We start from the raw sequence: 57671 nt of genomic DNA, 5'->3' as shown, positions 1-57671 counted from the left end.
TAGCGACTTTGCCTTGCTCACCGCGTTATCAACGGCAAGGGTAGCTTCATCGATGCGCTTTTGGTTCTCTTGGCTACGGCCATAGGCAAACAAGCTTGAATCGACTTCTGCAAAGGCGCTGTCGACAGAGTGTTGGTAGTTAAGCGCTGCAGAACGGAACCTTGCTTCGTTCATTTCTACCATGGCTTCGCCTCGGCCACCATCGAATACATTCCAACTGATACCGGCAGATGCAGCCCAACCGAATGAGTCGCTACTGAACAGATCATCAAAGCTTCCTGCCGTCACACCTGGCGTACCCGTTAGGAAGAACTTTGGATAGCGATTAGCAATGCTTGCACCAAGTTCTTCGTTAATGGCTGCCATTTCGCGTTCTGCGATTCGGATATCTGGGCGTCGTTCTAATAAGTCAGAAGGTAAGCCTGTCGGAATTACATCGTTCATTCGCGGAAGGGTGAATTCACCGACTAAACGTTGGTTTACGCTCGTGAGTGATTCGCCTAACAACACCGCCATACGTTGTTTGTGAACTTGCTCTGCTATTTCAAGTTGAGGAACAATAGATTCAGTCGCCGCAAGCATGGCTTTGGCTTGAGCAAGATCTAACTCAGACCCGTAGCCGCTGCGAACCACTTTGGTGACCAATTCTAAAGTCTGCTTTTGGTCGGCTATGTTCTCTAGTGCGATCATTTTTCGCTCTTGCGCGCCACGATATTGCAGGTAGTTGTGAATGACATCGGCAGTGATCAAGGTGTTCAAGCCTGATTGGAATATCTCGGTTTGTTCAACTCGAATCGTCGCTGCGTTGGATTGTTTGTCGATACGTCCAAACAAGTCCATTTCCCACGCGATGCTCGCACCTAAGAATCCACCATCGTGTTGAGCTTCCAGCAACGACATGCCCGTTGCTGACTCAACCGCATCAGAGGCACCAAATACCGGGCCAAGTAGGGAGTCGTTTTCACTCAGTTGGTAGTTGTAATAACCACCACCGACGTTAATGGTCGGAACCTTGAATGATTCGACCACGCTTTTGTATGAGTTCGCCATGTTGATTCGCTCGGCTGCCAGTTTAAGTGGGATGTTCTGGCTTTGAACATCGGCCACTAACTGATTGAGCGTTGGATCATTGAACTGTGTCCACCAATGATTATGCTGTTCGTTTTGGCTCACACCGTCTTGGTTCACATCAGCTTGGCTATATAAGAACGTCTCTGCCATGGTCGTTTGCGGTTCTTCGTAATCTGGGCCAACAGCACAACCTGTCAGCAACAAAGCGAGCGCTATGGGAGCTACTTTAAACTTAGTTAATGGATGCATGTTTATTGCTCCTTGTTGAATGAAGTTGTATTGCCGCTGTTTGAAGGCTGAGGTGTTGCATCAAGCACAATCACAGCGTCTTTGATTGCTTCTGCTACTGACTTTTTTTCTTCAGTTCGATAGAAAAGCTTGTACAGCGCAGGCATCACAAACAGAGACAACACGGTTGCTGCAGCTAAGCCTCCGATAATGGTTGCCGCCATCTGGTCAAACAGTAGGTCGCTTAACAACGGGATCATACCAAGTGCTGTAGTCAGTGCCCCCATTGAAATCGCCATTGTACGGTTCACGGTTGCTTCTTTGATGGCGTCAGATAGTGAGCGCCCGTTCTTACGTTCAAGTTCTATTTGGTCCATCAATACAATGCCGTTTTTGATGATCATACCTGTTAAGGTTACGGCGCCAATCAATGCCATAAATCCGAATGGTTTATCCAATAGCAATAAGCTGAATGTGGCACCCGTCGCTGCAAGCGGTAGGGTAGTGAAGATGATTACTGGTTGTTTGAAGCCGTTAAACATCGCCACCAAGATGATGATCATTAACAAGATTGCTTTAGGTAGCTGTTTAAGAATATCGCTGACGGCTTTGTGCTCGTCGTAATATTCGCCACCCCATTCAAGGCTATAACCATCAGGCAAATGAATCGCTTCAATTTGGTCTTTGATTGAGTTCCTCACCGCTGCTGGTGTGGTGTAACGACCGACACCTGCTTGTGCTGTGATGGTTTTTACACGGTCACGGCGCCAAATCATGGTTTCTTCGCTGCTTAATTCAAATCCATCGACAACTTGGCCAAGTGGAACACTGTGGATGCCCAACAGAGATCGTACGGGCAACGTTTCCAATGACTGAATCGAACTCTTTGTGCCTCGCAGTTGAATTGTGACCAGTTCATCGTTTAAGTTCATACGACCCAAGGGCATACCTTCTGAAGCTCGCTTCATCGCGAACGCAATATCCGCGCGGTTTATACCTGCAGTGCGCATCTTTTCTTGGTTGATGACCGGCTCAAATACTTTACTTTTCTGTCGCCAGTCGTCACGAACGTATTTGGTGTCTGGGTGTTCTGCGAAGATTGCTTTTGCTTGCTCTGATAAGCCATGTAAGACCTCGGCATTAGGGCCTGAGAAACGTGCTTCAACGCTGAATTTATCCGCCGTCGCCAATTTTAAGCTTCTAAAGCGAGGGTCTGCGTTCGGAAACTCTTCCATTAACCATTTATCACCGCGTGCAATCAATGGGCTTAGTGACGGAAAATCGGTCGCGTTAATCAAAATCTGACCATAGGCCGGATCGAACGGTTCTGGCTCTATAGTCACTGAGAAGCGAGGAGCACCTGCGCCAACATAGGTTGAAATACTTTCGACTTCGGGCTGTTCCAACAACCATTGTTCGATTCGCTTCATGTCTTCTGAGGTTTGTTCAACCTTGGCACCGTTCGGTAGCCAGTAATCTAGGAACAGGATCGGTCGGTCGGCTTGTGGAATAAAGTTAACGGCAATGTTCGGGATAGCTAATGCCGTCACTAATATCAACGGAACCAAAGCGCTCAATGCTTTAAGCGGATTATCGACAGTCCAGTTGACACTCTTACGGTATAAGCTGACTTTGGTGTTATCAGCTTGCTTGGTTGGCTTGATGAAGAACCAACACATCAAGGCCGTGAAGGTCATCGCAACTAGCCAAGACAGTAACAATGACGACGCGATGATAAGGAATACCGAGCTTGCGAACTCAGCAGCATCGGTTTTTGAAAAAATTACAGGGCTCGCACCCATGATAGCGATAACTGTCGCACCAAAGAGTGGTGTTGCTGTCTCTTTAACAGAGTCAATCGCGGCTTTAGTGCGGTCGATGCCTTTGTTGATTTTCACAATCATCATGTCGGTGATGACAATGGCGTTATCTACCAACATTCCGAGGGCAAGAATGAACGTACCTAGCGAAACTCTGTGTAAGTCAATCGAAGTCATGTTCATGTAGATAAGCGTCAACAAGATAGTCAGCAGGAGGCTCGAACCGACGATGGTTGCGCTTTTTAATCCCATGAATACCGACAAGACGATAAAGACAATCGCGACACTTTCTAATAAGTTGCTTACGAAGTTGTCGATCGATTTCTGAACTTCTTCAGGTTGGTTAGCAACTGTCGCAATATCAACACCTAGTGGTAAGGTTGTTTGAAAATCGTTGACGATCTGATTGATTTCATCGCCAAGTGATACCACGTTAACACCGGTGACTGGGCTCATCGCTAATGTGACTGCAGGTACACCGTTGTAGCGGTTTTCTGTCATCATTGGCTCTTGGTAACCCATTGTGATGTCAGCGATATCGCCTAAGCGAATTAAACTGGTTCCCAATTCACTTACGCCGCCTTTGATCATCAGATTTTTGATGTCGTCTAACGAACTGAACTCACTCGACTGTTGAACTCGGATTCGCTCAGTACCTACTGAAAACTTACCCGCATCAAACGTCATGTTTTGCGTATTCAACTGCGACCAAACTTGTGTGATAGATAGGCCGTATTGCGCCAACCTTTCATCTGGGATATCGATATGAACAACGCGTGGTTGAACACCATGCAGTTCAATCTTCTTAATACCATCGACGGTTTTAATTCTGCGTTGGAGCTCTTCTGCGTAACGTCTTAATTCTGCAGGCGATGCATCCTTACTGTGGATAGAGAAAAGCATGCCGTAGACTTCAGAGAATTCGTCTTGTACGACACTGATCTGTGCAGTTGAAGGTAGCAATAACTTCATATCAGACACTTTACGGCGTAATAAGTCCCACTCTTGAGGAAGTGCTTTTGAATTGAGAGACTCTTTTAGGTCGACAAATACCATCGACATGCCGGGGCGCGATAAAGATCGAAGCCTATTAAGTGTCGCCATTTCTTGGAGTTTGGTTTCGACGGTGTCGGTGACTTGTTGTTCCACTTCTTCCGCAGAAGCGCCAGGGTAGAGCGTTACAACGACGGCCGTCTTTATGGTGAAGCTTGGGTCTTCAAGTTTTCCAAGCTCAAAATAAGAAAACAGGCCTGCGATGACACTCAGTGCAGTGAAAAACAGGATGAAGGTGCGTTGTTTGATTGCAAAATCAGCTAGATTCATCATGGTTCACCTACAGGCTTTTAACTTGAATATTGGAGAAGTATTGTCCTTCCACCACGTATTGCGCGCCACTCACGACCACGAAGTCGCCATCGTTGAGCGTCGATTCAACACACACAGTATTTTCGGACATAGAAATCACATCCACAGTCACGCCATGAGCTTGTTCATTTTTAACAGTGAATACTTGCTCGATACCCGTTTGGTTGACTAACGCAGAATAGGGCAAACAGAAATTACTGCTCGCTTCTCCAAGTTGAGTCGTCAATGTGACCGCTTTTCCAGGTAATACCGATTTGTCAGTGGAGTCGACATGGTAAGTAACCGCATAGGTCTGCTTGATTGGGTGAGGTGACGTCGAAATTTCAGCGGCATAACCAACTAGTTTAGTCTCTGAACCATACCAATCTATGACAGAAGTTTGATTTGGTTTGAACTCATGAATCAAATTTTCAGGTACTTGAATTTTAACTTCAAGTTTATCTGGATTGTGGATTGTGAACACCGAGATGCCCGGCATTACTTGTTCGTACTGGTCAAAATTTGATGCCGCAACCACACCATCGAAAGGGGCGAGAAATTGGGTATAACGAATCGAATCTTTCGCACGGCGTATATTCTGTTCTACGACTTTAACCGCCGCTTCACTTCGCTCGTACCCGCTGATTGCACGGTCTAGGTTAACATCGGCAATCGCATTATCAGCGATGGCTTGTTTTACTCGTACAAGTTCGGATGTCGCCAATTTGTGTGCAGATTTAGCTTCAAGGGCTCGTGCTTGTAACTCTTCTAACGCGACTTGATAGTCATGAGGGTCTAGTTGCGCAAGGGGTTGGCCTTTCTTTACTGAATCACCAACAGAGACCATCATATTTTGAATAGTGCCAGGCACACGAAACGCAACGCCAGCCGTTTCCGATGATTGTATCTTGCCAGTAAAAGACTTTTCAGCCGTATGTGAAAGAGGTTCAAGTTGAATCACTTGAATTGGTCGAGCTTGTTTTTGAGGCGCAGTCGCCTCTGAGTCATTACAGCCAAACAGGGCGGTTAAGCTTAGTGCAATGACTGTATATTTGAATATAGGTGTCTGTTGAAAAGTAGACGAACGTTGAAAAATAGATGAATGTTGAAAGATAGGCTTCATGGATTGCTCCTCTTGAATTTATGAAGCGATTCTATCTTTCTATTTCGTTAGGATAATCTAGCCTGCTCGTGAAACACTGTCACAATATTCATTACAATAGTTAGAGTTTCGGAAGTTCTTGTAATAGAAAATCAATCAAAAGCTGTGCTGAATGGCTTAACGCTTTACGCTGAGGGTAGAGCAACCATGCTTCTTCTTTTTGAAGATTGTCGTCGGGGAATAGGTTAATCAAGCTACCGTCTTTGAGCTGATGTCGCACCAAAAGTTCTGGTAACAACGCGATACCTCTATGTCGAATAACACCGCCTTTAACAAAGCCAATGCTGTCACTGACGACCGAAGGTTCTACTTTGATGGTGTGATCTTTGATGTCCCATTCTTTATCGATGTCCCCACTTGGCCACCTGAAGCAAACAAATGGGTAATTAGTGAGATCTCTTAGGCTTGAAGGCTTGCCTTGTTTCTCAATAAATTCAGGGCTTGCGACAAAAATACGTTGAAGAACCATCACTTTACGGGCAACCACGTTTGCATCGCTCAACGTACCACCATGCATAGCGAGGTCTAACCCTTGACGGTACATGTCGACAAAGCCGTTACTAATGTTGCGAATATCAAGCTCAACTTTAGGATACATATCTTGGAATTTAAACAGAGTCGACTGCATGATATCGCTGGTTTCAGGCAATAGACCAATCTTAATTTGTCCGTGTGCAACCTCTGACAGGTTGGAAGCGACATGGTTTGCTTTGTCGAGCGCACTCAATGCATTGAGTAATTCTTTGTAATAGAGCTCGCCAGATTTGGTTAAGGAGAGGCTTCGTGTGGTTCTAAAGAACAGTTGAATGCCGAGAGATTTCTCAAGGTCGTTAATTCTACGGCTAACGTTAGCTCGCGGAAGGTCAAGAGCATTAGCGGCGGCAGTAAAACTACCCAGTTCGACAACGGTGGTGAACAACTTAAGATCTTCGATTTTCATAGGGTTGGTTTCGAATTTGGGTATTGGATGACAACAGTTATCGTATATCAAATAGTACATAAAATCGAAAAAACAACGAATAATTAATAACCTATTGGTGTGTATGAGACACATGTACTCAGGTGACTTAATGAAAAACGAAATCACCTCATCGATACAATCAATAAGTACGGCGTTTATTTAAAAGTATGCATGATGTAATATCTTCGCGAATATAATGTTTGAGACTACTTATGTATAATTTATCTATGAAAATGAAGATGCTTTTGTCTGCAATTGTACCAGCGATGTTGGTTGCGATTGTGACTCTAGTCATTGTTATTAACTCCCAACTATCGGCTCTTGAATATGAAATTCAAGACTACCAAACGGTCTTAACCGATGAACGTAAGAACAATATTGAAGATGCAGCTACTATCGCTCAATCTGTAGTTGAAGATGTAGTTCGACGTTTTGGTACAGGTCAAGAAGCACAAGAAGCGGTTAGATTCGCGTTAAAAGAAGCGCGTTTTTCTAATGGCAGCGGATACTTCTTTGTGTTCGACGAAAACGATCACTACATTGTTCACAGTCTAAAGCCCCAACTTGAAGGTAAAGATGGCGGCGGTTTAAAAGATCCGAATGGCATCAAAATCACGGTTCGCCTACATGAACAGGCGACAAGAGGTGGTGGTTTCATTGAATACATTTACGACAAGCCTGGATCGTCTGTCCCTCAACCAAAAATTGCGTACGCTGCTCCTATTTCTGGAACAGGTTGGTTCTTAGGAACGGGTCTGTATATTGATGACATTGCTAAGGCTACAGAGGTTTACCGTCAAGAAGCCAGTGAGCGTATGGAAACGCAAATTTCAACAATTGTCATTACTGCGCTTGCATTAGTAGCCCTAACTTGTCTGATCATGTCTTATGTCGCTTCGCGCATGATTGCCCCAATCAAAGACATGCTTAACACCTTTATCGACATTGCAAATGGTGAAGGTGATCTTACCCATCGAATTAATGTGTCGGGTACAGATGAAATTGGACAATTAGGTAAAGCATTTAACCAGTTTATCGGCAAGCTCCACAATATTATTACTGATGTTTCGAAAGCTACAAATAATGTTACGACGGCCACTGACCAAATAAGTAGCCAAACGGTTCACCTAAGTAATCAACTTCAAGAGCACAACCACGAGACAGAGCAGGTGGTGACAGCTGTTACTGAGATGAGTAGTACAGCAAACGAAGTGGCACAAAGTGCTCATCAAGTGGCTAGTGCAACGAATGAAGCTAACAATGACGCTCATAATGCTCAAAACCTTGTGCAAAAGTCGACGCAATCTATTGGCTCTTTAGAACAGAATGTGGTGACCACAAGTCAACACATGAATTCACTCCACGACCAGTCTAAAAAGATAGATGGTGTGTTACAGGTTATTGGCGAGATTGCAGAACAAACTAACTTACTAGCACTAAACGCAGCGATCGAAGCCGCGCGAGCAGGTGAGCAAGGTCGAGGCTTTGCTGTAGTAGCAGACGAAGTACGTAACCTTGCAAGTAGAACTCAAGGTAGTACGTTAGAGATTAAGACCATGCTTGATGAACTTCATAAGTTGGTTGAACAAGCGGTCTCTTCGATGGGTGAAAGTAGCAATACTTGTCAGGATGTTGTGACTTCATCAAATGATATATCAGCGGGTTTAAATGATGTTAGCACCGCTGTAGCCTCAATCAATGCAATGACCGACCATATAGCAACTGCGGCAACAGAGCAAAGCTCAGTAACGGAAGAGATAAACCGTAACTTGGTGACTATACGTGACATTGTAAGTTCACTGCTGATATCGAGTGAAACATCAAGTACCGCTGTGGATGAACTTAAACAGGCTGGTGGGCAATTAAGCCAACTTGTTGGTCAATTTAAGCTTTAGATACTAAATAAGCATAAACACTCCAATATAAATTAAAAGTGGCGACCAATTGTTAAGCAATTTGGTCGCCACTTTCTATCAAGCGTCAAGAGTTACATATCCTTAAGTAGACTATAAAAAACATCCATCACCGCGAACACATCTCACCTATTGTCCACGTCCATCGACCATTACTATGATTGTTTTAGAAATGATGCTGAGATCAGCCACAATCCAAGATTTCATAGAGCACAGACTCAGTGCATAACTGTGGTCAAAGCCCACTTTACGACGTACATCATCAATACAGGTATCATAACCTTGATTTACTTGTGCTAGCCCAGTAATACCGGGCATTACGCCGTATGTACGGTCAGCAAAGTAGGGGATTTCGTTCTCTAGTTTGGTGTAAAAAGTAGGGCGTTCAGGACGTGGGCCAATTAGAGACATCTCACCTTTCAATACATTGATCAGTTGTGGCAACTCATCAAGACGCGTCTTTCTTAAAAATCGGCCAACGGGTGTGATTCGTGGGTCATTCGCCGTAGCCCAAACGGCACCAGAACGCGTTTCTGCATCTTCGTACATACTACGGAATTTCATGATCTCAAAGATTTCCATTTTCTCCGGTGTCGATTTACCAACACGCAGTTGACGGTAGAAAATCGGGCCACGAGAAGTGAGTACAATAGCCATCGCAATCAATGGAAATACGGGCGCTAGCAAAATCAAAGCAATCAGTGAACTCACGAAATCGAAAGTACGTTTAGCACGTGAGATTTTGTATTGGTATAAGTTTTGAGTAGATAGCTGTTCAATGTTCATCATAATAAGTCCTTAATGATTCGCTCGTGTCCAAGGTGAGTTTTCTAGCCCGACTAGGTAACGAATGCCACCAATGAAGTTGGCATAGTGTCCAACTATCAAATAAGAGATTAATGAAATAGGTTTATTTACGAGACGCTTTGGCAAGATGCAGCCAAGTACGCCAATGGTATACACGGCAACTTGAGCCCATAACAACACTTCAAATATCAAGTAGTTGTTAAGTAAGATTGAGCACACCAAGCACACAATCATTAAATATGGAGTGAGTAGACGAAGTCCTTTTCCAGAGAAGAACGCAAACGCGATGCCTTTGAACTTCGGGCTGAACAAGCCAAACAATCGAATCGCTTGTTGCATGTTACCCGCTGAAATACGAAGTCTTCTTTTGAAATCTGTTTCTAAATTTGATTCTTCTAGTTCCAGTGCGACCATTTGTGTTTCGTATTCTGCGATGTAACCTTGTTTAACGATTCGCATCGGTAGGATGAAATCATCATTAATAGTGTTGAGTGGAAGCAGTTCGAACAGGTGTGTTCTAAACAAGTAGAAAGCGCCATGAGAACCTAAGCTCGAACCTAATGAAGCTTCTGACTCTTTAACGGCGGTTTGAAACTGCCAATAGGTATTTTCACCTTCGTTACCTGTTGGGCAAAGCTGATACGTTGCGTTTACCACGCCAACCTTGTCACTTACAAAGTGAGCGGCGGCAATAAGCAGCGCATCCAATGAAATAAGGGCTGACACATCACTCAGAGCCGTGATGTCGCTGTTTATGCTTGTCACTTCTTCATTGATAACCGCAACTTTCCCTCGGTTGGTTTTGTGGTCATGTATCTCGAAATAGATATCGCTGCACATCGCTTCTTGAATCGTCATTTGAGCGATTTTTACCGTGTCATCAGTACAACCATCACAAGCAATAATCACTTGTAACTTCTTTTTTGGGTAATCGAGTGAAGCAAGATTACGGATCTTGTCTGCGATCCATTGCTCTTCGTTAAATGCCGGTACAAGAATGGTGATGGTGGGTAGTGTGCAATCTTGTTGTTCGTCTTTATAACAACGGTGGCTCTCTTCAATCTGACGCGCCGGGTGACTTTTCGCATACCAACGTAGTAACAGTGGATAGGCGGCGTGATGGTAGACAATCAGCGCACCAGAGAATAAGCAAAGTCCTGCAAGCAACCAGTCGATCATGCGCAAACTCCTTCTGAGATGTCGTTGTAAGACGAAACCATTTTGATGATATCGAAGTTGTCGAGAACGTAACGACGAGGTGACAAAAAGCGTTCATTTTGTTTTTCTAATAGCGCACTGGCTAATCCGGCAATGCTGCCACTTTTGACGAGGGAACTGCTGATGGGACATAAGGTTTCATCAACCGCACCGACGTTCATCGCGACGGTTGGAATGTTACATGCTTGGGCTTCGAGTGTAGAAAGAGGAAGCCCTTCGTGGCGTGAAGGTAGGCAGAAGGTATCCAGCGCTCCGTAAAAGGTGGTCATGTCATCCACTAAGCCAAGAAAGATCACACGTTCGCTGAGATTCAAGCGGTCAGTGAGTTGTTTCAGTTGATTGCGTTTTGAACCATTACCAGCCAGTGCGACAACGGTATTTGATGGCAGTAGAGCAAGTGCCTTAATCAGCTGGTCTTGACCTTTCACGTGCTCTAAACGCCCCGCACAACCAATGATGTATTTGTCGGTTGGTAGGTTGTGCTTTGCTCTCGCGTCTGCTTTTGACATCGGTTTAAACTTCTCACAATCTACGCCGTTTTTAATCGTGATGATGTTTTTGTATGAAAACGCACAACGTAACTGATTGTAAACGCGTGTTGCATCGGCCACTAACGTTGGTTGAGCCGCTTTCAATGCAAGGGCTTGTAAGCGACGACGTTTGTTATTTTTCAAATGCCAAGCATCATGCTCGGTATGAATTCGAGTAGGAACCCCAGTTACACGGGCAGCGTAACCCGCGTAGAGCAGTGGGCCTATGTGATGCGTGTGAACAACATCAGGTCGAATACCGTTAAATGCTTTCATCAATTTGATGATGATACTGAATTGTACGCCTGGTGCTTTATCCAAAAAGACGATTTGATTTTGATACTGCTTTAATTTAGGCCAGTTGTTGATCGAGTCTTCTTTTGTTCCTTCTAAACTGACAATCAACACTTGGTCTGTTGGTTTAGCAAGGCGCAGCAAATCTAACGTTAGGGTTTCTAATCCGCCGGGAGCGAGGTGCTGAACAACGTGTATGATCTTTTTACCATGCTTCGTTAAGTGCGTATTCATAATTTGGACCCTGCCTTTATAATTCTTGTTTCGCCTTTCTGACATTTTTCTTGAAGTAACTTCTTTAAAACGTTTAGCTACACAATGAGACTGCAGGAGTTGTGCCAATTAAATAACCTTTATATTTCAATCGCTTAATGCATGATTCTATAGGGCGTTTTTTGTTTCTCAAAATGGGAATCAAAACAAAACACCAATGAATAGCTATTTGGAGCATAGGGCTTGGGTTAATCGAAAGTAGCGTTAGAACTTGAGGCTTTAGACAAAAAAAACGCCAAGCGAATGTTGGCGTTTAGTGTTAGGAAGCTAAAAAGATAAGAAGAAGCTACGAAGCTAGCAAATTAAAAATGCCTTTAAGGCTAACTAACTCATTTTAGGGATAACGGTAATGACAGGAACACCTAAGATGTCTTCGATTTCGTCTTTACGCTTGATTGAAGAGTCAAACAGCTCAAACAATATCGCCAACCCAATGCCAAGGCCGATACCTGCAACGAAACCAGCCAAAACAAACACAAAAGAAGGTATGTTAGATTTGATACTAGGCGTGAAGGGTAAATCGATAATCTTCACACGTTTGTTTTGCTCGAATACGCCAAGCGAACCTGTTAGCTGAGCCATTTCATAACGCTCTGTCAGTTCATCGTATAGCTGACGCTTGATTTCAACTTGGCGTTTAAGGCGATACATCTCTTTTGCATTTTCACCGAAGTTATTCGCCTTGTGTTCTAATTCGAAAATCATAGTACGAAGGCTTTTCGTTTCTTCAGTTAAAGACTCAAAGCGAGCGCGAACCAGTTGTAAACTGTGTAGCTGGGTGACTAAAAGAGGTTGGGTATCCGAAAGTTTGTTCAGTGTAGTACTACTTGCAATGTCCCAAAGCTGGTCGCTGTTCATCGTAGGTTGAGTTACATCGAGTAAACTCTTTCTCTCATTTTCAAGTCTGTCTAGTTCACGAACTTTAGCTTGTACGGCACTGTGTTTGTTTGTGTATTTGGCTTGAAGCAGAGCCAGTTCACTACGAATATCGATGATCTGATCTTCTATTCGACCTATCACAGGGTTGGTTTTTGAAAGCTGTTGATCGATTGACCCTAAGCTTTTTTCAACACCGGATAACTCGGCCTCTTTTTCTGCGAGTGTTTGTTTGAGTGACGCTAAGCGATTCAAACTTTGGCTCTGTACCTCAGGCGTCGAATGAACATTCTCATTCATGTATAAGGCAAGAGCTTCTTCTGCTACTTCAAGTTCAGCACTGCGTTTATCTATATGAATTTTCAAGAAGTTACTCGAGTCTTCAATCGACGAACGTTCCGGAGCGAGCAATTGTTCAATGAAATGTTCACTTACCGAACGAAGCGTCGCTTCCATTCCATCTGGCGTGTTTGAGCTTAAGCTGATTTTTAGAAAATCTTTTCCAAGCTGAGTCACCGTTAGACGTTGAGATAGGTCAGTAATGATCTCTTGTTTCTCAATTTCAGGCATATCGGGCGTGGTTAATTGCAGTTCATCAGCGACCGAGTAAAGCACATGTCGACTATGAAGTAGTGTTCTCAACGCGTTAAGGCGGTCTTTGAGCATGGTAGAAACGGCAATGTCTTCCAAGAATGGATTCATTTTGGCCGTTTCTTGAATCAACATACTGGTATGCGCGTCATATTTAGTCGGGGCCAACTTGCTCACACCGAAGCCAACAAAGGGCAAAATAAAGATTGGGAGAACAATAACGTAGCGTTGGCGCCACATGGCATTTAGGATGACTAGTAAGCGCAACTTAAGATTATTCATAAAAGCTCCAACATCCAATGTACGAAGTTACCACGGTTCTGCCAGCTCTCTTGTTCGACGACAGAGATTGGTGAATTGCTCAGCTGGCGTGCATGATCAAGCGCCCAAATCATTTGGTTTACACTACCAACTGTGGTGACATGTTCTTGATATGGCTTTAATGCTGGGAATTGAGTTGTGATAATTGGCGTGCCGGCCGCAAGGTACTCCATTAGTTTGAGTGGGCTACAAGCTCGGATCTGCTCGTTATCAACAAACGGCAACAAGCTCACATCCCAGTGTTGAGAATAGCTTGGCAGCGTATAGTGCGGACGTGGGCCAAGGTAATGTACGTTACTCAACTCAGGCAGCATGATCGTATCAAGCTCATTTGGGCCAATAAATACAAAGTCCCATTCCGGCATTGCTGTCGCGACATGATCAATCATTTCATAATCAAGCCACTTAGAAAGGCTGCCATAAAAACCAGCAATAGGGCGGTGGTTGCTTGGTAAATCTTTTGCTCTTGGTGCAGGTGTAGAAAATAGCCCGACATCGACACCATGTGGTAAGAGCTGAGCTTTCTCGCTAGGGAATTTGTCCATCAACTTTTCACTAGCAGCGAAGATCAAATCTGATTTTTCAATGAGTTCTAATTCATGCTTTGCGACCGTCTTGTGGTCTACGCCCGCAAGTGCACTAAAATCATCCCCACAGTAATAAACAACCGCTGACTCGCCTAAGTGTCCGCACAGATCAACAGCAGTCGGAAGAGAACTCCATAGGATAGGCGCGTTAAGGTTAAGCTCGGCAATCACTGGTTTTAGTTGGTGCAACATCATTTGCTGAGCCAACTTTCTACAAAATTTAGAAGCAGGCGCAGGGATTGTCTTTAAGTTAACGATAGTAATGTTGTCGTGTCCCTCAGAGTCGAGCATGTTTTGAGTAACGGCTTTGGTTTTGCCAAACAATTTGTGGAACGCTCGGGTGGCATCTTTAGCTGACAGCTTCGGTTGTCTTAGGCCAATAGAGTTGACCCATAAGACTTTGTGTTGCTTAGCAAGGTGACGCACTAAATGTTGAGTTGATGACGGTAGGCCGCCAAAGTCTTCACCAAATACGATTAAATCACGCATGGTCACCTCCATGAGTCTCTAATGAATCGAATACATCGGATTCAGTCACTTCAACGGATTTAATCTGTCCGACTACTCGAGCTGGGTTACCACCTGCGATTGCGAAGGCCGGGATATTCTTTGTTACTACGCTGCCTGCGGCTATAACGGCACCTTCGCCGATAGTTACGCCGCCTTTTACAGTTACATTGGTTCCCAACCAAACGTCAGGTTCAAGAATGATGTCGCCGATTTGCTGAGGGTCATCACCTTCACCTTGCGCTCGACGTTTTGCATCTAGCGGGTGACCAGAGTATCCAAATAGAAACGCGCCGCCAGCGATTCGTACGTTGTCAGAGATAACGACTTTACCGCCAACAGCGATAGTCGACTGCCAACCGATGTCGACGTTGTTGCCAATCGATAATAGTGGGTGTTCCAAGCCTTCAAGTGGCTGAGTACAACCAGAGAATGTCGTGTGGCCAGAGATACGGCAGTTATCGCCAATCGAAATTTGCACCGGACCGCTGACGAAAGGCAGACCACCATACAAATACAGGCGCTTGCCACATTGAGCCACACGACCTTTGAAAGCCGGTGTCCAGTAGAAGAATCGCGTCAAGCCAGAAACCAAACTTACCACTAGCTTGTGCGCTTGATAGAGGCAACGATTAAGTATTTGAGGGGTAGGTAGCTCTGCGCTTCTGATGTCTTTCAAAATGAAAAACACATTTCTAATTCGAGAATTAGGATGAAACTTAAGCCAATGTTTGAATTGATGTATAGATACTGACGTCATAATGAAAATCCTCTATTTTGTTATATAGAAGTACTTTCATATACTGTGCCATTTAATAAATATAATATTTTCAACGAGTTAAAATGTGGGTTTTAGGTTTTCTCATTTTGACAGGCAGTTTGAGATACGTTTGAGACGCAAACTGTGAGCGCTGCGAGGATATAAATCGGCCAGTTGAAGCCTTGAGTCAAAAACGTACCCGACACGATTGTTCCAATCAGACCTGCATAGATCGCATAGGCGACCGCATTTAGTTCAGGTGCGATTTCTGTGGTTGAGTTTTTTAATCTGGTGAGTGTGGATCGGGAGGTTTTGATCAAAGAAACGATAAGGCAGACAAAAATGATAAGACCAATGAAGCCAGTCTCTGCTAACACACCAAACCACGTACTGTGAACGGCGTGATTCAGTCCGTCCCAGTGCGAACTGTAAAAGAAGTAATTCGAGAAGAAGTTGTTCAACCCTACGCCAGTCAGTGGATTCTCAACCGCCATTTTTACTGCCGCTTCCCAGGCATATATTCGACCCATTGCAGATTCATCGATACCTTGTTCAGCGGCACCACCAGAAGCTCTGTCTGAGATCCCAGCAACTAAATAGAGCGCCACGGCCGCGATGGTTCCTACGGAGATTAACAGGACTTTAGAACGAACTAGTTTCCACGCAAAAATACCAATCACCGCAATACAACCCAGTAATCCGCCACGGCTTTGAGTCGCAATAATGGCGGCGAGCAGTAACAAACAGACTAACCCGCTGATTAAACGTTTGGACCGTGAGATGCCAGATGTGGTGGCTTGGCTTATCGTAAAGGCAAGGGGGAACATCAGTACCAGTGCTAAGTCGTTAGGGTCACCTAACATAGAGCCAAAATCGCGCCCAATAGTTACGCGCGAGCCTTCAACAAGCCCAATACCATTTACTGAGTTGTACACGGCAATAAAACTGACTAAAGCGCCTGCGTAGATAATCGTCATCGCGGTTTTTGCAAGATTTTCCGTGGTGTTTACTAACCAAGTAATCGCCAGCGTCATGACGATTATTTTCCAATAAACACCTTTGAATTCTGCAAATGCTATGGGCCTGTTAGACGCGAAGATAATACCAATGAAAACCAATACCCAAAATATGGCGAGCCAATTTAAACAAGGGTGCCAAAAGATTTTTAGCTCTTTACTGATTAGTGCATGCCAGATCAGAGCGGACAGGGCACCTAATGAAAGCATCAGCGGTATTTTTAACGAATAGAGTTGAGGTATGGCTTCGTGAATTCGGAAAAATGAAAAGACAACGAACAGTAGAACTAGCCAGAATGTCTTGTTTAACACGAATAACCCAGCTAATGGCACAAGAGCGAGCGCTACAATGACAGCAGGGTGAGGCACAAAGTACCAAACAATACCAAGCCCAACACACAAGGTGCTGATAGTGATGATGACTGGCAATCTATTGGCTTCAGGGGTGAGCATTGTAATCTCTATTGCTGAGTAAACTATTCATGGCAGCTCTCTATCGTTATACATTTGAAAGTCGTATCTAATGCGTGATGTTAAAGGTTGCAAAGCGAGTGCCAGTTATGCATTTCATTTAACCAACTGATTTAATGATGGATTATGGAGTAAGACTATAATCTTAAGTTGAGATTTGTCATTTTGAGAATCAGTATAAAACTGACTAAAACGGCCAAATTATCAAGCTAAAATAACCAGTTATCTACTAAGACTAGGATTAACGATCGAGTTGGTAGATTTCCAACAACTTCGGGACAACAGCTTGTGGCGAATATTGGTGTTTGACCGTTTCTATCGCGTTACTTCTGAGAGAGTCACGTTGTTCAATCGACAATGATATCCACAAAGATAAAAACTGTTCTAGTTCAGCTTCTGAATTGGCGAGGTAGCCGTTAACTTGGTGCTCGATGAGTTTAGGCAAGTTACCAACTGAGGTGGCGAGGACAGGAATGCCGCGAATCATGGCTTCTAATGCCGCCATAGGTAAGCCTTCAAAGCGGGAAGGGATGATTAACAAATCGATTTGGCTCCAAACGTCGTCCATATTGGTTTGATGCCCATGAAAGGTAACATTATCAGGCTGCGATTTAACTAACGCTTCCATTTCTGGCCCGTCACCAAAAAGCTCAAACCGAACATCAGGAAACGGTTTGGCTAATGCGACAAATCGATCAGGCGCTTTTTCGTGGCTTAATCGTCCCACAAAGCCAACATGGAATGGGCTTGATGAAGGGGACTTTGTTAATCCGGTTGGGACCTTAACAAAGTTATTCAATTGATGGGTTTTACTCGGCACTTTCGCTTTAATCTTCTCACTGACCACGAGCGACTGATCAGAAAGAAAGCTGCTGTAACGGTCGAGCCAGTCATAAAGCCATACTTTGCCTGTTGGGGTTTCACCTGCATGATAAGTGGTGATTTGTTTGGTGTTGTTTAAACGAGGTGGGAGCTTTATTAGTTTGCTGACCAAACTGGCTTTGTAACCATGAGCATGGATAAGTCTTGGCTCATAATAATGAGCTGCACGTTTAAGCTGTGTCGCGCTATTGCCGCTTGAATCTGCAGAGTATGAGGCTAAATCGGAGAGGTAACTATAAGGGATGCTCAGCGCATTCAACTTTTCAACGATGATCGCTTCAGGATTAAACTTAGTCAAAAGAACGATTCGAATAGCCTCTGAATACTGAGCGCTTTCAGATATCAGGCCTTGTGCTAACTCTAAAACATGCGTTTCTATGCCTCCAAAAGTTTGGCTGTCGATCAACAGCCAAATCTCGTGAAGGTTTACGTTGAGTACACCTTGGCTAGGCTTGATTGTACTCATCTTCCGATTCCCAAGCCTGTTTCTTACGATAAACAGTAGAAGGGCTAAGTTCTAACAGCACGGCAGCGTTTAACACATTCCCATCGCAATGATTGATGGCATGTTGAATAGCTTCGCGCTCTATTTGCCACATTGGACGAATAGCACCTTCGCTTGTTGTAAATGCGGGCGTCATCGGATCGTTGTTAGCGGGGACAACTGAGGATTGCTCCAACTCTTCCGGTGTAATAGGTGGCAACTTAGCTTCTGGTGCTTCCACAACAGCAGCTTGGGGCGCAGCTACTCGAATAGGTGTCACTGATTTCGTGGCTTGAGCTGCGTCTACTTTATTAATCGGAGGCGGTAACATGTCTTTGGTCACGCTCGTTTCATTGTTCAACACCACGATGTTACGGATGATGTTTTGCAACTGACGTACGTTGCCCGGCCACGCATAACGTTTAAGTAGATTCTGCGTTTCTTTGTCTATTGATTTGAACTTCTTCTTGTCTTGCTTCGCGTACAGCTTCAAGAAGTGATTAGACAGGGTGACAATGTCACTTCCTCGTTCACGAAGCGGTGGCATCTCGATAGGCACAACGTGAACACGATAGTAAAGGTCTTCTCTAAAGCGTCCTTCTTCTACCTCAACCAGTGGATCGCGGTTGGTCGCACAGATAATTCTGACATCCACTTTAATCTCGCGGTTGCCACCGAGTGGGGTAAACGTACCGGTTTGCAAAAATCGTAGGAGCTTCTTCTGCATCTCCAGTTCCATTTCACAAAGCTCATCGAGAAATAGGGTGCCGCCATGCGCTTGCATTGCGGCACCTTTACGGTCGGTTGTCGCACCGGTAAATGCACCTTTAACGTGACCGAAGATTTCACTTTCCATTAGGTCTCGAGGGATAGCACCACAGTTAATAGCAACGAAGGGCTTACTGTTGCGCTGGCTCTCTTGGTGAATCGCTTCCGCACACACTTCTTTACCCGTACCACTTTCACCGTTAATAAACACGCTGGCGGTAGTTGGTGCTACCGAATCGATAATTTTGTAAACCGCTTGCATAGGTAGGCAAGAGCCGATGAAATTATGAAAGCGGTCACGATCGAACTTGCTTTGCATGTCATCGACAAGGTTCTCTAGCTTAGCTCTTTTTAGATGTAAGCGAACAGAGGTCTTTAGTCGGTCGGCTTGAATGGGCTTCTCTAAGAAGTCTTCCGCACCGCGCTGGATAAGGTCTACAGCAATGTTTACTGAGCCATGTGCCGTCGCGATAATGACGGCGGTTGGTATTTCGTTCGTACTAATCCAATCTAAGACTTCTTCCCCTGGCATGTCGGGCAACTTAAGGTCGAGAATAACAAGCTGTGGAGAGTGCCTTTCAATGAAGGTCTTAGCTTCCACGCCGGTTTCGACGTGGAAGATATCGTAGGGCTCGTCCTTTACGTACTGCTTGTAGAGTACGGCGAGTGAGGTGGAGTCTTCAACTAACAATACCTTAGGGCGCATTGTGTATTCCTTTTGAAACTTTATCCTAACCAATCAATAACATAGTGATATGGAACCATCAATACGAGTCTTGTGTATTTGTTATCTACCGCATGCAATCTTTTAAGGCGCGGTGTGTAGAATTTCCCGCATTGCTACTCATACTGGTTCGCATCTTTATGGGGACTATATTAATAACGACTATGTTGAGTTTTTATCTGAACATCCAAAGTTAACTGAAGCCTGCCTGTTTCCTGTCAAGCAAGGCTTTGATTGAACGCTCTGCGAGTTCTAGTAATTCGTCAACTTGCAGAAATGCCGCATCGTGACTCTGTTCTAGACACTGCTTCTCTAAAGCGCGAGCTAACTCACCCAAAGGGCGATTACCTAATGAGAGTGCGGTGCTGCCAAGAGTATGAACCTCGAACTCAAGTGTTTGAGCGTCGTGCTGAGCGACAGCCTCTTTTATGGCGACCAAGCGTGTTTGTGATTCTTCGACATAATGGTCGATCAAGATCGGGATAATATCCGCACTTGTATCTCGAATCATTTGCTCTAGAACGCTTTCATCAACAAGCTCGCTAACTTCTTGTGAGTTTAGATGTGCAGCTGTGTCTGACGCTAAAGTGGAATTCATCAAACTAAGTCCTTTTGTTGAGCGTAATATCCGTGAGTACTATTAAGTTTTAGTCATTTTCTAGAATAATTTCAACTGCTTGCCTTATAAACAAAGCAATTAATTGCCTTCTCGCCCGAATTGCCACTATGTTTGTGACAAACCTAACGAACTGATTTAAATTTGTTTTCTCTTATGAAATATAAACTTAGGCACCTATTAGCCTGGGTACTAGTAAGCTTAAAGGGGAGAGTGCAGGACAAAGCGAGGCCGATACACATAAAAAAGACCACTGCAGTTACTAACAACAGTGGTCTTAGAGCAGGTTAACTCGCTTGGGCTAAGCTAAGTAGCTATAACCCACATCCCTATAACCCAAATAGCGATAATTTAAACAGCCGTGCTTTAAATATCGAAAAGTAGAACTACGAAGCTTTATCAATCTTTGGCTTTGGGTCGGTTTCTACTTCTTCCTCGCTACTTTCAGAGAAGATATCAGCAACAGCGCTTCTCTCTAGTTCACCTTTTAGGTTACCGTCCTCATCAACAACCGGAAGAGAATAGTCACAAGACATAGTGTCTGGTAGCACTTCTTCAATCACCGCATCAGGCAAAATGGCTGGAACTTCTTCGTATATCTCTTCACTGAAGTCATGCACCGATGAATCTTCAACTGCATCCTGTAGGCTCTCTTGTGTGACTAGACCTTGATAGCCTTCATCCGTTACGTGATAAGCGTAGTCATTTTTCAGCATCTTCATTTGTGCCAAAGCACCTTCAATCGTTTCAGATGTGATTCGATAGAGAGGGGGCTGCATAACGGTTTCAACGGTCAATGCACGAGCACGGTTTACGTCTTTAACGAATGCCTCTACATAGTCATCGGCTGGATTCAGCAGAATCTCATGTGGTGTACCTTGTTGTACCAACTCGCCATCTTTCAAAATTGCGATTCGGTCGCCGAGACGAAGTGCTTCATCCAAATCGTGGGTGATGAAAACAATCGTCTTATGAAGCTTCTCTTGCAGTTCAATGAGTTGATCTTGCATTTCACTTCGAATCAAAGGATCGAGCGCTGAAAACGCTTCATCCATTAATAAGATTTCAGCATTAGTACACAGAGCTCGAGAAAGACCAACACGTTGTTGTTGACCGCCAGAAAGCTGGGCAGGGTACTGCTTGCCGTAACCTTTCAACCCCACCGTTTCTAACCACTCATTGGCTTTCGCTAAACGGTCTTCTTTTTTGATACCTTGTACTTCCAAACCGTACGCAACGTTTTCTACCACGGTGCGATGAGGCATTAAGCCAAAGCGTTGGAATACCATCGACATTTTATGACGACGGAACTCTTCTAATTGCTTGGTATTGAGGCTCATCACATCGATGCCTTCAACCATGATTTTACCTTGAGTCGGATCTATCAAACGGTTGAAGTGGCGAATCAAAGTCGACTTCCCTGAACCAGAAAGCCCCATGATAACGAAGATTTCGCCACGGTTAATCTCAAGGTTAATCTCTTTCAAACCAACGGTATGACCCGTGTCAGCAAGAATCTGGTCTTTGTGTTCGCCGTTCTGAACTCGGTTCATAACAGACATCGGTTTCGGTCCAAACACTTTGTATAGGCCACTAATCTCAATCAATGGTTTAGTCATGCTTGAGTCCTCCTAAATGCGCATTGGTTCTTCTTGCGTATGCCTGTGAAGCGCGGTCAAAAAGAATTGCGAGGGCAACAATGGCAAAACCGTTCATCAAGCCCAATGTGAAATATTGGTTGGTGATGGATTTAAGAACTGGTTGTCCTAGGCCTTTAACACCAATCATTGATGCGATAACAACCATAGACAGTGCCATCATGATGGTTTGGTTGATACCCGCCATGATCGTTGGCATTGCTAACGGTAGTTGAACACCCCATAAGCGTTGCTTTTTGCTCGCACCAAAAGCGGTAGCCGCTTCCAATACTTCTTTGTCGACTAAGCGTATGCCTAGGTTGGTTAAACGAATCACAGGTGGAATCGCGTAGATAACCACGGCGATTAGCCCTGGAATCTTACCGATGCCGAGTAGCATTACCACTGGGATCAAGTAAACGAATGCCGGCATGGTTTGCATGATATCAAGCATCGGCGTAACGATAGATTGCGCTCGATTCGAACGAGCCATCGCAATGCCAATCGGAATGCCTAAGAATATCGAAACCAAGGTACACACAGTGATGATACTAAGCGTCCGCATGGTGTCTTCCCACATACCAAAGTAACCAATAAGGAGCAGGGAAGCGACACAACCTAAAGCCAGTTTCCAAGAGCGACTCGCGGCGTAGACAAGGCTTGTACAAACAGCGAGGACTATAATCCAAGGGGTTGAGATAAGAAGTTTTTCAAACCAAACCAGGAATGAAAGAAGAGGGTCAAATAGAGATTCAATCATTTCACCGTATTCACGAGAGAATTCACGGTATGCGCCATCTAGCGTCTTTTTTATGGTTCGTAAATCAGCGCGTTCCATCTCTGGAAAGGTTGATAACCAATTGGTGTCAGCCATTTTATATCCTTATAGTTCGGAGCCACTTGTTCATGCGATGAGGTAATCGCCTATGAAAAGGGCTCCGAATCATGAATAACATCAAGTATAGCGACGTTATTTCTGTTCTATTGTTGAAGCGTAATTACTTGTTGTTAAACCAAGCTTTTACAGTTCGGCTTCAACTTTCTTAGCCACTTCTTCAGAAACCCATGGGTGCCATACTTCTGGGAATTCACTCAAGAAATGCAGACTTGCTTCTTCACCATCGGCTTGGTTGTCTTCCATCCAAGCAAGCAGCGAGTTCATTTTGTCGTTTGTGAAACCACGTTTAGTGAAGTAGTCATAAGCTTCAGGTGCACGTGACGCAAAACTCTCAGTGGTGATAGTGTGAACGGGTGAAGGCGGGTACATGGTCGCTTTAGGTGAATCACAGTCTTCTTTGGTGGTACAAGTTAAGAACTCTTGTTCATTAACACCACTACCAAAGTCAACTTTAACCATGTCGTATTTGCCTAGAACGGCAGTTGGCGCCCAGTAGTAACCAAACCAAGCTTCTTCGCGCTCATAAGCTTTTGCGATAGAGCCAGATAAGCCGGCACTCGAGCCTGGATCAACAATCGTGAAACCACTGTCTTCCAGCTCAAGAGCGTTAAACAAGTTTCCGGCACTGATCTGACAGTTCCAGCCTGCTGGGCAACTGTAAAATGCTGATGTATCTGGGTCTTCAGGGTGCTTAAATAAGCTAGCGTTTTTACGTACACCTTCGATGGTTGCCATCTCTGGGTATTGTTTAACTAAGTAAGCTGGAACCCAAAAGCCTTCTTCACCGCCATTCACAAGTGCTTTACCTGCATAGCGAAGACGTTTTTCTTGGACACCCTTGTCCAATGCGTCTTTTAAGCTGTTGCTCCAAAGTTCAGGTGCAACATCAGGCTGGCCTTTTTCAATCATGGATGTGCCTGTTGGCATAGTGTCGCCAGGGATAAGTTCGGCATCACACCCATAACCATGTTCTAGGATGAATTGGTCGATATTGGCGATCAGTGTTGCAGAGTTCCAGTTCATATCTGCGATTGTTACGCTGCCACATTCTCCAGCGTTAGCATTACCGCTGGCTGCTGCTACTAACAAAAATACGGAGCTTAACTTGTATTTCATATTGAGTTTCCTTTCTCTTTAATAATACAACTAAGGTAACCAAGGTAAATTGATTATCTAAATTGCTCGATGGTGATCCTTTCCGTGTATTTGAACCATTTGAGCAGAAGGAGGGATGGGTGAAGTGTGAATAGATAAACGTGCAAAGTCAGTGAAGTGTGATTTGCCAATTCATCCACTGTGTTTCAACAGCCATCGGATAACTTTGTCAAACTATTACAAATTCGTCAAAAACCACCTCTATTTATAATCTTAGGGAATAATCGTACGAATTCCATCTTTGATGCGATTTACATGGCACTTTAACCGTCTGTGTCACATTACCGATAAAGTTAGGCATGGGCGGTTGATTTTTGAAGGGTTTTAAAGGTGGTAAGACCATGTCTGAAGTGCGTGAAATGCGCTGAATGGTTTTTAAAATCGTAGTTTTAACAATAATTTCGTCAAAAATATCCAACTTGGTTTTAGAGTGTTTTGGCGTGAGTCCAATAGGCACTGTGGCTGTCAGGAATTAATGACAGCCATGCAGTTGCACAAGAAAGCTATAGTTGTACAAAAAAGCTATCGTGGCACAGAAAAGTTACATCGGTAGGTTTAAAAACTCATTTTGGTAAAGCTTATTGGCCAAGCTATCGCGAAGTTTAGTTGGAAGGAATTTCATGCGATTGATTTGTCTTACCAACTCTTGTGCAAAGCTAGGTGTTTGTTTCATGTTCATCACACAACCCATAAGATTGATACTCTGCGCATCAAGCAGCTTTTTCGCTTGCTCTAGGTGGTGACTAGAGGTTTCACCATAGGCGACAACCATCAATGTACTATCACAAGCACTCGCGACAGATTGCGCCGGAATGTTGCCTTTGTTTATGTTGAGAAGTGGTGAGGTATCAATGATGACTCTATCGTATTTGTCTAACCATTTGTTCACCACTTTTTGTAACGTTGTCGGATCTTTATAAGCCAATTGCGTTGATGCAATTTGTGGAGCAGGGACACCGATAAACGTACGATGAGACTCGACATGTTCAATTAACTGTCCCTGTTGATTGTCTTCCAACATGTTCAAATCTTTAAAAGCAGGATTGTATAAGTTGAGGTCAACATAAAGCGTAGAATGACCAGCAAGGAGAAAACGCTCGGCTAATGCAGTTGCAATAGAGGTTACCCCGTCACCTGAATGACAGGCAGTCACGCAAATCGATTTCTGTCCGTTAAGTTCAGAAGCTAGATACAGTTGTTCTACTTCTGCTTGGATTGCTGAAATAGTCATTATAAAGCTCCTATTAAGACGATCATTGTTGTTAGACGTAATATGTCTTCTAGACCTACACGAGCTTTTTCCATAAAGCTCTCACGGCGATCTGGGATGTAGATAGTGTCACCAGCGCGCAGTACTGGTAGGTTGTAAATATTGGCTGTTTTGCTGAATTCAACAAGGTCGAAGGTACGAGCTTGGCCTTGGCAACAAGACATATTCACAATGGTAATTTTCTCTACGTAAGCATTGTCGGTAGGGCCTGCCGCTTCTGCCAATATATCTAAAATGGTCATGTTGTCGTTAAACACATAGCGACCTGGGTTGTTAATCGCACCAAGCACACGAACGGTTTCTTCTTTCGGTGTATCTAACCAGTTTTTACCTTTCTCTGGGATATAAATAGTGTCACCTGTGGTTACATTTGGCAGTAACGATTCGTCACCGGTTTCGAAGTACAACGATAAATTGAGTTTGCTTACTTTAGAGTAGGTTTTATCACGGTGAGTCACACGCACGTTGTGTATATCGGCATCCTTAGTAGGCCCGTCAGCTGCAGACAAAATGTCAAGAAAGTGCATGTCTTTGGTGAAGCGGTAACGACCCGGTGCATTCACTTGTCCAAAAATGTAGATCGAAGCATCAGAGCTTTGACGTACCCATTGAGATTTATTGTCTGACGGATCTTGTGGCAAGTCGTGGACACGGACGATAGAGCCTGCACGAATTTGTGGCATCAGATCTCGTGGCGCACCATTTCTGATGAAATCATCAAGATTAAACACAACCAACTTTCTACCCGTCACGACTTCAATTTTCGATGTGTCAGCGCGTAGCGTGGGGCCGCCGACGTGTGCCAATAATCCCATGAAGTTCATTTCATCTGACCATTCTATACGACCAGGTCGATTCACCTCACCAATCACGTTAACTGCTCTGTCTGGTGCAATCTTTAACCAAGATTTCTCGTTCATGTCGGTTTTCTCAGGAACAAAGATCGCGTCACCGGCTTTAATATTCGGTGGGTTAGAGTTAGGCAAGCCTTCAGTGTAAGCCGCTAAATCGAATTTAAGTACTCGACCATCCGCTTTGATTACGCGTATTTGACGCGACTCTGCAAATCGAGTTGGGCCGCCAGCATTGGCAAGGATATCCATGAAGGTAGCGTCTCTCTTTCCTTCAAAAGCGCCAGGGGCAGCGACTTCACCCATAACGTAAACCATGTTTGCGCCGGATTTGATCTCTTCCTCTTGCTTCGGCACAAAAATCGTTGCACCTGGGCGTAAGATTGGAAGTAGGCTTTCGTCACCAGAATCCAAATAACGCTTAAGGTTGAACAGCGTAGGCGTGTTGTTTGAAATTACTCGGATTTGCTCAACACTGGCATAACGAGTAACACCGCCCGAGCGCATTAGTACGTCGACAAGATCGGTGCTCTCTTTATAAGTGAACGACCCCGGTGCATTTACTTCGCCAAATACTTTAATTGAATTGCGAGAGTCAGCACTGTCACCAGAGTTAGCAAGCTTTGCTGCATCGAACTCTTGTTCAATATTGCCTACTAATGGCGATGCTGGAACAAAAAGCGAATCCAGTGATTGCAGATTAGGTAGCGATGATTCGTCACCTGAATCAAGGAAACGTTTGTAGTTAAACTCTTTCTTGTCCGCGCCTCGCTTAAGAATCAATTTGTCCAGTTGTGCTCCTGGACGTAATCCACCGGCTGCGTAAAGCGCCATTTGGATGCTAGAACCCAATGCCAGTGTGTATTCGCCAGGCTGTTCGACATAACCCTGAACGTAAATAATGATTTGTTGTTCTTTGACGTACACCGAAGCGTTCGAAAGATCTTTATAAGCGGTAGCCAGTGATTCTAGAACGACTTTGTTAAGTTGCTCACTGTCATAACCGGCAACAAATACGGCGCCAACTTCAGGAAGGGTAATGCGGCCACGTTTATCCACTTGGAACCCTGTGTTCAACGTACTTTCACCGGGTACGTTAACTTGGATAAGGTCACCGACTTGAACCGCGTCTGAAAACTCTTCGCTCGCATTCACGACACTCGTAAAGCTTAACGATAGGGTGATGATAAAAGCGATCAATAATTTCATAATCCACCTCCCATTTTCTCGGCATTTTTAGGGGAGATAATTTCGATACTCACTCGGCGGTTAGTTAAACGCGTACCGTCTGATTCGCCTTCAAAAAGAGGGACAGTTTCACCAACAGACACGGCTTTAATTCGCTGAGCACCTAAGCCAAAAATAGTTAGGTAACGTTCGACTTGTTTAGCACGTCCAAGTGCTAAGTCATCGTTAAATTTTTCGGTACCCGTAGCATCGGCATGACCCGTAACAACAAGGTCTAGAGATTTATGTTTATTCAGTAGTGTGGTCGCCTCGGCAAGTCTTCCCATGTACTTGGGATTGACTTCGGTAGAGTTTTCCGCGAATTGGTTGTCAACATTAAGCAGGTCATACAACTGTTCGATAACCGACAATTGCATTCTAAATTGGTTTTCATTTTTTGGTGGTTCACAGCGGGCTTGTGAGGTCACATAGTCCAGTTGGACTTCAAGTTCGTTTAAGCGTTTTCTTTGAATGACTAGGTCGTTGGCCGCATCTAGAAGCAGGCCTCCTTGTAGTTCACGAGCGATACGATTTTGCTTCTCTATCGCTTGCACAACAGCAGCGGGGAAGCACCAACGGGCGCCTTCTTGAATCAAGGCATCAAGATGTAATTTGGCCAGTTGCCAATCAAAACGTAATCCGTGTTCAGGACCAAGAGGTTCGTCTGGCATGACAGGAGAAAAGTCGGAATTTTGGTAATTAATAGAGTCATAACTTTCAGCCAAACCGCCGGTGCCTTGTTCAGGGTAGCTAGTACAGCCACCTAGAACCAAAGCAGACAGAGAAAGGGCTATGTAGTTTTTCAGTATTTTCATGCCAACGTCCTATGTTTTTACTTTTTATTATTATGTTTTGTTACTTCTAGCTTAGTGGATCTTCATGAATTTGTAGGATTTTTTGAATTTACTGGGATAGCGTGGCCAATACGTAGCAAGTTCATAATTTCAAGAGGCTGGCCAGTCACATTTTCAAGTCGCATGTTGCGCTCTCGCTCAGTTAGGCGTTTGAACATGTAAACAATTGCGCCAACACCAGATGAATCTAAAAACTCAACTTGGCTAAAATCAACTTCGATTTCAGGGTGGCCATCATTTGAGATTACATCGTCAATATCGGTCTGAGCATCACGGCTACCTGCTGCATCTAAATCACCGAAGATAGAAAGAGTCAGTGTCGTTGTATTTAAATCAATCTTACGTAGTTCCATAGCGATATCTCCTTTTGAGTATGTATGGACAGCTGCACTGAATGTGCCAACTTTTATGTTTATATTTTTCAAAAACTTAACTCGATCGCTAATCTCTATCTCATATTGAGAAAGTCGGTTTCTCAATATGAGAACTAAAAATGGGTGAACATTTGAGACTCATAAGCCATTAATTGCATGAATGAAATTGAAAGTTAAATAAGGTTGGCGTGTGGATCGCATCTTCTAGCAAAGGTTGTCTACCTACGTGTCAGAACGCTTAGGATTAAAGGCGTTTGTTGAGCACTACAGATATCAATACGGAGCAGATGATGAGATTAACTAAATTGGCGATAGCAACTCTATGGGCGTGTTCGCTTTCTTCTCATTCATCCTATTTACCTCCCGACCATTTGGTACTGGCCAATACATACCAACAAGGCATTGATGTTTCTGAATACTGGAAGAGTGAAAAGCTTGATGGGATTCGTGCTCTTTGGGACGGACAACACCTTTATACTCGAAATGGGAATCGCATTTACTCACCGAAGTGGTTTACAAAAAACTTACCGAAGGTACACCTTGAAGGGGAGCTCTGGGCAGGAAGAGGAAAGTTCCACTTAGTCCAATCTACCGTCCTCGATCACACACCTAGTGATGTTGCGTGGCGCCAAATAGACTTGATGCTGTTTGATATGCCAGGGGCGACTGGCGATTATCAAAAGCGCTATTACAACATATTGCATTGGGTAAGTATGATTGGAGAACCTCATGTCAGCTACATCGAACATGTACCTATTCAAAATGAAGAAGCTCTGTTTTATCAATTAGACAATGTCGATGAACGTAATGGCGAAGGTTTGATGCTCAGAAAGATCACCAGTCGTTATCAAGCAGGTCGAAGCAATGACCTGTTAAAACTAAAAAGGCATCACGATGCCGAAGCCACAGTTATTGGCTACAAAGGCGGGACAGGGAAGTATAAAGGGATGATGGGTTCGATTTTGGTTCACACGGAAGAAGGGGTTGAGTTTTATATCGGAAGCGGGTTCAGTGATCAAATGAGACTTGCGCCGCCTGAGATCGGCAGCCGTATTACCTTTCGCTACAATGGCTTTACTCAAAATGGAAAACCCAAGTTTGCGCGCTTCGTTAGAGAAAAGAGTGAGTATTAATACCAATCAGATTGTTCAGTACAATATAGTCATACACACAGTAAACGAAAAAGAGCTCTGAATATCAGAGCTCTTTTTCGTATTCAATATCAGGGATACCGGTTGAGTGAGTTAGAACTCAGCGAGAGCTAAATTCTAACTGCACATCGTCGTCTTGTTTGTGCATCCAGTGCAGACGCATACCTAGCATAATAGCTGCAGACGTTAGACCAACAATGAACCCAACCCAGAAACCGTGCGCGCCCATAGGCTCAACAATCCAATCTTTCATTCCTAAAATGTAGCCAATAGGAAGACCAAGCAACCAGTAAGCAACGAAAGTAATGTTGAAGATCGAACGCATGTCTTTGTATCCACGCAAAGCCCCTGCAGCGATAACTTGGATTGCGTCAGTACATTGATAAACTGCAGCGAACAATAGTAATTGCATTGCAACAGTAATTACCGCCGTATTCTCTGTGTACAGTAACGAAACTTGCTCTCTGAATAGTACCGTCAATGTAGCTGTCATTAGGGCTGTGACTAAACCAACAATGATTCCCACGTGTGTCGCGATTTTCGCTCCTTCAGTGTTGTTTTCACCCAACTTATGACCAACACGAATACTCACGGCGGCACCGATACTCATTGGTATCATAAATATCAGTGACGAGAAGTTAATTGCAACCTGGTGTGCGGCGACAACCAAAGACCCAAGAGGGGCAACCAACAGAGAAACAACAGCGAATAGCGTCACCTCAAAGAAGATAGCAGCGGCAACTGGAAAGCCTAGTTTAAACAAACGAATTTGTGCTTTGAGCTGAGGTTTGTGGAACGTACCGAAGATATTGATTTTAGCCAAACGCTTTGATGTTAAAACGTAAGCGAACAGCAGAGCAAACATCACCCAATATACGATAGCCGTTGCAACTCCACAGCCAACACCACCCAGAGCGGGAGCGCCAAGCTTTCCGTATACGAACATCCAGTTAAGCGGGATGTTTAATAGCAAGCCAATAAAACCAATCACCATTGCAGGCTTAGTTAAAGACATACCATCTGTAAAGCTTCTCAATGTTTGGAACAACAAAAATGCAGGGACAGCAAACATCACCGCATTCATATAACCGATGGTTTTTTCTGCCATGAGTTGTTCTATGTCCATCCACTCCAATATCAGTTGTGTCTGAAAAAGTACGCCAATGATTGGAAGGGAGATGGCAAGCGCTAAAAACGCACCTTGTTGAATCTCAAATGGAATTTTTACTTGTCTACCAGAACCATGTAGTTGTGCAACGACAGGAACCAACGCCATCAACAGACCCACACCAAATAAGATTGATGGTAGCCAGATACTTGCTGCAATCGAAACCGCCGCCATATCGATAGCACTTACACCACCGGCCATTACGGTATCGACAAAACCCATTCCAGTTTGTGCAACAGATGCGATTAATACTGGGGTCGCAAGTTTGATTAGATTCGAGGATTCTTCTTTGTAACGATGCACAAACAACTCCAAATAAGAGGGAAAATTAGAATAATAGTGTAGGAAAGGACATTCTGAAGGAATCAGAGACAATGATCTTAAGCTTCCACTGGACGAATCATAAAGAAATGTCACAATAACTGCTATGAAAAACTGTTATTAGAATGCTAAATAGGAATCTTATGTTTACAGGTATCGTTCAAGGAATGGCAACACTGGTTGCTATAAACAAAAAAGAGTTGTTTCAGACTCATACCATTGAGCTAAGCAACGAAATGGTTGAGGGATTAGCGATTGGTGCCTCAGTAGCTCATAACGGTTGTTGCTTAACGGTAACGGAAATTTCAGGAAACCACATTGCTTTTGATTTGATGCAAGCCACATTGCGATTGACGAACTTAGGCCAACTGACTGTTGGTGATAAAGTGAATGTTGAGCGAGCCGCAAAATTTGGTGATGAAATTGGCGGGCATAGTATGTCTGGCCACATTACGTTGATGGCGAACTTAGTGGATGTGATCAAGACTGAAAACAACCGCACGCTTTGGTTTGAGTTGCCACAAGAATCAATGAAGTATGTATTGAGCAAGGGTTATATTGGCGTTGATGGTTGTTCATTGACGATAGGTGAAGTGGAAGAGAACCGTTTCTCTGTACACTTGATTCCTGAAACGCTAAATCGCACTTTGTTTGGCAGCCGCGAAGTAGGCGACCAAGTAAATATTGAGTTTGATCCTCAAACACAAGCGATTGTTGATACTGTTGAGCGCGTGCTAGCAAACCAGAAGTCGTAGTAGCGGTTCATCAATAACACTTGCCCTAAAAGCGTTGACTAAGTAAAAATCGAAGATGTTAAAAAAGAGCACATTAAGTGCTCTTTTTCTATTTTTGTGTTTTTCTGGGCTAGCTTCAAAATCGAGGTGTAGCTTTAAATCGAGGTGTAGAGCCAACTCGACAAGAGAGTAGGTGTTAGAAAACTTGTTCGTCGTCTGCATCAATCGAGAGATGGATTCTGTCTCTCAATTCATCAACCTGCATGTCCAGATGAATTGCATTGCAACATGCAGGGCAATCGTCGTAAAAATCTTGGCTCCCATTAGAAGCATCCAGCGTTATGCTAATTGCATGACCACAATGGGGGCAAGAAACATGTTTCTCTGTGTATTTATGCATGGCGAATTATCCTCACTGTAACTTGTACTAATCTCAGTAGCTAACTGTGATTGGTGTTAAACGGCCTGTATCTTCTGAATACACGCCTCAGTTTGTGCTAAATACTCGCCGCCAAATTGATTGCAGTGGTTGAGAAGATGGTACAAATTATAAATGTCTTTCCGTTCAGTATAGCCAACGTCGAGTGGATTGACGCTCTGGTAACCTTCATAAAACTCTTTTGAAAACCCTTCAAACAGTTCAGTTAGCGCTAAATCACATTCATGATCGCCCCAATAACAAGCGGGATCGTAACAGATTGGCCCAAAGGCTGAGTTAGCAACATTACCGTTCCAAAGGTCGCCATGAAGCAAAGAAGGGCGAGGGTTGTGGCCTGCAAGACGCATATTCACTACATCAACAATATCATCGATATCGCCGAATTCGATGCCTTTTTCTTTTAACAATTGCAGTTGGAAGCCAATGCGTTGCTCAGAGAAAAAACGCCCCCATTTCTTATGCCAAGGGTTGGGTTGAAGGGTGCTACCAATATAATTGTCTTGGTCACAACCAAACTCTTTCTGTTCACCCCATTGATGCAATTGGGCAAGTTGAACGCCAAAGTCATAGCTATTATTGCTTGTTTCAAGCGGCTTGGTCGGCAAGTAATTAAGGATAATGAACGAGCATTCTTTGGTTTTACCAATCAGTACCAACTCAGGAACATAAACGGTAGAAGTTTCTCTTAACAAGCGTAAGTTCTCAGCTTCAATTTCAAACTTAGGTAAAAATTCTCGCAGGTTCACTTTTACAAAGTAACGTTCGTTACCATCGCTAATCATATAGCAATCGTTAATGTCGCCACCAGAAACCTTGGTACGTTCAGTTATCTGGAAGTTAAATAGAAGAGTATCTGAAAGTTGTTGAGAAATGGCCTGCCACATAGGAAATCCTCAAAGACTGAAGGTTAGAAATACTGTTTGTTTACTAGCAATAGTTTAGGATAAATCTGAGCAATTTATAGACGCACTCGTCAATGTTCTTGGCTCTTATTCAACTAATGTAGAATCAATTGGCTGATTTGTGAACTCGAACTGATTCAAGCCCTTTGAAATCAAAACAGAAATTGAGAATGATATAAGGAAATAGTTTGGAACTAATCTCACGGCATGATGATTTTCATACAATAGAATCGCAGAAATAGGTTGAGATTATTTTTCACTATATTTTAGGTGTGTTTGGTGAAGTTAGGGTGTTTTGATTGAAATTTAAGCTTAAATGCTAGCTCGGATCACTTTAATACAGTTTTTAGTAATAAAGAGATGACAAACAGACTCATATACATAGTATTAGGTAGGTACATATTAATCTGCTCTTGAGCTTAAACGGAGATTTATTGTGGTTGTAGAAACCGATGGCTATTTGGCTTTGATCGAACACTTATCATTTAACCTAGATGTCTTTACTAATAGTAATGGCGATACAGGTAATGAAAGTGTCGAAGACATCATCACTGACATGATATCAACAAACATCATGGCTATTTTCGAGCAAAACCCTGAGTTACATTCAAGCGTTCGTTTTCAACTATTGAAAGAAGCGGATTCAGTGGTGGCTGATTTAGGTGAAGTGTTAGCTGGTGTATGGTCAAAAAAAGCGACTAACGAACAAATTGTATTCTTAGATGAATACATCGCATTAGTGAAGAATCTGTTTGATACTGCGGTCGCTCAATACGACTAATTAGCTTCTAGTACATTTACTAGGCTAAACAGCGATAGGCGTTTAAATAGTACCTTCAAAGCAACTGTGTTATCAGTTAATCTTTTAATCACTATAAACGCCTAAAATGCCAAAACTTAGAGGCCCAATAAGGGTTATCCAATCTCGATATAATGACACCTTTCGATGTCGAAGCATGTAGGAATTGATTGTTTCCTAAATATACACCGACGTGTCGTACCGTCATCGATGTTTTGAAAAACACCAAGTCACCACTTATTGCCTGTCCATACGCTATTTCCTTTCCCTTTTTAACTTGATCTTTTGTGGTTCTCGGTAAGGCTTGCTGGGTCGCAGTTTGCACTGCGATTTGAACGAAAGCAGAGCAATCTACGCCTCTAAATGAAGTCCCACCGAAATGATATGGCACACCTTTCCACTGTTCATACACACTCATATACGCATTGGTCGTTGATTGCTCTAACTTTGACAGAGGCTTGTGTGCGGTTTCACTAAGCTGAGAAGGGGATGGCGTCGAGCTACAAGCAGCCAATATTGCTAAAGTTATTGTAACTACAGCCATTTTTCTGAATTTCATATGTAACTCTTCTGACAAAAAACTGAAATATAAACGTCATCAAGGACTTCTAGTATACGAACTAACTTAAGGATATCTTTTTTCGTAGTCAAACTGGATTTCACATGCCCGACACAAATTTATCAATAAAACCTTCACGTTATACATTCTCGCTCATTCAAACCGTCACCGCTGTATTTATTTCTATTCTTTTGCTCGTCATCTTTTTATCTTTGGTCAGTCTCCGAGGCGTCGATCGGGTCGGGGGCCATTTTGAAGCACTTTCGGAGCAAGCATTACCTCTTGCATTAAACAACGCCGAATTAACACAAAGCGTGTTAGAGCAGGTAAAACTTCTTACTTATAGCACCCAATCAACCGACCTAAATACGCTTAACACAACAGGCAACTCGATCGACGTGTTAGTTGCCGAAAGTAACCAAACGCTAGAAGAACTCCTCTTCATATCCCAATCTTTTCCTGACGCGATTTCCGTTGAACAAAAACAAAACTTAACCGAGAACATGGCGACCTTACAATTGATGACTAGCCAAGTGTTGTCGTCTCAAATTGAAATTCAGAATAAGCAAAACCTCATCGATGGCCAAGTCACTGAGTTTCGCTATGGTGTGAGTTCCATCGGACCTGAAATGAACCGTATCAGTTCTTTCCTTGTACAGAACAACCCAGAGGCTTCCGATGCGGCTAACCGATTCACAGCGAGTGCTTCTGCAATGGCGAACACCTTCCTAATGTTGATGATGCAATCAGACTTAGAAAAAGCGCAAGACGAATACAGAGAGCTTCGAAATCGAATTGCAGGCATTAACCTCGCGTATGATGACTTTTCTGAATGGCATCCAGACATCGTAGAGTTCGCAAGCTTAACAGCGCCTTATGAGATGGTTAAATCTGGCTTTGCAGATCACGGTGTATTAAGACAAATCCTGCAAAAGCTAGAACTTGTTGAGCAACAAGAAGCCGACTTAGCAAAAGTCATCTATCTGGCTAACACCGTGATAGGGACCTTAAATCAACTATCGAACACCGCATCCATTTTAATTGATGAAAGCGAGTTTGTGGTCAATCAGACAATTGCGACGATAGACAAAGTACTATTTATTAGCGGATTAGTGATAACGGCCATCATTTCTATTTCATGGTTCGTATTGCGTCACTGGGTGAACAAAGGACTCAGGAACATTACTCAACAAATGAGCTTACTCGCGGAACACGATTTTTCAAAACAGAGTCAATTAGTTGGCCCATTGGAATTGCAAGTTATCGCATCAAAACTTAATTCTGTTGTCGATTCAACCGCTGATTCGGTGCGCTTGGTAACACGAAACTGTGAAACGCTTTATCAAACAGCGGAAGTCAGTCACGATGCCGCAGAGCAAACTAACTCAAGCTTACACGAGCAAAATGAATCACTTCAGAACATGATTACCACCATTACAGAGCTTGAAGCATCTATTGGTGAAATTGCACGTATTTCTAACGCCTCAAATGATGACGCCCAGCTTGCTGAAAATGAGTCAGTGACAGGGAGTCAAGTTGTTGGACTTAACCAGCAGCGACTGCATGCACTAGAACACTCTTTAAGCATGAATGAAGAATCGATGGCCGACTTAGACGGACGTGTTAAACAGATTCGCGAAATGGTCGACATGATCAGCGGCATTGCTGACAACACTAACTTACTCGCATTGAATGCAGCAATAGAAGCAGCTCGAGCAGGAGATCAAGGCCGAGGCTTTGCAGTGGTCGCCGATGAAGTAAGAAAACTAGCCAGCGATACTTCCCAGCAAACCACTAATATTCGAAATATGATGAATGAATTGGTGGCAGCCGCTGATCGCTCACGGGCGTCTGTAACAGAGTCGAGAAGCGAAATGGCGAATGCACTGGAAACCAGTGGCGATGTAAAGCAGGCCTTCGAGAAAATCGAATTCGCGGTTAGCCAGATTAAAGGACGTGTTGAACAAATCATGGTGGCGACTGAGCAACAGGCACGCGCAACGGTGGATGTGACACATTCGATCACTCGTGTTTCTGAACAAGGCGAGAATACTAAGTTACAGCTTGAATCCATGATCGAGAGTTCAGAGCAAGTCGGAGAGATAGCAGGACACCAACAAGCTATGCTTCATAAGTACGTACTGAAATAAACAAGCGTCCTCAAATAAACGAGCTTGCTGAGTTAAGCCTGGCAGCATAATAGTTGAAGCACTAGCTACGCTTAAATTCCGATTGATACAGAAACGCCCTTAAGTTTTCATAAGAATCTAAGGGCGTTTTGCTTTGGTATTAAGCTTGGTTTGTTATGGAGACGGGTTTGTTATAGAGACAGGTTTGTTATTAAGATAGGTTTGATCTCAATATAAACTGAGACTCAACTGAATTCGAACCTAGTCTTTCGTTGTCGGGAATCGTGCAAATGGCTGACGTAGCATTAAGTCTAACCGTTGCTCTTTACCATCTTGAATCTCTGGAACGCCAATCTGAACGTTATCATGGCCAAGCTTAGGTTGAGCGCGATAGGTTTTGAACCAAATGTCCCACACCGATAAGAAAAAACCAAAGTTTGAGTGCGTTTCCTTAACAATGACCGAGTGATGAACTCGGTGCATGTCTGGTGTCACAATCACTTTTCTCAATCGCTTATCAATCCACAGTGGCAGATGCGCATTGCTGTGGTTAAACATCGCGCTGGCGTTAAGAACAATTTCAAAGATGACAACAGCGATGACAGGTACACCAAGCGCGATCACTAAACTCACTTTAATCAGCATTGAAAGAATCATCTCAATTGGATGAAAACGAGTTCCGGTTGTGACATCAATATCTAGATCTGCATGATGAACTCGGTGCAACTTCCATAGCCATGAAACACGGTGAAACACCAAGTGCTGCAGGTAAATAGCGCAATCTAACAGTAAAACACAGATGAGGATGCTGAGTTCTTTAGGAAGTGACAGGGTATTGAACAGACCCCATTGGCTTTCTTGTGCGATAACCGCCGCTTGAAATGCTGCGATTGGAATTAGAGTGGCTAATAGAAAACTGTTTAAAGCAACCAACGCAAAGTTGTTTCCCCAACGAAACCATTTACTCTGAGTCAGCGTTTTACGTGGAAAGCGGTACTCCCAAAGCGCACATGATCCAAAAACGACAATAAAACAAACAAGGCGAAGCAGGGATGGGTCTTGCATGGGAATTCCTTCTATCATTCTAGGGTCACTGTAAGTACAATCGTGCCACTTTTCTAGATCTATCGTTATTGTCCATGAGAATCCACGCTTTTCACCGTTTATATCAACACCGTTTATCCATTGCTACTAAGCCGTTTAATGCGCGCGGGTGTAAAGTAGTGCGATGTGAGTTCTGTAAAATCAAACAAGACAGCTGTATCTGTGAACATCAACCAGACGTAAATACGAACGTCGCGACCATGTTGATCTTGTCAGATAACGAAATATTGAAACCAAGTAATACAGGTCGATTGATTCTCGATACAGTAAAAGACAGTTACGCTTACCTATGGCATCGCACAGAGCCCAATCAGGAAATGTTGGATGTCTTAAAAGATGACAACTATCAACCTGTCGTAGTGTTCCCCGAAGACTATACAGATGACAAATCGCGCGTGGTTCAAAACCTGCCACAAATGCGTGACCCAAACAAAACACTATTGCTGATCTTTATTGATGGCAGTTGGCGTGAAGCGCGACGTATCTTCCGTCGTTCAGAGTATCTGCAAGACTTACCTGTGTTGTCGATTGAACCAGAATCGGTTTCCCAATATATGATGCGTAAGTCAGACAACGAACAACATCTCTCGACTGCAGAAGTGGCGAGCTTGGTTTTGAAACAGGCTGGTGAAGAGCAGGGTGCCAAGACTTTACAGCTATGGTTTGAGACATTTCGGGAAAGTTACATGTTAAGTAAGACACGTTATAAGTCCGATCCGACCAAACCAAGTCTGAACGCTTTCATAGAGCACACCAAAAGTGAGACGTCACTCTAACCTTTAACCGCTTTGTGCTGACTTGTTGTTCAAACAGACTCGATCACGAGATAAGTTTGTTATCTATCACGGTTTGTAGGGGGAGTGTTATGGATAATGCTCCTTAGTTGTTTAATTTAAAAATTTTATTTGCCCTAATTTAGGGAAAAATTGGAGAGATTTCATGTATTACGGCTTCGATGTTGGCGGCACAAAAATAGAGTTTGGTGCATTCAATGAGAAACTTGAGCGAGTAGCAACAGAACGTGTTCCAACACCAACAGACGATTATCAATTACTGCTTGATACGATTGCTGGTTTAGTTAAAAAATACGACAACGAATTCTCTTGCGAAGGCAAAATTGGCCTTGGTCTTCCTGGCATGGAAAACGCAGACGACGGCACTATGCTGGTTGTTAACGTACCGGCTTCAACAGGTAAGCCACTACGTAAAGACTTAGAAGCGCTTATTGGTCGTAGTGTAAAAATCGAGAATGATGCGAACTGTTTTGCGCTTTCAGAAGCATGGGATGATGAACTTAAAGATGAACCATCAGTTGCTGGCCTAATTCTAGGTACTGGCTTCGGTGGCGGTTTAGTTTACGAAGGCAAAGTGTTCTCTGGTCGTAACCACGTTGCTGGTGAACTGGGCCATATGCGTCTCCCTATTGATGCTTGGTTCCACCTCGGCGACAACGCACCGTTATTAGGTTGTGGTTGTGGTAAAAAAGGTTGTTTAGACAGCTACTTATCAGGTCGTGGCTTCGAATTGATTTATGAGCACTACTTCGGTGAGAAGAAGAAAGCGATTGAAATCATCCAAGCATACAACGAAGGTGAAGCAAAAGCGGCTGAGCACGTAGATCGCTTCATGGAGCTATTGGCTATCTGTTTTGCGAACTTGTTTACGGGTCTTGACCCACATGTTGTTGCACTGGGTGGTGGTCTTTCAAACTTCGAACTTATCTACGAAGAAATGCCAAAGCGCATCCCTAAATACCTACTGTCTGTAGCGAAGTGTCCTAAGATCATCAAAGCGAAACACGGTGATTCAGGCGGTGTTCGTGGCGCTGCATTCCTTAATATTAAGTAATCGCAACTTAACGTTAAGCTAGCTAAGGTTAGATAGTTAAAAAGAACAAATAAAAATGCCGCAATCTCGAAAGAGGTTGCGGCATTTTTTATTGTTCAGTGTTTTCGTTTCTTCAGCTCTTAGCTCTAATTACAAACGAAAAGCTAGAAGCTACATATCAAGAAAAAGAGCCAGAGGGCTTACTTCTTCTTTTTACCAACACCAAGGTTGTCTTTTTGCTTCAATGTAAGCTTAGTAAAACCAAGCTTACGGAAATAGTTGTCTTGGTAGTTACGAACCGCTTTAGTATCAGAAATGAACTCAAGCTGCTGCTCAGTTTTTAGATACTCAGTGATGTCGATACCTTCAGCTGCTGCAACAGCTTCTTGGATCGTGCGGTGTTCTTGTTTCGAAAACAATAACTCTTTGTCTTCATCTTTATAAGTGTACAGAATGGTACGAGCCATGGTGCTCTCCAATATAATTATTACTTTGCGCGCACTCTACATAAAAACAGTACGCCACTCAAGATAATGATAGGAAATTACCACTTATTAGCCTCATGAATGGAATGTGTAATAAGCATTTTGTGGTATACTATTCGTTATTTTTTAATCTGGCTGACTTAAACGGAACTTATGAGCAATACGCTTTACCCAAAGATCATGGGAATTATAACGCGAATCCAGAACTACCCTGGAATCAAAGGATTAAAAGAAGTCGAAGACAGAATAACGAGTCTATGCGAAGCTAATAATCAACCGATCCCGGATTCAATCGCGCGTTTCCTTAAAGGTTTCACAAGCTATCGCCACGATAACCTTTCTGACGCTGCTGAGCATTATAAAGCCTGCCTAAACGTCATTGCTCCTGAAGAAATTCAACTATATGTATTTGTCATCGGGTTACTTGCGTCTACCCATAACATTCGTGGTGATTATCAATCAGCGTATGCTTGTTACTCAGAGACACTAGAAAACTTACACCTAGTTGATGACAATTTTAAGTCACTTATATTCTGTAATCTAAGTGACTTGCACTTAAGCTTAGAAAAATACGAACAAGCGAAGCAATATGCTCGTAAAGCCATTATTTCATCTCAAAATGCGAATCGCCTGTTAGATTGTGCTGTCAGCCATTTAAACCTAGCCTATAGCTGTGCACATACAAATGAGTTTGAGCAAGCGGTTAGCGCCATTATGGAAGCGAAAAGAATAGGCACCTCGCTTTCTAGTCACAGGACGATAGCTCTTTGTCATAGTTACCTAGGGCAAACCATGCTCTTGTGGGGAGGCTTCGATGATAGTGATGTATTAGATGCATTTTATCAGGCAGAAGAGCACTTCAAAAAATCGAGAGATGAGCATAATCGAAAAGAAAATTTGGTTTACTGGTTTCAATTCTTAGAAGGCATTGGAGAGCGAGAACAAGCAAAAGTAGGGTGCGCTTTTCTCGAACAGAATTTTGATCTAAAGAGTAGTTACCGTTCTTATGCTATCTATGCCCAAACTAAGGCGAAGCTCTTTCGAGATGAAGAGGATTGGTCTGGTTTAGCGGCACTTCAAACTCAGCATGTGGATCTTTTAGAAAAACACATGAGAAGTTATGAGCGCGAACAGAGCGAACGTATTCTAGAAGGGGTAGGTACCATTCAGAGTAAGAAGAAAAATGACGTTCTGACTCAAATGCAAAAATATATGGGTGCGCTCACTGATATTGGTCAATTCATAGCAACCGCTGCAGATTTAGAAAGCGTACTGCCTGAGATACTCCATAAGATAAATATGATTCTACCAACATCTGAGTTTGGGATTGCTATGTATGACGATAAATCAGACATACTCGACTACCGCTATTTTGTTGATACTCAAGGATTAATACCGAACCTAAAAGTAGTTTGCCAAGAGAACCAAACCATTGGTACGTATGTGATTCGCAAGCGAGCTACCGTTCATTTTAATAGCGCGACAGATGCGGCTCTAGAACCCTATATCGGTAAAACCACACAAGACGATAATTTCGTTACGTTTCGTGGCGAGCTTGATACTAACTCAATGATTCTAACGCCAATCATTCTTAATGAAAAATTAATCGGCTTTCTGTCAGTTCAGCATCATCTACCAAACCAATATCAGGAACACCACTGTCAGCTTATAGAACATTTAGCTAGCTTTATTGCCGTGTCGCTAGAAAATCAAAAGCAACGACAGCGTTTAGAAAGTGCGAATCAAACACTCGAAATCTTGAGTACTACTGACCCACTAACAGGTCTAGCTAATAGATATCAATTAGATAACATCACGCCAGTCTTAATACATAACGCTTACTACCAAAAACAATCTCTAGCGGTCCTTATGATCGATGTTGACGAGTATAAAGCTTATAACGATTTTCATGGGCATTTAGAGGGCGACGAAGCGCTTCGTATTATCAGTCGCTTACTTAAAAAAACATTCACAACCAAGAATGACTACCTTTTCAGATATGGCGGTGATGAGTTCATGGCGATTTGCTTCGGACAGAGTAGTAGTGATATTGAAAATAAGGTTGTCACTCTGCGAAAGATGTTAAATGAAGTCAAATTAGCAAACCCTAAAGCTCTCTATGCGGAACAATTAACACTCTCTATTGGTGGGGTTAACGTCGACTTAGCCAGTGACAATGTGGATCGAAACTTTAAAATGATTTGTGATATTGCAGACAAACAGCTCTATCAAATCAAAGAAAATGGCCGTAACAACTATAATTTGGTCGATTGCAGATTACTTAAAGTCGAGCTTGTTTAGTTCAACTCTGTATACAACCCCCCATAAAAAGAAAGCCCCTGATATCCAATATCAGGGGCTTCATCTATTTAGAGTATGTATTACTCTGAATTCGCTAGCTTAAAGCTAACAATCTTGTTTATTTACACACGACCTTGCAAAGGAATGATCGTCACCGTTTCACCGGCTTTTACAGTGTCTACCGCTGGTGAAATCTCGATTAGACAGTTTGCTTCGCTCATTGAACGTAGAATACCTGAACCTTGCTTACCGGTTGTTTTTACTTCAAGCACGCCTGATTCGTTCATTGAGAACACGCCACGGCTGAACTCAGTACGACCTTGACGAGAACGTAATTGCTCAGTCGCTATCGCGTTCGCTTTCACTGGTGTCCAGTTAGTTTGACCTTGTAGCTTGCGGATTGCAGGTTCTACAAAGTTAATGAACGACACCATCACGGCTACTGGGTTGCCAGGTAAACCGAAGAAAGGTTTGTCTTCAATTTTGCCGTAAGCAAGAGGGCGACCTGGACGCATGTTGATACGCCAGAAGTTAATCTCACCCAACTTATCTAACGCGAGTTTGATGTAGTCAGCATCACCAACAGACACGCCACCAGAAGTCAGAACCATATCGGTCTCTAACGACGCAGCATGAAGTACATCCATCATCTTTTGTTCGTCATCTTCGATAATGCCGTAATCAACGATGTCGCAACCTAGCTTTTGAAGCATGCCGATGATAGTGAAACGGTTCGAGTCGTAGATAGAGTTTGGCTTTTGCTCAACGCCCGGTGCCTGAACTTCATCACCCGTTGAGAACACACCCACCTTCACTTTACGCAGAACAGGGCAGGTACCGAAACCTAACGACGCCATCATACCCATTTCTGGTGCTTCGATGCGTGTGCCACGTGTAAAGACAGGTTGGCCAATTTCTAAATCTTCACCGGCCATACGGACATTTTGTCCAACGGAGATTTTCGCATCTGGGAAGCTAACTTTATCGCCATCTTGCACTGCTTGCTCACGCATCACAACAACATCAACGCCATCTGGCATTGGTGCACCCGTCATGATCTTAACAGCTTCACCTTGTTGAACGGTTTTGTCGTAGCTGTGACCAGCCATAACTTCAGCAACAATGTTGTAGCTATCCAATTCAAGATCTTCACTACGAATCGCGTAGCCATCCATTGCAGAATTAGTATTCTGTGGGACGTTGATTGGCGAGATCACATCTTCAGCCAACACACGACCGTAGCCTTGCAGTAATTCAACACTCTCTGTGAGATCAAGCGCGTCAATGCTATCAACAATCTTTTGTTGGCCCTGAGTTACGGTTAAACCTGCTGGAGAGAACGAATCACAACACACCGCGGGCGCTGCGTCTTTTGAAGATGAGCATGACGCTGCTTTGCCTTTTGTAGAGGAAAGGTCAAAGGACTGCGCGTAATCGATGATGAAATCACGAATCGCTTCTAAGTCGTTGATCGACATTTGAGGTAAGTCAGATTCAACGTGGCTATCAGCAGCAATAGCAATGATGTTGTCATCGTTTTGGTACAACCAAGGTTTACCCACTTCATCACGGTGAAGCTCGATTTTAGGGAAAGCAATGTTCTTACAGCCTTCAACCAAAATCAGATCAAGTGTGTTGGTATCAAAACGAGTCAACAGGTAATCAAAATCGGCTTCTGCTTCTGGAGTCTCAGTCATCATCACATGACGGTTACGCGAAGCTATCAGCATTTGATTTGCGCCCGCTTTGCGTAAACGGTAGCTGTCTTTGCCCGGCTTATCGACATCAAAATCGTGGTGAGCATGTTTTAGCACACCAACTTTTAAACCCGACTCTGTCAATAAAGGAAGCAGAGCTTCTAATACGGTTGTTTTGCCTGTGCCACTGTAAGCAGCAAACCCCAATAGAGGAAGGTTAGGGCGTTGTTTAGAATCTTTCATTATTGAAGCGTTCCGAATTGGGTGAGTTCTTCTGGCGTGTTTAGATTCACAAAGCAGTTAGGAGAATCGCTAAAATCGACATATTCCGTGACACACTCTTTGTACAGCAAGATAATTTTACGATCACCACGTTCCAAAAACGCTTCCAGCTTTGGCAGAACACGTTTGTGGAATAGGGTGAATACTGGTTGCTTAAATTCGCCATCATGCGCGACAAGAATGTCGCTGTCTTCTTTTACTGCTGCACAAAAACGTTCAACAAGGTCATCACTAATCTGTGGGCTGTCGCAAGGGACAAAGCCGACCCAATCTGTGCTCGCGTTTTTAAGGCCAGCATGAATGCCGCCCAATGGGCCTGGATAGTCAGGGAAAGAATCGGAAACAACCGGTGCAAATGCTTGGTAACTGTCTAAGTTACGGTTGGCATTGATGGTAATGCTGACATCTTGTTGTGACAGCTTGTTAATAACGTATTGAATAAGCGGAGAACCGTTGAGCTCAACGAGTCCTTTATCTTTTCCGCCCATACGGCTGGCTTGTCCGCCAGCCAAAATAACCCAACTAGTTTGCGTTGGAAGCAGCATAAATATTCTCTTGTGCTTTGTTCTTTTTAATAACTTGCAGAAGCGGCGATTCGGTCAAAGTATTGTCTTTAATCCACCATTGCTTCTTACATAAGTCGGTTAACGCGTTAGTTTGGTGGCTAGTGATGACTAAACTCGCGCCTCTCTGAAGAAGATCTTCGGCCATAATCACCAATCTTTCAATAGATTCTTTGTCTAAAGAAGCACTTGGTTCATCCATAAGCAAGATTGAAGGCTTAAGAATCCAAGCACGGGCCATTGCCACGCGTTGGCGCTCACCACCAGACAACACAGAAATGTGCTCATCTGCCAAGGTTTCTAAACCTACCATTCTTAATGCATTAATTATTTGAGCTCGCTTATCTTTTTGACTCTCTTTATTAAAGCGAATGCCATAAGCGACATTTTGGTACACCGAGCCATCAAAAAGGTAAGGAGTTTGGTGGAGATAGATGATGTCTTTAAATTTTAACCGAGGAAACAGGCTATGTTGCCAGCTTTGTGTCGGAGACTGAATACGGCCAGAGCTCGGCTTGATCAATCCTGATAAGATTTTAAGTAGGGTCGTTTTGCCAACGCCATTGTCCCCTTTGAGATAAATGGCATCGTTGGGGCCGATCGACAATTCGGGGATGTGGAACAAAACACGCTCTTTGTAGCGCATTGAAATTTGCTGCGTTGTTATTTTTATACTCATGACAGCGTTCCTAAGTTCTTAAATAGCCTTTTCCTCTCACACTGGAAAGGAAAAAGTTAAGGGCTAATGCCAATGCTAATAACACCATACCGAGGGCGACGCCTTGAGCGAATGCGCCTTTGTGGCTTTCCATGGCGATAGCTGTTGGGATGTTTCTTGTCATCCCCATAATGTTGCCACCGACCATCATTGAACAACCAACCTCAGTGACGATACGAGAGAAGGCAGCGATAGTTGCAGCTAAAAGAGGGAAGCGCGTTTCCCAAATTAACGTACACGCCACACGAGTCGTTGATACGCCAAGCGTGCGCGCCGTTTCAACCGCTCGGCGGTCACTGGCCTGCAGAGCGCCATGCATCATCGCAACTAGGATAGGGAAACAGATCAGCATCTGACCTAGAATCATCGCCTTTTGCGTGAACAGTAATTGCCAGTCACCTAAAGGACCAGAACGAGAGAGCATCATGTACATCAACAAGCCAATTACCACGGTCGGTATCGCTTGTAAGGTGTTGATCACCGAAAGCAGCGCCCATTTACCGGGGAATTCGGTGTAAGCCAGTAAGAAAGCCATAAGGATTGCAGGAACAATCACTAATGAGATGGCGGACAAAGATACGCTGAAGGATACCGCGACGATTTGCCACAATTCGTGGTCAAAACTCACCAGTAGATTCATTGCATCAATCGTTGTTTGCCATAGGGTCATGAAGTATCTCGTTTGAATCGATAATAGGCTTTTATCGGTAGTGTCTGATGTTAATCATAGCTGACACAAACTATTTGAGCCTGTATTGGTCAGCGATTGTTTCTAAGCTTGAATGCCTTTAAAGCAAGGCGTTTTTTAAACGTGATTATTTAGGTAGTCTCGTTGACTGTTTAGTTAAGCGTAGCGCTAGTTGGTTAGGGTTAAACCTTCAACGCTACGCTTTACTCACAACCCACGACTCATTTCTTACAACAAGCTATTCTGCGCTTGCAACCAACTATTCTGCGTTTGCAACAAACAGTTGTTTGCCGTGCAGTTTAAAGTCGTTGATCAGTTTCTGGCCTTTAGGGTTAACCAACCAATCACTGAATACTTTCGCTGCTTGGTAATTGATGCTTGGGTAGCGTTCTGGGTTAACAAGAATCACTTGGTAAGGGTTAAATAGGTTCTTGTCGCCTTGGAACAACACTTTAAGGTCAAGTTTGTTTTGGTAAGCCAACCAAGTACCACGGTCTGTCATGGTGTAGCCTTGCATTTCAGACGCCATGTTCAGAGTAGGACCCATTCCTTGACCAACGCTGCGATAGCCGCCAAAGTTTGGCTCCATCTTAGTTTGTGCCCAAATACCCATCTCTTTCTTATGAGTACCAGAGTCGTCCCCACGAGAAACAAACGTCACGTTGTTGTTCGCGATTGCTTTGAACACATCAGCTACTGCTTTTTGAGATTCAATCTTCGCAGGGTCGCTTTGTGGGCCAACGATAACAAAATCGTTGTACATCAGCTTACGAGGTAAAACGCCGTAACCTTTTTCAACGAAGTTCGCTTCAGCTTTTGGTGCGTGAGTCATTACCAAATCAACATCACCGTTTTCACCCATGCGAAGTGATTTACCCGTACCCGCAGCGAGAACATCAACCTTAATACCAGAATCCTTTTCGAACTCAGGCAATAAGTAGTCCAGTAAGCCTGAGTGGTAGGTACTTGTGGTTGTCGCCAATTTGATATGAGTGGTGTCTTCCGCGCTGCTAGCCGTGTAACTGACGATAGATAGAGCTGCAATAGTTAGGGGAATTGCTTTCATTATTATTATGTCCATTCTGTTATAAATGAATGACATGCCTCTATTTTTAAAGGGCTCAAAGAAGGGCATGTGCATAAGACGCTAATTGTTGTAATTAGGAATCTACACCTAATAAGCAAGCTTAATGCCAATAAATAGTGCATCAAATTTCATTAAATTGCTGTTATATCGAACAAAACTGCGTCATTTAGGCTAACAAAATGCATTAAAATATGAGCTAGGACAAAATGTCGCACATTGTCCCTGTCGCACAAAAGGTTAATTGGTACACTCTGTCCCAACTTTCCCCATCGGCTAATCATTATGTCTTTACCTAGTTCACCTGCATCGAACCTCAACCCAAACACATTGACTCAATATCAAGCGTTTTCCGTCTTGGTCGTGGACGATGAAGTCGGGATGCAGGCTATTCTAAAGAAGGCCCTGGGTAAGTTCTTTGGCAAGGTATCGAGTGCAGGGTCTGTTGAAGAAGCTGAAATACTGCGTTCGAGCGAACATTTTGATCTCATTGTTCTTGATATCAACCTGCCAGGACGCTCTGGCATTGAGTGGGAAGAGGCTTTTAACGACAACGACAAACGTGCCGATGTTATTTTCATGACTGGCTATGCTGATCTAGAGATGACCATATCCGCGCTTAAGCTTGGCGCTTCAGACTTCATTCTTAAACCTTTCAACTTAGAACAAATGATACAAGCTGTACTACGTTGTATGGATAAGCGCCTTGACCAAAGAATGCAATACGCATTGAAGCGTGATGTTAGCCGTCATATCAAGACCGAGTTAATCGGTAACTCAGATAAAACCAAACAGCTTAAATTGCTGATCAGTCAATTTGCACCCTCTCGAGCATCCGTTCTTATAGAAGGCGAGTCAGGTACAGGTAAAGAGCTAGTTGCACGTGGTGTACATGAAGCCAGTAAACGTACAGGGCCATTTGTGCCAATCAACTGTGGCGCAATCGCCCCAGAACTTCTTGAAAGTGAACTATTCGGGCATACCTCTGGCGCATTTACCGGCGCGAAGAAAAACCGTGAAGGTCTATTCAGAGTCGCAAGTGGTGGCACCTTGTTCCTCGACGAAATTGGTGAAATGCCACTACCAATGCAAGCAGCGCTGTTGCGTGTGTTAGAGCAACGCACTATTCGTCCAGTCGGTAGCGAGAAAGAAATTGCCGTTGACGTACGAGTAGTGGCGGCGACTAACCGAAACCTTCAACAAGAGGTCGAAAAAGGGCACTTCCGTCGCGATCTATTCTACCGACTCAATGTCCTTAAAATTGATGTTGTGCCATTGAGAGAGCGTCCATCCGATCTAATAGAGCTTGTTCCGTATTTCACTCGTCTTTTAGCAAGTGAACTTAGTGTACCGGTTCCAAACTGGGCGCATGAGGACATCTTGGCGATGAATGAATACGAATGGCCGGGAAATATTCGCGAACTCAAGAACCTAGTCGAAAGGTGCATTCTTTTAGACAAGCCACCAGCGCACTATTGGCGCGAAATTAATGGCGATCCTGCGCCCACCAGCATTTCAGTGACGGTGTCACATGGAGCGGAAATACCAAACTTGAATAACGTAGACGCTGCAGAAGGTTACCCCAACACTTGGACACTCAAAGAAGTAGAGAAATCTCATATCGAGCAACTGGTGAGTTTTCATGATGGTAATAAATCCGCAGCTGCAAGAGACCTCGGCGTTGCACGGAAAACGCTAGAGCGTAAATATAAAGATTGGAACACAGAAGGCTCTGAATATGCCGATTAGACGTCATTGGTGGTCAAAGTGGACGTTCCGGTTCAAAACCATGGTGCGTTATCGTCTGTTATTTTTGACGTCAGCGCCGATCATTTTAACTTTATGCGCTTTGGTTGCGATCACTTTGTATTGGTCTGTTCACTATACGTGGCAGGGGGCTTTGATCGATGTTGATGAGCGTTTGGATGTTGCCGACAACAGTATCCATCTAATTCAAAATCAACAGGCCTATAACGTTCAAGCATTCGCTGAGTCTTATAACTTTCGAATCAAACTTACGAGTGATATTTCAAAGGAAGAGCTCACTCGTTGGGTTTCTGAAAACAAATCTCGCTATGAGCTCGACTTTTTGCGTTGGAGAAGTGTTGAGAGCATGGGGAAAAAGCGTGAATACCTCGATCTGACACGCAAAGAATCGTTCTTTAGTGTATTGAGCCAAAATGAACTCAACGAGTTAGACCAAAACCTTGCAAGGCAAGCCGAAGTCCCAATGCTCAATAGTCAAAATGTTGAAACTCGGGGTTTAGTTAGCCGTACCGTTGTGTCGATTCGTGACAAGAATGATCACGTGATTGGTTTTCTTGATGGCGGGATCCTCCTTAATAACAGCACACAGTTAGTTGATCAGATCAGCAACTTGATCTATCCACAACGTGATGGTTTTAATCGCCGCATTGGTACGGTTACCGTATTCCTTGATGATCTGCGTGTCAGCACTAATGTGCCATTAAGCAGTGAAGACAGTGCAGGGCGCGCAATTGGTACTCGCGTTTCTCATGAGGTTCATTCAAAAGTCTTGAATCAAGGGCAAAAGTGGTTAGACCGAGCATATGTTTACGACGCTTGGTACATCACCGCTTACCAACCAATCCACGACCAGTTTGATAACGTTATTGGCATGCTTTATACCGGCTATCTAATCTGGCCACTCGTAGAGACGTATCTGACTAACCTTGGTGAAATCAGCATCACCATCATATTACTGCTGTTAGCTTCAGGTTTGATCGTACACCGTGGTGCACGCGATCTTTTCAACCCAATTGAACGCATCCATAAAGTTGTAAAGCTAGTCCAAATGGGGCAAGACAAGCGAATCGGTACGTTGGGTTTGGATGATCAACATGAACTTACGTTGCTTGCGAAACAGTTCGACAAAATGTTAGATCTGCTCCACGAGCGTAATCAAGAGATTCAACAAGCGGCGTCTGAACTCGAATGTAAGGTTCATTCTCGTACCGCCAGTTTGAAAGAGAAAACGGAAGAACTCGAACTGCACATCCAGCTTCTTAACCAAGCTAGAGATAAGCTGGTGGTCAACGAAAAATTAGCCGCGTTAGGTGAGTTAACCGCAGGTATTGCCCATGAAATCAATAATCCGACAGCAGTAATTCTAGGCAACGTTGAGCTAATGAAGTTTGAACTAGGTGACGAAGTGGCTCGTGTAGACGAAGAAGTCCACGCGATCATGGAGCAGATCGACCGAATCCGAAACATCACGCGAAGCTTACTTCAATACAGCCGACACGGTGGTGTACAAGACGAAATCACTTGGCAACATATCAATCCAATTGTCGATGAAAGTATTACGCTCGTAAAAACAGGCGCAAAAAAGAAAGGCATTGTGTATGTCTCGCAATTGAATGCTAAAACCTCAGTCGAAGTGAACCGAAACCAATTGCTGCAAATTCTAGTTAACCTGCAAATGAACGCGATTCACGCGATGGACGGACAGGGCACATTGACTATCTCGAGTGAAGATTGGGTTGAAAATGGAGTATCTCATGGGGCTATTGTTCATGTTGAAGATGAGGGCTGTGGTATTAAGGAAGAACAACTGAAACGTATTTTCTCTCCTTTCTATACCACCAAAAGAGACGGTACAGGCTTAGGTTTGTCCGTTTCTCAAAGTATTTTGAGCCAAACGGGCGGCGAAATACGAGTTGAATCCGAAGTAGGTAAAGGAAGTCGCTTTAGTATCTATCTTCAGCAAAAAGCCACACCGCAGTTATTAGTGTCTAACCTTTAGTCGTTCATAACGCGAATAGAAAAACACCTCCGCACTTAAGATAAGTTCGGAGGTGTTTTTATTTATGGCCCGTTATTTCAAACAATTACAAGCCATGTCGAACAATTACAAGCGTCTAAAATATGAAAAGCCTAATGCGCTGCCACTGAAATCTTCGGTGGGTTGATGTTGTGCTTCTTAAACTCTTTCATCACACGCAGGGTAATGTCGGTTTCAAACAATTTCTCATACGCGGTGTCCACCACATAAGCCTTACACGTCAACTGTATCGCTAGGTAGTTGTCGGTAATCGTCTGTTTAACCAGAACCGTTACAGGCTTTGGCAAGTGTATGTAACGACTTGAAGACGCGGCTTCTTGAATCAGGTCGCGGGCTAGGGTGATGTCTTCATTCATACCGACGTAAAACGGAATCACCACTTGCATGTCCAATGCGCCATAGTTACCACTGGTGGTCACTTCATTTAAGAACTTGTTGTTCGGAATAGTAATGATGTCATCGTTCAGGGTTCTCATTCGTACCGAACGTAAACCAATGGTGATGATGTCGCCGTAGTTGCCTTCGAACGTGACGCGGTCACCAACCTGAAACGGTCTGTCAATCATCACAGTGATGCCGGCGATAAACGATGCTGCCAAGTCTTTAAGCGCAAAGCCGACCGACACGGCGAGCGTACCACCAATCAAAGCTAAGATTTGGTCGTTGATTCTAAAGCTCATCATGAACACGATAAGACCGGTGCTCACGTAGATAAAGAACTGAGTAAACGATTGCAGCTTTTGTAGCAGCATTCGATATTGCACGAACTGACTACCAAAACTGGTCACTAACGAATTGATGAACTTAAGCAACAACCACATTGCGGCAATAACGATCATGGAGAAGAACACGCCGCTCCATCGCACCAAGCTCGCTATCTTAGAGATGTTTTCTACGTTAGCTAACTCTTCCGTCGCAAAGGTCGGGAAACTGACAGCACTTGCCAAGCCAACAAATAGTAGGATAAATAACTTCTTCATTTTACTTCACCAGTAGATGTTGACGATCAAGAACGTTAGTAATGTGGCGGAACCAGTGCTCGGAAATTCGAGCCTTTTCTTCATGCCAACCAATATAACCACGGCTTTCAAAGTAACGCAGAATCCCCGTTATCTCTGCCGTGCTCAGCTGTGTACATTCAGACAACACTTCTGGAGAAGCGATTTCCAGTTGTACAATAGAACGAAGTACAGCCAACATAGGTTTAGGCATATTCTCTAGTTCCTGCGCTTCAGGGACATGGAATAAACGTACTACCGCTTGATCTGTCTCTTTATTTCGGTTCAAAGAGAGTCGGAAGAAACGCAGCGCAACGGTAGGGTTGCCATCAGAGTAGTGCCACAAAATTCGATAGAAACCTTGGCGTGCACGTTCTTCTTCACTCATGTCATCTTGGTCCCATTGCTTAGGGACCACTAAGCCATCAAAAGACAACGGCTTCTCAAGCTCCGTATTGATACGGCTATTTAGAAGTTCACCCACTTGTTTCTCTGTCCAACGCGGAAGGAAGCACACCAAATCAAACAGCAGACGCTCACCACGCGCTCTATCCACAAATCGCCAACTTGATTTGGCGATCGATATCACGACACGGTGGTTCTTTTTAGAACGACGCAGAAGGTTGGTCAAACGAATCAAATCAGACAGACCGCCAACCATTGGTTTCACCAGTCGTTGAGCGTTATCTATCGCGATAAGGTAAGTGGTATTGCTCTTACGAAGGTGCGCTAATATTTGAATTTCAGTCGCTTCTTCTTCCAAGCCGATGCTCACGGCTAGATGTGCCAACAGCTCTTGGTAACCCGCGTAAGGGCAGCTTACATATACGGGCTCAGCGTTAGATACTTTGTGCAGCAAAGTATAAAGCAGCGTTGTCGCGCCCACACCACGCTCGCCTGAAACAATACAGATAGCCGGGCTGTCTGACATCAAGTAGCGAGACAGTTGCTTAACCTCGTCACCGGCATAGTCAATTAACGTGCTGTCTATATTACCCGGCAGAATGTATTCATACGTTTGATCGCCTTTGATTCGAACCAAGTTTTGCTGATTCTTATCGAGATCTGACTGCTTAGCTACTTCGATTCTAAACAGATACGCTAAAGCTTGGCTAAACAGCGTGTAGTTAGACAGAAGGGCCATAATTCGGTGTTGGAAGTTGTAAACGCTCAGCCACACGATACCAATGGCTGTCGCCAATATATTAAGTATGAACGTACCCTTACGGTTTACCGCCCAACTCACCCATACCGGACGTTCAGAAATGTGTTGAAGTGTATCGAAGACCTTCGCCCTCCATAACCTGAGCACTGAAACCGTAACCAATACAAACCAGAAAAACAGAGCACTATATATCCAACTATAAATCGTGCCTTTGCCTAGCGTAATACTTGATATTTGCAGAATCACACCCGCTACGATGAAGCTCCACACGTAACGGCGGATAGTCGATAGGCGCAGCGCGATCACTTCTTGATTGGATGTACGACCCAAACGGTAGGCAAATTCCAAAATAAAGCTGATGGCAATCGAACCACCTAGAATCCACCACGTGAAGATCTCCAGGAAAATCAAATGTTGCAGACTAGGGATACTAGAAAGCACTCTCAATGACAATGTGATGGCAATTAGCCAAGCAATCGCAATTTCAGCGCGGCTGATGTACCAAATGACACGAACCAAGAAAGGAGGATTCGTTTTCGCTTCAAGAAAGTTAATTCGAAACAACTCAATTAAGCGAGTGCTGTTAGCAAGCCACCACACTAAACCGAAATAGATGAACAACACTTTTAACGACGCACCAATCACAGGTACGGGCGAAATAAAGATATCGTTAACTAACGCCTTGAAGCTTCGGATTTGGAAGTATGCAAGATACTCAATATTGAGCTTAGTTAATTCCCATTCTTGCTTAAACTGGGTAACACCATAAGGGCCAAAACCGGTTAAGCGCTCTTTGTTCGCAGAGCTCGTCTGTTCCAGAAGATGTTGTTTACTGACGTTTAAGCTATTCAAAGTGACGTAACTGGTTTGAACCTCAAACCATTGAGCGACGTCGTTGTTATCTCTATAAGCTTTTATCTGTTGCTCGAAGATTTTGATTTCCTGCTTTTGAACTCGCAGAACTTCAGCTAACAAGATATTGACTTGGCGTCGGTCCGACGACTCCATAAAGAGGGGATCGGGTAACGAATCAATTCGAGCATCGAGGTCAACAGCAGAATCGGATACCTGCGGCTGAGATTGTAAGTCATATTCCAAGTTGGCATGACTAGGCCATGAGAGAATGGCTAAAGTGAGGAGTAAGAAGCGCGATAGTGAACGCATAAAAGTCTCTTAGAATTATGAGGTTAGGATTACTATAGTTAGATAATCTTACTTTGTGAAATCCAACCCCGTATCGGGGGCGAGTACTTTATTCCTGTTTCGATCGATTTTGTCATGAAATTGTCAGGGATTAGGCTAGTATTTGAGCATATTGGCTATGTCTGTGCGTGCTTTGATCGGGTTGGTTTTACTGTAACTAATCAGCATACGATATATTCAATGGTCGGCATGATTTGGGACGTTATATCTCTCCCATTTTAGGGCGCCGTTTGATATTTTGTTTTCCCTGAAAATCAGCGGCTTTTCGTCGATAAATAGAAAATCAAAAGTGTGAGTCAGCTCAAACTATGATTTGGTTGGGTTATCACTCACTTAATAGCGGGTAATTGCAATCAAGACTTGCAGTTAAAGCCCCGAACAAGTAACGTTGCGGCGTTTTTCACATTAAAAAGGTAACGGCATTGATCTCCACAGCAAATATCACCCAACAATTCGGCGCTAAGCCACTTTTCGAAAATATTTCAGTTAAGTTCGGCGAAGGCAACCGCTACGGTTTAATCGGCGCGAATGGCTGTGGTAAATCGACGTTCATGAAGATCCTATCTGGTGAACTTGAGCCAAGTGCTGGTAACGTAAGCTACGATCCAAACGAGCGCGTAGCTAAACTAAACCAAGACCAATTTGCTTACGAAGAATTCACGGTAATCGACACGGTTATCATGGGTCACAAAGAGCTTTGGGCTATTAAGCAAGAGCGTGACCGCATTTACTCTTTGCCTGAAATGAGCGAAGAAGACGGCATGAAGGTAGCTGATCTTGAAGTTCAGTTCGCTGAAATGGACGGTTACATGGCAGAAGCGAAAGCGGGTGAGCTTCTTCTTGCGGTAGGTATTGAAGAATCTATGCACTTCGGTCTAATGAGCGAAGTAGCACCAGGTTGGAAACTTCGTGTTCTATTGTCTCAAGTACTGTTTGCAGACCCGCATATCATGCTTCTTGACGAACCAACGAACAACCTGGACATGGACACCATCAAGTGGTTGGAAGATACGCTAAACCAACGTAACTGCACAATGATCATCATTTCGCACGACCGTCACTTCCTAAACTCTGTTTGTACACACATGGCTGACCTTGATTACGGCGAACTTCGTCTATTCCCAGGTAACTACGATGAGTACATGACGGCTGCGACTCAAGCTCGTGAACGTCTACTGTCTGACAACGCTAAGAAGAAAGCACAAATTGCTGAACTTCAAACGTTCGTATCTCGTTTCTCTGCTAACGCATCTAAAGCGAAGCAAGCAACGTCTCGTGCTAAGCAGATCGATAAGATCCAACTAGACGAAGTTAAAGCGTCTAGCCGTCAAAACCCATTCATCCGTTTCGAACAGTCTAAAGAGCTATTCCGTAACGCACTTGTGGTTGAAAACCTATCTCAAGGTTTTGAAGAAGACCTATACAACAAGTTCGACGGTATTTTCGAAGTAGGTGAGCGTGTTGCTATCATTGGTGAAAACGGTGTGGGTAAAACAACACTACTTAACACACTAGCTGGCGCTCTTGAGCCACGTACTGGTGAGTACAAGTGGTCTGAAAACTCAAACATCGGTTACTACGCTCAAGATCACGCACACGATTTCGAGACAGACATGAACTTGTTTGATTGGATGAGCCAATGGCGCCAAGAAGGCGAAGACGAGCAGGTTGTTCGTGGTTTCCTAGGTCGAATGTTGTTTGGTCAAGACGACATTAAGAAATCTGTAAAGGTTATCTCTGGTGGTGAACAAGGTCGTATGCTTCTTGGTAAGATCATGATGCACAAGCCAAACATCCTGCTTATGGATGAACCAACGAACCACATGGATATGGAATCTATCGAAGCGCTTAACTTGGCTCTTGAGAACTACAAAGGCACATTGTTCTTCGTATCTCACGACCGTGTGTTCGTAGACTCGCTTGCAACTCGTATCCTTGAAATCAAAGATGGCAAGATCAACGATTTCCGCGGTACTTACGCTGAGTTCTTGAAAGCACGCGGCTAAGCTTTAAGTTAGCCTTAGTTTTCAACTCAATGCGTTGGAAATTCAGGCATAAGCTATAAACCGAAAATTAAAAATTAAAAACGCCGTCATACTGAAAAGCATGACGGCGTTTTTGTATCTTGTATCTAGCTAAGTTTCTATGTATCTATCCTTGAAGGGTCACTAACTCTTTACATCAGAACTTTACAATTAGAAGCGGTTAGTGAATCTCCAATCGAACCTACGCTTTTTTCCGACTGCTGATTATTCACCTTTCACATCAAATTCAATCTTCTCTGCGCCAGTGAACACTTGGAAACGCAGGCCTTTAGCGCGAGCAATGGTCGTGATACCAAATTGCTGAGCCAAGTCTAAACCCATTTGCGTTACGCCTGAACGTGATAACAGAACAGGAATACCCATCTGCGCCACTTTGATGACCATTTCAGAAGTCAGGCGGCCAGTAGTGTAAAAAATCTTATCTTCACCAGACTCTTTGTTAAGCCACATCTCACCAGCCAACGTATCTACCGCATTGTGACGGCCAACATCTTCAACAAACGATAGAACCTTGTCGTCTTTGCAAACAGCGCAACCATGTACCGCGCCAGCTTTCTTGTACGTGTCGTTGTAATGAGTCAGTGCTTCTAAAGCCGTGTAAATTTCAGATTGCTTAATTTTGGTCTGAGGCACTTGGTAATCTTCCAACTGCTTCATCACGTTACCAAACATGGTGCCCTGACCACAGCCAGAGGTCACCGTCTTCTTCTTAAGCGCTTGCTCAAGCTGGCTCGTATCTTCATTGGTAATGACCGCTGCAGAGCTGGTTTCCCAATCGATGATGATAGATTCAACTGCTTCAGGGTCAGAAAGGAAGCTTTGGTTCTTCAAATAACCCAAGACTAAAGATTCAGGACGCGAGCCGAGCGTCATCAGAGTTACGATCTCTTTCCAGTTCAACATGACGGTAAGAGGGCGTTCACAAGCGATCTGTTTGGTTAGCTTCTCACCATATTCATCAAACACTTCAACTTCGATTGTTTGAAGTGGGTTTTCACTAGTTTTTATTATGTT

46 protein-coding genes (2 of these 46 cut by a window edge) are annotated in these 57671 nt (G+C 43.7%); 11 read left to right on the top strand and 35 right to left on the bottom strand.

Annotated features, from left to right (window positions below; translation table 11 throughout):
- The 4 genes from MED222_RS12385 to MED222_RS12400 all read right to left on the bottom strand — a co-directional run.
- On the bottom strand, window positions 1-1320 hold the 5' portion of the coding sequence (locus tag MED222_RS12385) for an efflux transporter outer membrane subunit (RefSeq protein ID WP_009846777.1). It extends 189 nt beyond the left edge of the window; the window shows 1320 of its 1509 coding nt (coding positions 1-1320); its start codon is at window positions 1318-1320; the stop codon falls past the left edge of the window.
- A 2-nt stretch (window positions 1321-1322) separates the two neighbouring features.
- Window positions 1323-4442, bottom strand: a complete 3120-nt coding sequence (locus tag MED222_RS12390) for an efflux RND transporter permease subunit (RefSeq protein ID WP_009846776.1) — start codon at window positions 4440-4442, stop codon at window positions 1323-1325.
- 10 nt (window positions 4443-4452) lie between these two features.
- Window positions 4453-5586: an efflux RND transporter periplasmic adaptor subunit gene (locus MED222_RS12395; protein ID WP_009846775.1), complete on the bottom strand. Its 1134-nt coding sequence runs from the start codon at window positions 5584-5586 to the stop codon at window positions 4453-4455.
- A 100-nt stretch (window positions 5587-5686) separates the two neighbouring features.
- Window positions 5687-6565: a LysR family transcriptional regulator gene (locus MED222_RS12400; RefSeq protein ID WP_009846774.1), complete on the bottom strand. Its 879-nt coding sequence runs from the start codon at window positions 6563-6565 to the stop codon at window positions 5687-5689.
- A gap of 233 nt (window positions 6566-6798) precedes the next feature.
- On the opposite strand from MED222_RS12400, the gene MED222_RS12405 reads away from it, so the two are divergent.
- Window positions 6799-8481: a methyl-accepting chemotaxis protein gene (locus tag MED222_RS12405; protein ID WP_009846773.1), complete on the top strand. Its 1683-nt coding sequence runs from the start codon at window positions 6799-6801 to the stop codon at window positions 8479-8481.
- Window positions 8482-8628: 147 nt separating this feature from the next.
- Here MED222_RS12405 and MED222_RS12410 read toward each other — a convergent pair whose 3' ends face one another.
- The 17 genes from MED222_RS12410 to MED222_RS12490 form a co-directional block, all read right to left on the bottom strand.
- Window positions 8629-9288 (bottom strand): sugar transferase, encoded by a 660-nt coding sequence (locus MED222_RS12410; RefSeq protein ID WP_017097829.1) that lies wholly within the window; start codon window positions 9286-9288, stop codon window positions 8629-8631.
- Window positions 9289-9297: 9 nt separating this feature from the next.
- On the bottom strand, window positions 9298-10485 hold the full coding sequence (locus MED222_RS12415) for a glycosyltransferase family 2 protein (protein ID WP_009846771.1): 1188 nt from the start codon (window positions 10483-10485) through the stop codon (window positions 9298-9300).
- Window positions 10482-11582, bottom strand: a complete 1101-nt coding sequence (locus MED222_RS12420) for a glycosyltransferase (RefSeq protein ID WP_009846770.1) — start codon at window positions 11580-11582, stop codon at window positions 10482-10484. The genes MED222_RS12415 and MED222_RS12420 overlap by 4 nt, the downstream gene beginning before the upstream one ends.
- Window positions 11583-11945: 363 nt before the next feature.
- Window positions 11946-13370, bottom strand: a complete 1425-nt coding sequence (locus MED222_RS12425; RefSeq protein ID WP_009846769.1) for a GumC family protein — start codon at window positions 13368-13370, stop codon at window positions 11946-11948.
- Window positions 13367-14485, bottom strand: coding sequence for a glycosyltransferase (locus MED222_RS12430; protein WP_009846768.1), 1119 nt, complete (start codon window positions 14483-14485; stop codon window positions 13367-13369). Before MED222_RS12430 ends, MED222_RS12425 begins: the two co-directional genes overlap by 4 nt.
- Window positions 14478-15263: an acyltransferase gene (locus MED222_RS12435; protein WP_009846767.1), complete on the bottom strand. Its 786-nt coding sequence runs from the start codon at window positions 15261-15263 to the stop codon at window positions 14478-14480. The genes MED222_RS12430 and MED222_RS12435 overlap by 8 nt, the downstream gene beginning before the upstream one ends.
- Window positions 15264-15355: 92 nt before the next feature.
- A complete protein-coding gene (locus tag MED222_RS12440; RefSeq protein ID WP_009846766.1) occupies window positions 15356-16732 on the bottom strand; it encodes an O-antigen ligase family protein in 1377 nt (458 codons plus the stop codon).
- A 259-nt stretch (window positions 16733-16991) separates the two neighbouring features.
- Entirely contained in the window at window positions 16992-18098 is a 1107-nt protein-coding gene (locus MED222_RS12445) for a glycosyltransferase family 4 protein (protein WP_009846765.1), read from the bottom strand.
- Entirely contained in the window at window positions 18079-19590 is a 1512-nt protein-coding gene (locus MED222_RS12450) for a sigma-54-dependent transcriptional regulator (RefSeq protein ID WP_009846764.1), read from the bottom strand. The genes MED222_RS12445 and MED222_RS12450 overlap by 20 nt, the downstream gene beginning before the upstream one ends.
- A 211-nt stretch (window positions 19591-19801) precedes the next feature.
- A complete protein-coding gene (locus MED222_RS12455) occupies window positions 19802-20206 on the bottom strand; it encodes an Hpt domain-containing protein (protein ID WP_009846763.1) in 405 nt (134 codons plus the stop codon).
- 404 nt (window positions 20207-20610) lie between these two features.
- A complete protein-coding gene (locus tag MED222_RS12460; RefSeq protein WP_009846762.1) occupies window positions 20611-21843 on the bottom strand; it encodes a quaternary amine ABC transporter ATP-binding protein in 1233 nt (410 codons plus the stop codon).
- The gene (locus MED222_RS12465; protein WP_009846761.1) at window positions 21836-22735 is read right to left on the bottom strand and encodes an ABC transporter permease; all 900 of its coding nucleotides are present in this window, start codon (window positions 22733-22735) and stop codon (window positions 21836-21838) included. Before MED222_RS12465 ends, MED222_RS12460 begins: the two co-directional genes overlap by 8 nt.
- A gap of 147 nt (window positions 22736-22882) precedes the next feature.
- On the bottom strand, window positions 22883-23875 hold the full coding sequence (locus tag MED222_RS12470; protein WP_009846760.1) for an ABC transporter substrate-binding protein: 993 nt from the start codon (window positions 23873-23875) through the stop codon (window positions 22883-22885).
- A 580-nt stretch (window positions 23876-24455) separates the two neighbouring features.
- Window positions 24456-25145, bottom strand: coding sequence for a tyrosine-protein kinase family protein (locus MED222_RS12475; protein WP_009846759.1), 690 nt, complete (start codon window positions 25143-25145; stop codon window positions 24456-24458).
- Entirely contained in the window at window positions 25145-27244 is a 2100-nt protein-coding gene (locus MED222_RS12480; protein ID WP_009846758.1) for an SLBB domain-containing protein, read from the bottom strand. Before MED222_RS12480 ends, MED222_RS12475 begins: the two co-directional genes overlap by 1 nt.
- Window positions 27241-28077: an OmpA family protein gene (locus tag MED222_RS12485; RefSeq protein WP_009846757.1), complete on the bottom strand. Its 837-nt coding sequence runs from the start codon at window positions 28075-28077 to the stop codon at window positions 27241-27243. Before MED222_RS12485 ends, MED222_RS12480 begins: the two co-directional genes overlap by 4 nt.
- Window positions 28078-28139: 62 nt before the next feature.
- Window positions 28140-28469 carry an STAS domain-containing protein gene (locus tag MED222_RS12490; RefSeq protein WP_004733793.1) on the bottom strand — a complete coding sequence of 110 codons (330 nt, stop codon included), beginning with the start codon at window positions 28467-28469 and terminating at the stop codon, window positions 28140-28142.
- A gap of 311 nt (window positions 28470-28780) precedes the next feature.
- On the opposite strand from MED222_RS12490, the gene MED222_RS12495 reads away from it, so the two are divergent.
- Window positions 28781-29623, top strand: coding sequence for a DNA ligase (locus MED222_RS12495; protein WP_009846756.1), 843 nt, complete (start codon window positions 28781-28783; stop codon window positions 29621-29623).
- A 118-nt stretch (window positions 29624-29741) separates the two neighbouring features.
- Here MED222_RS12495 and MED222_RS12500 read toward each other — a convergent pair whose 3' ends face one another.
- Window positions 29742-31112 carry an MATE family efflux transporter gene (locus MED222_RS12500; protein ID WP_009846755.1) on the bottom strand — a complete coding sequence of 457 codons (1371 nt, stop codon included), beginning with the start codon at window positions 31110-31112 and terminating at the stop codon, window positions 29742-29744.
- Between the two features lie 161 nt (window positions 31113-31273).
- Here MED222_RS12500 and MED222_RS12505 point away from each other — a divergent pair, with 161 nt between their 5' ends.
- Entirely contained in the window at window positions 31274-31885 is a 612-nt protein-coding gene (locus tag MED222_RS12505; RefSeq protein WP_009846754.1) for a riboflavin synthase, read from the top strand.
- 175 nt (window positions 31886-32060) lie between these two features.
- On the opposite strand, the gene MED222_RS21910 is transcribed toward MED222_RS12505, so the two are convergent.
- Together MED222_RS21910 and MED222_RS12510 are read right to left on the bottom strand one after the other, a co-directional pair.
- Window positions 32061-32264 carry a CPXCG motif-containing cysteine-rich protein gene (locus MED222_RS21910; RefSeq protein WP_012603956.1) on the bottom strand — a complete coding sequence of 68 codons (204 nt, stop codon included), beginning with the start codon at window positions 32262-32264 and terminating at the stop codon, window positions 32061-32063.
- 56 nt (window positions 32265-32320) lie between these two features.
- Window positions 32321-33187: a fructosamine kinase family protein gene (locus MED222_RS12510; protein ID WP_009846753.1), complete on the bottom strand. Its 867-nt coding sequence runs from the start codon at window positions 33185-33187 to the stop codon at window positions 32321-32323.
- Window positions 33188-33641: 454 nt separating this feature from the next.
- On the opposite strand from MED222_RS12510, the gene MED222_RS12515 reads away from it, so the two are divergent.
- A complete protein-coding gene (locus tag MED222_RS12515; protein WP_009846752.1) occupies window positions 33642-33986 on the top strand; it encodes a DUF3802 family protein in 345 nt (114 codons plus the stop codon).
- A 91-nt stretch (window positions 33987-34077) separates the two neighbouring features.
- On the opposite strand, the gene MED222_RS12520 is transcribed toward MED222_RS12515, so the two are convergent.
- Entirely contained in the window at window positions 34078-34563 is a 486-nt protein-coding gene (locus tag MED222_RS12520; protein WP_009846751.1) for a C40 family peptidase, read from the bottom strand.
- A 104-nt stretch (window positions 34564-34667) separates the two neighbouring features.
- On the opposite strand from MED222_RS12520, the gene MED222_RS12525 reads away from it, so the two are divergent.
- Window positions 34668-36713: a methyl-accepting chemotaxis protein gene (locus MED222_RS12525; RefSeq protein WP_009846750.1), complete on the top strand. Its 2046-nt coding sequence runs from the start codon at window positions 34668-34670 to the stop codon at window positions 36711-36713.
- Between the two features lie 240 nt (window positions 36714-36953).
- Here MED222_RS12525 and MED222_RS12530 read toward each other — a convergent pair whose 3' ends face one another.
- Window positions 36954-37757, bottom strand: coding sequence for a sterol desaturase family protein (locus tag MED222_RS12530; protein ID WP_009846749.1), 804 nt, complete (start codon window positions 37755-37757; stop codon window positions 36954-36956).
- Window positions 37758-37825: 68 nt separating this feature from the next.
- Between MED222_RS12530 and MED222_RS12535 the strand changes: the two genes are divergently transcribed.
- Both MED222_RS12535 and nagK read left to right on the top strand, forming a co-directional pair.
- A complete protein-coding gene (locus tag MED222_RS12535; protein WP_083784059.1) occupies window positions 37826-38572 on the top strand; it encodes a tRNA-uridine aminocarboxypropyltransferase in 747 nt (248 codons plus the stop codon).
- Window positions 38573-38735: 163 nt separating this feature from the next.
- On the top strand, window positions 38736-39644 hold the full coding sequence (gene nagK, locus MED222_RS12540) for an N-acetylglucosamine kinase (RefSeq protein WP_009846747.1): 909 nt from the start codon (window positions 38736-38738) through the stop codon (window positions 39642-39644).
- Window positions 39645-39823: 179 nt separating this feature from the next.
- Here nagK and MED222_RS12545 read toward each other — a convergent pair whose 3' ends face one another.
- The gene (locus tag MED222_RS12545; protein WP_004733780.1) at window positions 39824-40090 is read right to left on the bottom strand and encodes a DUF2960 family protein; all 267 of its coding nucleotides are present in this window, start codon (window positions 40088-40090) and stop codon (window positions 39824-39826) included.
- Between the two features lie 171 nt (window positions 40091-40261).
- Here MED222_RS12545 and MED222_RS12550 point away from each other — a divergent pair, with 171 nt between their 5' ends.
- On the top strand, window positions 40262-42409 hold the full coding sequence (locus tag MED222_RS12550) for a GGDEF domain-containing protein (RefSeq protein ID WP_009846746.1): 2148 nt from the start codon (window positions 40262-40264) through the stop codon (window positions 42407-42409).
- 122 nt (window positions 42410-42531) lie between these two features.
- On the opposite strand, the gene MED222_RS12555 is transcribed toward MED222_RS12550, so the two are convergent.
- The 5 genes from MED222_RS12555 to MED222_RS12575 form a co-directional block, all read right to left on the bottom strand.
- Window positions 42532-44349, bottom strand: a complete 1818-nt coding sequence (locus tag MED222_RS12555; RefSeq protein WP_009846745.1) for a bifunctional molybdopterin-guanine dinucleotide biosynthesis adaptor protein MobB/molybdopterin molybdotransferase MoeA — start codon at window positions 44347-44349, stop codon at window positions 42532-42534.
- Window positions 44349-44933, bottom strand: a complete 585-nt coding sequence (gene mobA, locus MED222_RS12560) for a molybdenum cofactor guanylyltransferase MobA (RefSeq protein ID WP_009846744.1) — start codon at window positions 44931-44933, stop codon at window positions 44349-44351. The genes MED222_RS12555 and mobA overlap by 1 nt, the downstream gene beginning before the upstream one ends.
- A complete protein-coding gene (locus tag MED222_RS12565; RefSeq protein ID WP_009846743.1) occupies window positions 44911-45630 on the bottom strand; it encodes an energy-coupling factor ABC transporter ATP-binding protein in 720 nt (239 codons plus the stop codon). The genes mobA and MED222_RS12565 overlap by 23 nt, the downstream gene beginning before the upstream one ends.
- 10 nt (window positions 45631-45640) lie before the next feature.
- Entirely contained in the window at window positions 45641-46339 is a 699-nt protein-coding gene (locus MED222_RS12570; RefSeq protein WP_009846742.1) for an ABC transporter permease, read from the bottom strand.
- Between the two features lie 277 nt (window positions 46340-46616).
- The gene (locus tag MED222_RS12575; RefSeq protein WP_009846741.1) at window positions 46617-47423 is read right to left on the bottom strand and encodes a substrate-binding domain-containing protein; all 807 of its coding nucleotides are present in this window, start codon (window positions 47421-47423) and stop codon (window positions 46617-46619) included.
- Window positions 47424-47726: 303 nt separating this feature from the next.
- Between MED222_RS12575 and MED222_RS12580 the strand changes: the two genes are divergently transcribed.
- Both MED222_RS12580 and MED222_RS12585 read left to right on the top strand, forming a co-directional pair.
- Window positions 47727-49190: a sigma-54-dependent transcriptional regulator gene (locus MED222_RS12580; RefSeq protein WP_009846740.1), complete on the top strand. Its 1464-nt coding sequence runs from the start codon at window positions 47727-47729 to the stop codon at window positions 49188-49190.
- On the top strand, window positions 49180-51207 hold the full coding sequence (locus tag MED222_RS12585) for a sensor histidine kinase (RefSeq protein WP_032555202.1): 2028 nt from the start codon (window positions 49180-49182) through the stop codon (window positions 51205-51207). The genes MED222_RS12580 and MED222_RS12585 overlap by 11 nt, the downstream gene beginning before the upstream one ends.
- Before the next feature lie 131 nt (window positions 51208-51338).
- On the opposite strand, the gene MED222_RS12590 is transcribed toward MED222_RS12585, so the two are convergent.
- Window positions 51339-52226 (bottom strand): mechanosensitive ion channel family protein, encoded by an 888-nt coding sequence (locus tag MED222_RS12590; protein WP_009846738.1) that lies wholly within the window; start codon window positions 52224-52226, stop codon window positions 51339-51341.
- Window position 52227: 1 nt separating this feature from the next.
- Window positions 52228-54573 (bottom strand): ATP-binding protein, encoded by a 2346-nt coding sequence (locus tag MED222_RS12595; RefSeq protein ID WP_009846737.1) that lies wholly within the window; start codon window positions 54571-54573, stop codon window positions 52228-52230.
- A gap of 461 nt (window positions 54574-55034) precedes the next feature.
- Here MED222_RS12595 and MED222_RS12600 point away from each other — a divergent pair, with 461 nt between their 5' ends.
- Window positions 55035-56618: an ABC-F family ATPase gene (locus MED222_RS12600; RefSeq protein ID WP_009846736.1), complete on the top strand. Its 1584-nt coding sequence runs from the start codon at window positions 55035-55037 to the stop codon at window positions 56616-56618.
- Between the two features lie 243 nt (window positions 56619-56861).
- On the opposite strand, the gene fdhD is transcribed toward MED222_RS12600, so the two are convergent.
- Window positions 56862-57671, bottom strand: partial view of a formate dehydrogenase accessory sulfurtransferase FdhD gene (gene fdhD / locus MED222_RS12605; protein ID WP_009846735.1) — the 3' portion only. The gene runs 12 nt beyond the window's last position; 810 of the gene's 822 nt are visible here — the last part of the coding sequence; its start codon lies beyond the right edge, outside the window; the stop codon is at window positions 56862-56864.

This window comes from Vibrio sp. MED222 (genome assembly GCF_000153005.1).
GTDB lineage: Bacteria > Pseudomonadota > Gammaproteobacteria > Enterobacterales > Vibrionaceae > Vibrio > Vibrio tasmaniensis_A.
This window is presented reverse-complemented; position numbering and strand designations above follow the sequence as displayed.

Bases quoted from the DNA above. Each gene is read 5' to 3' on its own strand.
- MED222_RS12435 (WP_009846767.1), bottom strand. From the start codon at position 15,263: ATGACGTCAGTATCTATACATCAATTCAAACATTGGCTTAAGTTTCAT.
- MED222_RS12390 (WP_009846776.1), bottom strand. From the start codon at position 4,442: ATGAATCTAGCTGATTTTGCAATCAAACAACGCACCTTCATCCTGTTT.
- MED222_RS12545 (WP_004733780.1), bottom strand. From the start codon at position 40,090: ATGGCTCGTACCATTCTGTACACTTATAAAGATGAAGACAAAGAGTTA.
- MED222_RS12485 (WP_009846757.1), bottom strand. From the start codon at position 28,077: ATGAAAATACTGAAAAACTACATAGCCCTTTCTCTGTCTGCTTTGGTT.
- MED222_RS12460 (WP_009846762.1), bottom strand. From the start codon at position 21,843: ATGACTAAACCATTGATTGAGATTAGTGGCCTATACAAAGTGTTTGGA.
- MED222_RS12395 (WP_009846775.1), bottom strand. From the start codon at position 5,586: ATGAAGCCTATCTTTCAACATTCATCTATTTTTCAACGTTCGTCTACT.
- MED222_RS12495 (WP_009846756.1), top strand. From the start codon at position 28,781: ATGAGATTAACTAAATTGGCGATAGCAACTCTATGGGCGTGTTCGCTT.
- MED222_RS12410 (WP_017097829.1), bottom strand. From the start codon at position 9,288: ATGATGAACATTGAACAGCTATCTACTCAAAACTTATACCAATACAAA.
- MED222_RS12480 (WP_009846758.1), bottom strand. From the start codon at position 27,244: ATGAAATTATTGATCGCTTTTATCATCACCCTATCGTTAAGCTTTACG.
- MED222_RS12565 (WP_009846743.1), bottom strand. From the start codon at position 45,630: ATGAGTATAAAAATAACAACGCAGCAAATTTCAATGCGCTACAAAGAG.
- MED222_RS12465 (WP_009846761.1), bottom strand. From the start codon at position 22,735: ATGGCTGACACCAATTGGTTATCAACCTTTCCAGAGATGGAACGCGCT.
- MED222_RS12575 (WP_009846741.1), bottom strand. From the start codon at position 47,423: ATGAAAGCAATTCCCCTAACTATTGCAGCTCTATCTATCGTCAGTTAC.
- MED222_RS12445 (WP_009846765.1), bottom strand. From the start codon at position 18,098: ATGAGTACAATCAAGCCTAGCCAAGGTGTACTCAACGTAAACCTTCAC.
- MED222_RS12555 (WP_009846745.1), bottom strand. From the start codon at position 44,349: ATGAAAGATTCTAAACAACGCCCTAACCTTCCTCTATTGGGGTTTGCT.
- MED222_RS12570 (WP_009846742.1), bottom strand. From the start codon at position 46,339: ATGACCCTATGGCAAACAACGATTGATGCAATGAATCTACTGGTGAGT.
- MED222_RS12530 (WP_009846749.1), bottom strand. From the start codon at position 37,757: ATGCAAGACCCATCCCTGCTTCGCCTTGTTTGTTTTATTGTCGTTTTT.
- MED222_RS12400 (WP_009846774.1), bottom strand. From the start codon at position 6,565: ATGAAAATCGAAGATCTTAAGTTGTTCACCACCGTTGTCGAACTGGGT.
- MED222_RS12590 (WP_009846738.1), bottom strand. From the start codon at position 52,226: ATGAAGAAGTTATTTATCCTACTATTTGTTGGCTTGGCAAGTGCTGTC.
- MED222_RS12520 (WP_009846751.1), bottom strand. From the start codon at position 34,563: ATGAAATTCAGAAAAATGGCTGTAGTTACAATAACTTTAGCAATATTG.
- MED222_RS12580 (WP_009846740.1), top strand. From the start codon at position 47,727: ATGTCTTTACCTAGTTCACCTGCATCGAACCTCAACCCAAACACATTG.
- MED222_RS12420 (WP_009846770.1), bottom strand. From the start codon at position 11,582: ATGAATACGCACTTAACGAAGCATGGTAAAAAGATCATACACGTTGTT.
- MED222_RS12490 (WP_004733793.1), bottom strand. From the start codon at position 28,469: ATGGAACTACGTAAGATTGATTTAAATACAACGACACTGACTCTTTCT.
- MED222_RS12425 (WP_009846769.1), bottom strand. From the start codon at position 13,370: ATGAATAATCTTAAGTTGCGCTTACTAGTCATCCTAAATGCCATGTGG.
- MED222_RS12470 (WP_009846760.1), bottom strand. From the start codon at position 23,875: ATGAAATACAAGTTAAGCTCCGTATTTTTGTTAGTAGCAGCAGCCAGC.
- MED222_RS12510 (WP_009846753.1), bottom strand. From the start codon at position 33,187: ATGTGGCAGGCCATTTCTCAACAACTTTCAGATACTCTTCTATTTAAC.
- MED222_RS12455 (WP_009846763.1), bottom strand. From the start codon at position 20,206: ATGAATTCCACTTTAGCGTCAGACACAGCTGCACATCTAAACTCACAA.
- MED222_RS12550 (WP_009846746.1), top strand. From the start codon at position 40,262: ATGAGCAATACGCTTTACCCAAAGATCATGGGAATTATAACGCGAATC.
- MED222_RS12440 (WP_009846766.1), bottom strand. From the start codon at position 16,732: ATGCTCACCCCTGAAGCCAATAGATTGCCAGTCATCATCACTATCAGC.
- MED222_RS12430 (WP_009846768.1), bottom strand. From the start codon at position 14,485: ATGCGTGATTTAATCGTATTTGGTGAAGACTTTGGCGGCCTACCGTCA.
- MED222_RS12505 (WP_009846754.1), top strand. From the start codon at position 31,274: ATGTTTACAGGTATCGTTCAAGGAATGGCAACACTGGTTGCTATAAAC.
- MED222_RS12405 (WP_009846773.1), top strand. From the start codon at position 6,799: ATGTATAATTTATCTATGAAAATGAAGATGCTTTTGTCTGCAATTGTA.
- MED222_RS12525 (WP_009846750.1), top strand. From the start codon at position 34,668: ATGCCCGACACAAATTTATCAATAAAACCTTCACGTTATACATTCTCG.
- MED222_RS21910 (WP_012603956.1), bottom strand. From the start codon at position 32,264: ATGCATAAATACACAGAGAAACATGTTTCTTGCCCCCATTGTGGTCAT.
- MED222_RS12585 (WP_032555202.1), top strand. From the start codon at position 49,180: ATGCCGATTAGACGTCATTGGTGGTCAAAGTGGACGTTCCGGTTCAAA.
- MED222_RS12450 (WP_009846764.1), bottom strand. From the start codon at position 19,590: ATGCGCCCTAAGGTATTGTTAGTTGAAGACTCCACCTCACTCGCCGTA.
- mobA (WP_009846744.1), bottom strand. From the start codon at position 44,933: ATGCTGCTTCCAACGCAAACTAGTTGGGTTATTTTGGCTGGCGGACAA.
- nagK (WP_009846747.1), top strand. From the start codon at position 38,736: ATGTATTACGGCTTCGATGTTGGCGGCACAAAAATAGAGTTTGGTGCA.
- MED222_RS12475 (WP_009846759.1), bottom strand. From the start codon at position 25,145: ATGACTATTTCAGCAATCCAAGCAGAAGTAGAACAACTGTATCTAGCT.
- MED222_RS12595 (WP_009846737.1), bottom strand. From the start codon at position 54,573: ATGCGTTCACTATCGCGCTTCTTACTCCTCACTTTAGCCATTCTCTCA.
- MED222_RS12415 (WP_009846771.1), bottom strand. From the start codon at position 10,485: ATGATCGACTGGTTGCTTGCAGGACTTTGCTTATTCTCTGGTGCGCTG.